The organism is Micromonospora sp. NPDC049049 (assembly GCF_040649115.1).
Lineage (GTDB): Bacteria > Actinomycetota > Actinomycetes > Mycobacteriales > Micromonosporaceae > Micromonospora.
In genome coordinates, this window is sequence record NZ_JBEZEX010000002.1 from 257,716 (window position 1) to 314,361 (window position 56,646).

Genomic DNA, 56,646 nt, shown 5'->3' on the forward strand with positions numbered 1-56,646 from the left:
GACGTTGCCGAGTTGGTAGTAGTTGGGTCCGATGTTTCGGCGGTCGTTGAACTCCAAGGCGATGTCGAGTGCCTGCCGGAAGTGGGCTTCGGCCTCGTCGAACCGCTCTTGCTGCTGTGCGACCAGGCCGAGCTGGTGGTAGGTGATTGCAGCGTTTCGGCGGTCGTTGAATTCGAGTTCGATGTCGAGTGCCTGCCGGTAGTGGGCTTCGGCCTCGTCGAGCCGTGCTTGCTGTTGTGCGACGTTGCCGAGTTGGTAGTAGTTGGCTCCGATGTTTCGGCGGTCGTTGAACTCCAACGCGATGTCGAGTGCCTGCCGGTAGTGGGCTTCGGCCTCGTCGAACCGCTCTTGCTGCTGTGCGACCAGGCCGAGCTGGCGGTAGGTGATTGCAGCGTTTCCGCGGTCGTTAAATTCAAGTTCGACGTCGAGGGCCCGGTGGTAGTAGCTACGCGCTTCATCGAATCGCTCTTGCTGTTGTGCAACGATGCCAAGCTGGTAGTAGATGGCTCCGATGTTTCGGCGGTCGTTGAACTCCAACGCGATGTCGAGTGCCTGCCGGTAGTGGGCTTCGGCCTCGCCGAACCGCTCTTGCTGCTGTGCGACCAGGCCGAGCTGGCCGTAGGCATATGCGACGTCACGTACATTGCCGCCTCTACCAAGGCGTTCCGATAAAAGAAGGTTGAGTTCTGCCTCGGCATCATGGAAGCGACCCTCAGCGGCTAGTATGGCGGCAAGCAGTATGCGAGCTGCCGGCAACTGTGAATGCTTCTGCCCGGCGGTCCTCTCATATGCTGAGATAACTGAGCGGATCTGCGCTTCTGCATCCTCTATTCGGCCGGAGTCTCGAAGGACCGTGGCAAGCGCGAACCGCGTCGTGAGAGTTTCTGTATGTTCAAATCCAAGAAGCTCTGCTTGCCGACGCAGGGCGAAGTTCAGTTCCGTCTCGGCTTCGCGAAGTCGGCCAGCTGATACTAGAATCCGTGCAAGGTTTACCCGGCTATTCAGTGGCTCGGGGTGTTGGCTTCCTAGCACGGCTTCCTGGTCTGATATCAAGCTCCTGTACAGCTCTATTGCCTTGCCGTAGTCACCCACACTCGCGGCGACATTAGCTAAGTTATGACGCCTGGTGAGATCGAAGTCGGACTCGAGTGTCGCGAACGCCTCGTCCTCGATCTCCTGCGCCTCGCCTTGGTGGTTGACTCGACGATCGAGGGCAAGGCATAGATCGAAGATCCGCTTCGACACCTGCTTCTCATGATCACTTGCCCCGTATTCGACGAGAACGATTGCGGACGTCACCACCGCAGCTCGCAGTCGTTCCGTAAGTATCTGTGACGTAATGAGAATCGCCGTCGGCGGCGTTGGCGGCTCGTACCGTTCCACGATGCTAGTCAACGCGGCTTCAAGCGAAGAGACGCTCCTGAAATGGAGAGGGCCTTCTCCGCCCTTCCAGTCTATTGCAAACAACTTTCCGCGCTCGCTTTGCAACAGAAGATCAGGACGTACTGCCAACTCGTCGCCGGATTCGACGACCTTCCAGTTCGCAGCGTGGGCCCTTTCAATTACTGCAGAAATGTAGCGAGTCTTGCTTGCCGGCCCCATCACTGACCTGCTCTCACGTAGCGCCACACCAGGCTCTTCCTCCACTGCAGCCAGTTTACGAGGATCGGAATTGGCATGCTAATGGCGGACAGTCCTAAAGATAGTATGATTTGCAGTAAGTTTGGCGTGCGATTGGGTGCCTGACTGAGGTCCTTGATCTGCCACCAGCAGAGGGCGGCGCCGATAAAGAGAAATAGTGCGCTCGCTCCGTATGCAACTTTGGCACCGGGTGAAGCGAGTGGCGACTTGTCATCGCGAACCAGTAGCGGGCTTTTCGATTGCGCATCTTCAATGATGCACCATTCTAGCCGTGGGCCCCTGTAGATTCTGGAAGGCTTGAGGGATTTGCGTAAGCCCTGCCAAAGGGTTTCCGTTGATCTCACTAGCAACTCGGCTGCAGTGACCGCTCTGACTGAGCGGTTGGGATTGCTTGAGTTGGTTGCAATGATGGAAAACTGAAGTGTGCTATTACTGCTGCAAAAGAGTTCAGCTGTGCAATCGGTCAGTGGAATTACAAAGTCCGCTCCACCCGTTGTTGCCCGCGGAAATGATGCCTTAACGCGTTCTAGGACCATGTCGGGAGGCATTCCGCCGTGCGCTATGCTGCCCGTCACTGTGATCTGGCTGGCCATTCGATACGAGACCGCCCACAAGTCGAGTTGTACACACGGAAGGTTTCGCCATGATACACCTGACCCCGCCACGGGGCGGCGGCTCCGGACCCTTCAGTGCACCGGCTGGCGCACGCAAAGCCCCCCGTCGAATTTCTTATCACCTCTGAGACGCCGGGCCGAGGCGATATCTTGATCTTTGTAGAGTAGCGGGCCGAACCTGTTGCACGCGCTCAGCTGACTGGCTTCCAGGCGGCCCTCGGCCGTCCTCGGTCGTCCGGAGCGAGTCATCCGAGATTCCAGCGATCGCAATAACGCGCGGCGACTCTCGATCATGCTCGAACGGCACGACCGCTGCGTCTGACGACGCCGCAACGCTCCTGGTCACACCCGCTACTTAAGTCAGGCCACCATGCCCCAACGGGGTCGTCTCTTCTCTTCGGGAGCGCGCCAACGCGTCGCAACGCGAGGCGCGAACTGGCGGGGGGCTGTCTATGAGCGGTACCGCTCGGACGAGGGTCCCCTCCCAACTTGTCGCCGGACGGTGCAATCGCCGCCTGGCGTGTAATTTCCCAGCGGGACGAGCTGAGGAGGAACGCGTGGCTGCTGGTGGCTTCTCGTCGAAACGGCTGGCCCGGGTGCGGGGGTTTCTTGAGCACCACGTCGAGTCCCGCTTCGTCCCGGGCATGGTGGTCGTCCTCGCCCGGCACGGTGAGGTTCACATCGAAGCGACGGGTCAGCTCGCGTTCGAGGGTCCCGGGTCGCAGACGCCGATGGCGGCCGACACGATCTGTCGCCTGGGCTCGATGTCGAAGCCGATCGTCGCCGCGTGTGCGATGACCCTCGTCGAGGACTGCACGCTCCGCCTCGACGACCCGGTCGACGATCTTCTCCCGGAGTTGGCGGACATGACAGTGCTCGCCGATCCCCACGGTCCGCTGGACGACACCGTCCCGGCGGAACGCCCGATAACGCTGCGGGACGTCCTGGACGGCACCCTTGGCACCGGCATGGTCCCTGCCGAGCAGGGCACGGTGCCGGTCGCCGACGCGTTGGACGCACTCGAATATCAGTCGCCGGACGCGTGGATCCGCCAGCTCGGTGACCTTCCGCTCGTCCACCAGCCGGGTGAGCGCTGGATGTACGACACCGCCGCCAACGTGACCGGCGTGCTCATCGCCCGGGCCACCGGCATGTCCTTCGGTGATGCGATCCGTGCGCGGGTCTGCAAGCCACTGGGGATGGTCGACACCGCCTTCGACGTGGGTAGCGAGAGCATCGACCGGTTCGCTACGGCGTACGAGCAGGACAACGCCGCCACCGGCGAGCCGGTGGTCGAGGACGGTCCGGACGGGCGGTTCAGTCGACCGCGCCTGTTCGAGTCCGGTGGCGGCGGGCTCGTCTCGACCCCTCACGACTATCTCGCCTTCGCCTCGGCGCTGCTTGCCGGCGGTGCCCACGGCGGCGAGCGGGTGCTGTCGCGGCCTGCGGTGACGCTGATGACGAGCGACCACCTGACCGCGACCCAGAAGGCCGTCTCCGGGTTCTGGCCCGGCTACTTCGACGCCATCGGCTGGGGTTTTGGAATGTCGGTCCGGACCCGCCGCACACACCTCGGGCCCTCGGTCGGCAGCTACGGATGGCCTGGCTTCTACGGCACGGCCTGGTACAACGACCCCGCCGAGGATCTGACGGCGATCGTGTTCATGCAGCGGGCACACGCGGGCGACCAGCGGCTGCCGATGTGGCACGACTTGTGGACCACCGTTTACCAGGCGATCGACGACTGACCGCGCCCTTCGTTACCGGTGGGCGGCACTCGCCCCAGGCGGCGCGGTAATCCCTGGGCCCTCAGCGACACAAGCCATTGTGAGAGTCGCCGAGGCAATGGGGGTTCGGGTGGGTCCACCGAAGAAGCGGGACGAGGGCTGGTTCACCAGTCTCTACGCCGCCGAGTACGAGCACATAGTTCGGTACGGCCTGCGTCGGCTCGCTGACCGGGATGCGTCGGCGGAGCTTGCCCAGGAGGTCTTCGTCGTCGCCTGGCGTCGTCGCGCCGAGGTGCCGGAGCGCAGCCTGCCCTGGCTGTACGGGGTGGCCCGACGCCTTCTGGCGAACCAGTGGCGGTCGCGACGCGGCGCACCTGACCTTCTCCCGATCACCGATGTCGACCTTGAGCGACTGGCCGGATCGTCGGGTGCCGACACGAACGTCGGGGTCGCCGACATCTGGATTGCGCTGGCCAACCTCAACGATCTCGACCAGGAGATTCTCCGGCTGGTCGGCTGGGAGGAGCTGACGGTGGCCGAGGCGGCCAAGGTTCTCGGTTGCACCGGGGCGACCGCCGCAGTGCGCCTGCATCGCGCCCGCCGTCGCCTTGCCGAAGCGATGTCGGCCCGGCCTGCGCAGACCGGGCGTCGACCGGTGTTGGCGACCCTTCGAGAGGATCTGTGATGTTCGGAGCAGAGCGAACCCGTACTCTTCTCGGCCCGGCCGACCCGGCCCGCAACGCCGCCGTCGGGCCACCGCCGGTCTCGGCGCGCGAGCTCATCGACCGCGCCAGCGCTACCGAGACGGTCGCCGGGCGTCGTCGCGTACACCCGACCCGCCGGCTGGTCCTGACGGCCGGGACGCTGGCGGTCGCGGCCGGTGCCGTGGCGGTGCTCCAGCCGCTCGGCAGGCGCGCACCGGAGGCACCGGGCGGGCCTGGAAACGCGGCGGGGTTGGTGCTCGTGCCGGTCGCGTACCAGTTCGACGCGGATCCGCCGGCCGCCGGCCCGCAGCTGCGCATGCTGGCCGACAAGATCAAAGATGCGGCGTACGACCACCAGCGCGGCCGCTACATGTATCACCACACGAAGGTGTGGGGCGATCCGGTGATGACCTCCGCCGACGGTCGCCACCACGTCGCCTTCGCCGGGGCCTCCCAGGTCTGGCAGGCCGCAGACGGGACGGGCAGTCAGATCAACACCCAGCTGGAGCCGCAGTACCCCGACCAGGAGTCCCGGGACTACTGGCAGCGAGCCTTCGATTCGCGTCCGGCGGTCGAGGGCACCCCTGCTCCGGCCATGATCCCGCTGCCGCCGCAGGAACTCAGGCCGCCGTCGGCCGTCCCAGCCGAGCTGCGGGAGCTGCTGAAGGTCGAATACGGCGCAGGGGCGGCGAGCAAGGGGGTCAGCACGCTCTACGGCCGGTACGTCGTACCGCGTGCGACCCGAGCGGCGGTCCTGCGGGTCCTCGCCGACGTGCCCGGCTTCCGCTGGCGGGGGCAGGTCACGGACCGTGCCGGTCGGAAGGGGGTCGCCGTCACCTTCGACGACCGCGAACACGACGCGCAATCTCTTCTGGTCTTCGATCCGACGACGGGCGAACTGCTCGCCGATGAGCGGTTGACGCTGTCGCCAGTGCGGATCAGCTCGTACCAGGTGATCCTCGATGCCGGCTGGACCGACCGGGTCGGCTGACCGCGACTTGCGGGGCTGCTCCTTTCGGGAGCGGCCCCGCTGTTTTCCCCGTAGCGGCCGTAGCTGCCGCGATGCCCGCGCCCGTAGCAGATCAACTGTCTCGGCGGCGGTTTTCCACAGGCCACCAGGTTGTCCACAGGCGACGACATCGGGACGGCTCGTGGGGTGGATTCCGAGCACTGTCGGCGGCATACCAGAGCCCGACCGCTGGAGGCCGCGATGCCACCCCGTACCACGGTTCCGCCGATCCGCCGGCTCCCGCTGGTCGTCACCGGCGACGACGACCTGCTCGACGATGTGCTCCGGCTCGCCGCCGTCGGCGGCACGGAGGTGGAACTCGCCCGCGACCCAGCGGCTGCCCGCACCCGGTGGCTTACCGCGCCCCTGGTCCTGCTCGGCGCCGACCAGGCGCAGGCCTGCCTGCGCGCCCGGTTGCCGCAGCGCCCTCGGCTGGTGCTGCTCGGCCGGGCTGGTCAGCTCGACCCTGGGTGGCAGACCGCCGAGCTGATCGGGGCCGAGCACGTCGCCACGCTGCCGGCCGCAGAGCCGTGGTTGGTGGATCGGTTCGCCGAACATCATCCGGATCGTCCGGCCGGCGTCGGCGCCCGTGTCGTCGCGGTCCTCGGTGGTCGGGGCGGTGCGGGGGCGAGTGTGTTCGCCGGTGGTCTGGCGGTGACCGCCGCCCGGGCCCGGTTGCGCACCCTCCTGGTCGACGCCGACCCGCTCGGTGGTGGCCTCGACCTCGTGCTGGGCTGGGAGCAGTTGGAAGGCCTGCGCTGGCCGTCGCTCACCAGCGCAGACGGTCGGGTGGACGCCCCGGCGCTGGTGCAGGCCCTGCCCAGCCGGGGTGACCTCGTGGTGCTCTCCTGGGACCGCGGCGAGATGCTGCCGCTGCCGGTGACGGCGATGGCGGCGACAGTCGACGCGGCCCGGCGTGGGCGCGACTTCGTGGTGATCGACCTGCCCCGACAGTTGGACGATGCGGCTGTGGTGGCGCTGCAAGCCGCCGACCAGGCGTTCGTCGTCGTGCCGGCCGAGTTGCGTGCCACCGCGGCGGCCACTCGGGTGGTGGCCGCGGCCGCCCCGCACTGCGCTGCACTCTCGGTGGTGGTGCGCGGGCCCGCGCCCGGGCGGTTGCGGGCGTCCGAGGTGGCACGGGCGCTGGGCCTCCCCCTGGCCGGCACGCTGCGCCCCGAGCCAGAGCTCTGCCGTCGGCTGGAACGGGGCGAGGCGCCGGCCGCCGGGGGCAAGGGCCCACTCGCCGTGCTCTGCCAACGGATCGTCACCGACCTCACCGGCGCGCCGGGTGCGGGTGCGGCGTGACCGCCGGGCCGGAGGACGGCACGCTCGCCGCCCGGGTACGGCAGCGGATCGCCGCCGCCGCCACCCCGGTCACCGCAGCGGCCATCGTCTCCGCGGTACGGGCCGAACCCGCCGCCGCAGTGCTCGGCGACACCGCCATGCTGCGGATCGCCGACCGGGTGCGCGACGACCTGGTCGGCGCCGGGCCGTTGGCGCCGCTGCTCGCCGACCCGGAGGTCACCGACGTCCTCGTCAACGGCGTCCGGGTCTGGGTCGACCGCGGGTCGGGGTTGCACCAGGTCGCCGTCCCGGTGGGCTCGGTGGAGGACGTCCGTCGATTGGCGCAGCGGCTGATCGCCAGCGCGGGGCGGCGGCTCGACGACGGCTCTCCGTACGCGGACGCGCGGCTACCTGACGGCACCCGACTGCACGCCGTGCTGCCGCCGGTGGCGACCGAAGGTCCCTACCTCTCGCTGCGGACCTTCCGGCACCGGCCGTTCACCCTCGACGAGCTGGTGCGCCAGGGGACCGTGCCGCGACCGCTGGCACCACTGCTCGCCGCAGTTGTGGCGGCCCGACTGGCGTACCTGGTGACCGGGGGCACCGGGTCGGGCAAGACCACCCTGCTCAACACCCTGCTGGGGATGGTGCCGACCACCGAACGGATCGTGCTGGTGGAGGACGCCGCCGAGCTGCGTCCGGGGCATCCGCACGTGGTGGGGCTCCAGGCACGTACCGCCAATGTGGAGGGGACGGGCGTGGTCAGCCTGGCGGACCTGGTCCGGCAGGCGTTGCGGATGCGCCCGGACCGGCTGGTTGTCGGGGAGTGCCGGGGCGGCGAGGTGGTCGACCTGCTGGCCGCGCTCAACACCGGCCACGACGGGGGTGCGGGCACCCTGCACGCCAACACACCGTCGGACGTGCCGGCCCGGTTGGAGGCCCTCGGCATGTTGGGTGGGCTGCCTCGCGCCGCGCTGCACGCCCAGGTGGCCGCCGCGTTGCAGGTGCTGTTCCAGGTACGACGCGGCGACCGGGGTCGCGTCCTGGAATCGGTCTGCCTGCTGCTGCCCGAGGGACCCGAACGCATGGTGACGGTGGTGCCCGCCTGGGTGCGCGGCAGCGGGCTCGGGCTCGCCGCCCGTGCCCTCGGGGCGCTGCTGCGGGGGCGTGGGGTGGCGGTGCCACCCATCCTCAGCGAACCATGGCCCGGATCGGCGGGTCCGACATGACCGCCGAGACGACGCTGGTTGCGGCCCTGCTCCTTCTCGCCGCTGCCCTGGTGGCGTGGCCCGTGCGGAGCATCCGGTCCCGTCGCCGTCGCGTGCTGGCACCGGAGCGGATGGCCGACCGTGTTGATCCGGATGAGGCCCTGGTGCAGTGGATCAGGGAACTCGGTCGCACGGCGGAGGGGCCGGTCGACGGCACCGGAGCTGTCCCGACCAAGGGTCATCCGGTCGGCATCGCGGGCGAGTCGGGTGCCACCGTGGGTGCCAACGAAAGACGGACGGCACTCGGCTGGCCCGACCGGGACGTCACCCGCAGCCCGAGTTGGCCGGGAGCGGCGGACGGGTTCACACGTCCGGAGGGGCCGACGCGCCCACCGGCCCGGCGGGATCCCCGACGCCCGACCGGCACCGCCCGCCCGGGGGTGGCCCCCACGATGCTCGATGCCGAACGGCAGCCGGGCGCGTCGGCAGCCACGATCACGATTGGTGTCAGCAGTGCGGACACGGCCGGTCGGAACGACGTCTCCGGCCCGGCAACCGCAGACGGGCACGGCGACCTGGACGCCGGCTGCCGAGGCGGTGCGTCCGACGGGGCGGCGTCCGACGGGTGCGCGATCGTCGATTGCCGCGCCCGCGGGCGCGTCGGCGCGACCGGGAGCAGGCCGGGTACGCCTCCGTCGGTGCGCATCTCGCGATCGACGACCCGCGTGCTGCCGATGGTCGGTCTGCTCGGTGGCGGGGTGGGTGCCGTGGTCGGCGGTCCGGTAGCTGCGGTCGCGATGGCCGCGTACGGCACGCTGGCCGTGCGCGCCGCGCTGCGCTGGCGAGTGAACCGCAGCGCCGAGCGCGACAGACGACGTGGGCTGGACCAGCTCTGCGGCCTCGCGGCGGACCTACGAGCCGGCCTGCCCGTTCCACACGTCCTCGACGTCACGGCCGTCGGGAGTGACGGGGGGAGCCGCCTACGTCAGCTGACCGCGGCGGCGGTGCGCTTGGCCGACCGGACCGGTGCTCCGCTGGCGGAGCTTCTGGAGCGGATCGAGGCGGACGCACGGGCGACCGACCGGGGTCTGGCCGCAGCGGCGGCCCAGGCGGCCGGTGCCCGGGCCACGGCCTGGCTACTGGCGGCCCTGCCGGTTGGCGGGATCGGGCTGGGGTACGGCATCGGCGTCGACCCCATGGCGGTGCTCCTGCACAGCTCGGTCGGTGGCGCCAGCGCGGTTGTCGCGGTCGCCCTTCAGGTGGTGGGCCTCCTCTGGGCGGAACGGCTGGGCGCGGCACCGGGGCGGGCCGGATGACCGCCCAAGGCCCAGCCAGGCGGCGACCGGACGTGATCCGGCTCGTGGCGGTGCTGGCTGGGCTCGCCGTGGCCATCGTCGTCGGGGGCTGGCTCGGGCTGCTCGGCGCTATCCCGGCCGCGTTCCTGCTCGACGTCCTGTTGCGGCGGATCGAGTCGCCCGCTGTGCGTCGTCGGCGGCAGCAGGAGGCCGCCGACCTACCGCTCGCCGCCGACCTGCTGGCTGCGGCGATGCGGGCGGGCGCCCCGGTGGATCGCTCGGTACTGGCCGTCGCCGAGGCACTGGACGGGCCGCTCGCCGGCCGGTTGGCCCGGGTCGGCCGCACGCTGCTGCTCGGTGGTGGCCCAGCGGAGGCATGGTCCGCGCTGGACGGGGTGCCCGGCGCGGAGCGCCTGACCGCAGCGGCGTTGCGGTCGGCGAACAGTGGTGCCGCCCTGGCCGGCGCGCTGACCCGGCTCGCCGACGACCTGCGCGCTGATCGGGCCACCGCTGCCGAGGCATCGGCCCGCCGGGCGGGTGTGCTCATCGTCCTGCCGCTGGGGCTCTGCTTCCTGCCGGCCTTCATTCTCGCCGGACTCGTGCCGGTGATCGTCGCCGTTCTCGGCGACGTGCTCTGACCCATCGAGAAGGGAAACCAGTCATGCGCAAACTCATCGCCCGCCTACGCGGCGATGCCGGAATGAACACGGCCGAGTACGCCGTGGGCACCCTCGCCGCGGTCGCCTTCGCCGGGATCCTGTTGAAGGTGCTGACCTCCGGCAACGTCCAGTCGGCACTGACCGCCGTCATCGACCGGGCACTGAAGTGATCGAGCGCCGGCAGGCCGGCCGCGATCCAGGTTCGAGCGTTCCCGGGCCGGCGGCACGCGACGGGCGGAGACTTCGCGTCCTCCCGCGGACCGTCGGCGGGGACCGGGGGTCCTTCACCGCCGAACTGGCGGCCGGCCTGCCGGCGCTGCTCCTGCTCCTGCTGGCCGGCCTGACCGCTGTCAACGCCGTCAGCGCACAGGCGGGTTGCCTGCACGCGGCCCGGGAGGCTGCGCTCGCCGCCGCCCGGGGCGCGGACGGCGGCGCGGCGGGTGACAGCGCGGCGCCGCCGGGCGCGGCGGTTTCCGTGTCCGTCGACGGCGAGCGGGTGCGGGCGACGGTACGGGCACCCGTCCGGACCTTGGGCGGCCGGCTACCTCGGATCACCGTGGTCGCCACCGCAGTCGCCGCCGTCGAACCGGGCGCGCACGAGGGGAGTTGGTAGTGCGAAGAGATCCGTCACCCCCCGCCGGTCATCCACCGGCTTCCGGGGAGCACATTGATCGCCTGCCGGACCGGCAGCGAGGTGGCGCTACGGTCCTGCTGCTGGCGATGGGGCTCGTCTTCGTGGTGTTCGGGACGTTCGGCGCCGCCATCGTCGCCGCCGGAATGGCGAGCCAGCGGGCGGCGGTAGCTGCCGACCTCGGCGCGCTGGCCGGGGCGGCGCGGGCGCTCGACGGCGAGGCAGGAGCCTGCGCGTCCGCATCCGACCTCGCCGGTCGCAACGATGGCCGGCTGGTCGGCTGTCACCTCGACGGGATGGACGTGCTGGTGACGGTCGAGGTGGCGTTCACACCACTACCCGGCCTGACCCGGGTGGCTGCGGCGAGCGCCCGCGCCGGCCCGGTACGTGGTTGAGCCGGGTGGTTGCCCGCCTGACCGGCGGCGTCTCTGCTCACCATCGCCGCAGTGCCAGACGTAGCGCGAGGAGGGCTGGCCTGTGGCTTGCCGGATTGCCAAGGCACTCGGGACTGGTGAGCGCTACGGAGCTGAATCGTTTACGACGCCGGGCGTGATGCGTTTACGACATCAGCTCCAAAGGGGGAGCGGACCACATCCGGGGGCAGGGGGTCAGGTGCCGCGGCCCGCCGGCCGGGACTGGTTGAGGTCCAGGTCCCGGCCGGCCGCCGAGGATTGGGTGGCCGCTACGGCGACCGTGGAGGGTCGCCGCGCTGCCGTGGCCCGGGCCGGGTGTGTCAGCGGGCCTGGAGCGCGTCGAGGGCGACGGCCATCGCGATGACCAGGCGACGGTCGATCTGCGGGTTCTGCACCTCGACGACGTACTTGTCGCGCAGGCCCCACTTCTTGACCACGGTGAAGACCGGCTGACCGCCTGCGGTGAAGTCGAAGTGGTACGGCAGCCAGGACAGCGAGTCGACGAATCGACGCAGCAGTGCCACCGGCATGCTCCGCTCCTGGCCCGTCACCTGCGGCAGACCGGCCTGCTCGACGTGCCAGGTGGAGCGCAGCAGCGACTGGGCGAAGTCCTTGCGGAACAGCCCGATCGGGTTGCCGGCCGCGTCGGTGACGTCGTACGTGGCGCCGAGGTCGATGCGCTGGCGGGCCTTGAAGCCGAGCAGAGGCTGCTGCTTGGAGTCATCCGTGTAGATGGTCACCTGCTCCTTGAAGGCGAGCCGCTTCTGCTGCGCGAACGCCAGCAGCTCACCTTCGGTGCCGTCGGGGGCGACCGCCCGGACCTCGTACTGGTTGACCATCATGCGCAGTCGCTGGCGGATGTGGAACTGGTGCTGGCCCTGCAAGTTGTCGAGCTGCATGCGTACTCCTCCGGGGTTGGTGCGCCGGAGTCTCGCACAGCCCGACAACCGTCGCGTCCCTGCCGCCCTTGTTCAGCTGCTGCTGGGTAGCCGTCGAGGTCGCCGGACGACTACCCAGCACGGAGTGGTCACTGGTGCCCGGGCAGGACCACTCCGAAGGACGTCAGCGACTGTCGACGGAGTTCGCGGCCCGCAGCGCCGCGGTGTTCAGCACCTGGTGGATGCCGCGCAGCCGCTCGTTGATCTGTTCCAGCCGTTCCGCCTGGGCCAGGGCGGCCAGTGCCGACCCCAGCGCGATCTGCTGGTCGAGGGTGAGATTGTCCTGGTCGATGGTGTAGAGCAGGTCGACGGTTTCGGCGATGGTGTCGGCCACGGCTTCTCCTCGGGCACGGGGGCGGTCGGCAACATGGGCATCGATGGAAGCGCTCCCACACCATTGTGCCCCGTGCCAGGCCGATTCATGCAAGCCGCTCAGTCCGGCAGGTTCGCCAACACCACGTCGAGCACCCGGATCGCGTCCGGTTTGGAGAGGGGGTTGTTGCCGTTGCCGCATTTCGGTGACTGCACGCAGGACGGGCAACCGGCCTCACAGCCGCACTCCGCGATCGCGTCCCGGGTGGCCCGCAGCCACGCCGCCGCCGTCCCGTACGCCCGCTCGGCGAACCCGGCGCCACCCGGATGCCCGTCGTAGACGAAGACGGTCGGCGCCTCGGTGTCGGGGTGCAGGGCGGTGGAGAGCCCGCCGATGTCCCACCGGTCGCAGGTGGCCATCAGCGGCAGCAGGCCGATCGCGGCGTGTTCGGCGGCGTGCAGCGCACCCGGCACGTCGGCCGGCTGAACCCCGGCGAGGGCCAACGACTGCGGTGACAGGGTGAACCAGACCGCCACCGTGCGAAGCTCCCGGGCGGGCAGGTCCAGCGGCCGGGTGTCGATCACCTCGCCGGTGGCGATCCGCCGCCGCTGGTACGACACCACCTGGCTGGTCACATCCACCTCGCCGAGGAACATGCCCACCGGGCCGGCGTCCACGTAGGAGCGCACCGACACCACCGACAGGTCGGTGACGTCGCGGGCGTGGGTGGACCAGTCCGGTTCCTCGGCGCGTACCAGCGCGCAACCGTCGGCCAGGTCAAGCTGGTCGACCACGTACGAGACGCCCTGGTGCAGGTAGACCGCGCCGGAATGCAGCAGAAAGTGCGACGAGCCGCCGTCGACAGTGCCGAGCAGCCGGCCGGTCGACGACTCCACCACCGCGACCGGGGCGCCGCCCTCGCCGCGCAGGTCCACCTCTGGCCGCTCGCGGTGCCGCCAGTACCAACCGGTGGGCCGCTGCCGCAGCGCCCCCGCCGCGACCAGCTCGTCGACCGCCTCCTTCGCCCCCTCGCCGAAGAGCGCCAGGTCGGCAGGTGTGAGCGGCGCCTCCACCGCGGCGCAGGCCAGCTGCGGTGCCAGCACGTACGGGTTGGCCGGGTCGAGCACCGTCGCCTCCACCGGCGCGCCGAAGATCGCCTCCGGGTGGTGCACCAGGTAGGTGTCCAGGGGGTCGTCCCGGGCCACCAGCACCGCGAGGGCCTCCTGCCCGGAGCGCCCGGCGCGGCCCGCCTGCTGCCACAGCGACGCCCGGGTGCCCGGGTAGCCGCAGATCAGCACCGCGTCGAGCCCGACCAGGTCCACGCCCAGCTCCAGCGCGTTGGTGGAGGCCAGGCCGAGCAGGTCGCCGTGCAGCAGCGCCCGTTCCAGCTCGCGCCGCTCCTCCCGCAGGTAGCCGCCCCGGTAGGCGGCCACCCGGTCGCCGAGCCCTGGAACCGCGTCGTCCAGCGCTCGACGTGCGTTGGTGGCCACCACCTCGGCGCCCTTGCGGGAGCGGACGAAGGCGAGGGTGCGTACCCCCTCGGCGACCGTGTCGGCGAGCAGGTCCGCGGTCTCGCGCAGCGCCGACCGGCGGACCTGGTGGAGCTCGTCGTGTTCTCCCGTCGCCTGCGGCGGCACCGGGGTCGAGGCCGACGAGTCGGGTGGCAGCAGCGGCGGTTCCCAGAGCGCGAAGGTGACTCCGCCGCGGGGGGAGGCGTCCTCGGTGACCGCCGTCACCGGCAGCCCGGTCAGACGCCCCGCCGCGGTGGCCGGGTCACCGGACGTCGCCGAGGCGAGCACGAACACCGGGGTGGCCCCGAACCGGGCGCACTGCCGGCGCAGCCGACGCAGCACGTGCGCGACGTGCGAGCCGAACACCCCCCGGTACGTGTGGCACTCGTCGATCACCACGTACGCGAGTCGGCGCAGGAAGCCGGACCACTGGGCGTGCCCGGGCAGGATGCCGTGGTGCAGCATGTCCGGGTTGGTCAGCACGAACCGGGAGTGCCGCCGGATCCACTCCCGCTCGGTGCGCGGAGTGTCCCCGTCGTAGCAGGCGGGGCGTACCCCTTCCAGCTCCAGCGCGGAGACGGCGCGCAACTGGTCCGCGGCGAGGGCCTTGGTCGGTGCCAGGTAGAGCACCGTGGCCCGGGGGTCGGCGAGCAGGGTGGCCAGGGCGGGCAGTTGGTACGCCAGTGACTTGCCGGACGCGGTGCCGGTGGCGACGACGACGTGCTGGCCCTCGTACGCCAGGTTGGCAGCCTCGGCCTGGTGCTGCCACGGCGCGACCACGCCGCGTCGGGTGAACGCCGCGCGCAACTCCGCCGGTGCCCACGACGGCCACGGCGCGGGCACCCCGGCGCGGGCCGGCACCCGCTCGACGTGGGTGACCGGGTCGGCGGCGCCTCGGGCGCGTAGCCGGCGCAGCAGGTCGGCGGGCGCTGGCCCGGTGCCGGGAGCAGCGGATACGGTGGCCGCGGACGACGACTCCAGGTCGTGGCGCGGCGTGCCGCGCGCGGAGCTGAAGTCGTTGGAGGTCACGCCCTGCACTCTCGCACTGGTGTTCGGAGATGAAAAGTCGGACACCGGGGTAAGGGGAAGCCTCCGCTGGCGTCCGCAGGCCGCCCCGGCGGTAGTGGTTAGATGCCCACGAGAGTTTACGGCTCTGGCGAGGAGGACCGATGGAGCTGTCACTGGCGACCCGCACCGTGGGCGAGCACACGGTGCTCGAGGTCGGTGGTGAGGTGGACGTCTACACCGCGCCCCGGCTCCGTGAGCGACTCCTCGAACTGATCGACGGTGGCGCCCGTCACGTGGTGGTGGACCTCGGTCGGGTGGACTTCCTCGACTCGACCGGGCTGGGCGTGCTGGTCGGCGCGCTCAAGCGGCTCCGCTCGGCCAGCGGTTCGTTCGCGCTGGTCTGCGACAAGGAGCCGCTGCTCAAGATCTTCCGGATCACCGCGCTGGACCAGGTGTTTCCGCTGCACCCGACGGTCGACGCGGCGGTCAGCGCCGACTCGGCGGGCGCCGACGCGTGATGGCGACAGTCAAGCTCTCCTTTTCGCCCGCTCCGGTGCACGTGCGCACCGCCCGCCTGGTCGGCGTCGCCGTTGCCCGGCGGGCCGGGGTGCGGGAGGACCTGCTGGACGAGGTGCGCCTGGCCATCGGTGAGGCGTGCACCCGCGCGGTGGCCCTGCACCGGCAGTACGGCCTGGCCGACCCGGTGCTGGTCGAGATGTCCGACGGTGGCTCGTACGCCGTGCGGGTGGTGGACCGGGCGCCGATCGAGGCGGGTATCGGTCTGACCGCGCTGCCGCCGGACGAGCTGGCCAACGAGTCGCTGACCGATGAGGCGCTCACCACCGGCGTCGGCTTCGCGCTGCTCGCCGGTTTCGTCGAGGACCTCCAGGTGCGCCCGGTCGACGAGGGCATCGGCACCGAGGTGCGGATGGTGTGGCCGGTCGGCCGCTGACCAGTTCCGCTGCGTAGGCCGCGTCCCCTGCTGGGGATGCGGCCTTCTTTGCATGGATCGGGCCCTATATCAGATTTCGTTTCATAACACAGCGACGAAGATCATCGCGACACGGTGCCACCTGGGTGTGACCTCCAACACTGTGGAGGGCTACAGTACCCGGGTTGTCAGCAAGTGACCTATCCCGCAGCCAGCGGGTATGGGTGTTCATCGCTGGTCCGCTGGTGGGTTGGCGCGCGCTTGCGAGTCCGCATCCAGGCGTCGGTCAGTGCGTCTCCACTCACCGGCGCGATTGTTCGGTAACAGGAGGACACAGATGTCCGAGACCTTGGCCGCCGACGGCGGCGGGCTTTCCCTTACCGGAAGCAATGTCACCTACGTCGTCATCGCCGCGGTTGTCGCGCTGGTGGCACTTGGTTTCGCTGCCGCCCTGACGAAAACGGTGCTGGCCGCTGGTAAGGGCACCGAGAAAATGCAGGAGATCTCGGGGGCCGTCCAGGAGGGCGCCTCGGCCTACCTGCTCCGACAGTTCCGCACCCTGGCGATCTTCGTGGTCATCGCCGTCGTGCTGCTCTTCCTGCTTCCGGTGCACGACACCGACGGCAGTGAGCTCGCGGTGAAGCTCGGCCGGTCACTCTTCTTCGTGGTGGGCGCCCTGTTCAGCGCGTTCATCGGTGGTGCCGGCATGTGGCTGGCCACCAGAGCCAACCTGCGGGTGGCCGCCGCCGCGAGGGAGCGGGCAGGCGGCCGCGAGGCGGCCATGAAGATCGCGTTCCGGACCGGCGGTGTCGTCGGCTTCTTCACCGTCGGCCTCGGCCTCTTCGGTGCCGCGCTCGTCGTTCTGATCTACCGGGGTGACGCGCCGACAGTGCTGGAGGGCTTCGGCTTCGGCGCCGCCCTGCTCGCGATGTTCATGCGGGTCGGTGGCGGCATCTTCACCAAGGCCGCCGACGTCGGCGCCGACCTGGTCGGCAAGGTCGAGCAGGGCATTCCCGAGGACGACCCGCGCAACGCCGCCACCATCGCCGACAACGTGGGCGACAACGTCGGTGACTGCGCCGGCATGGCCGCCGACCTGTTCGAGTCGTACGCGGTCACGCTGGTGGCCGCGCTGATCCTCGGCCGCGCCGCGTTCGGCGAGGAGGGCCTGGTCTTCCCGCTGATCATCTCCACCATCGGCGTGCTGATCGCGATCGTCGGCGTCTTCATCACCCGGCTGCGTGCGACCGACCGCAACGCCCTGACCGCGATCAACCGGGCCTTCTACCTGTCGGCTGTGCTCTCCGCGGTGCTGGTGGCTGTTGCCGCCTTCGCGTACCTGCCGGCGACGTTCGGCGAGTTCGACAGCGGGCTCACCGACGCGCCTGGCAACCCCCGGCTGGTCGCCATCGGCGCGGTCGTGATCGGCATCGTGCTGGCCGCCGCGATCCAGGCGCTGACCGGCTACTTCACCGAGACCAACAGGCGACCGGTGCAGGACATCGGCAAGAGCTCGCAGACCGGTGCCGCAACCGTCATCCTGGCCGGCATCAGCATCGGTCTGGAGTCGGCGGTCTACTCGGCGCTCCTGATCGGCGCAGGCGTCTTCGGGGCGTTCCTCCTCGGCGGCAGCTCCATCACGCTGTCGCTGTTCGCGGTGGCGCTGGCCGGCACCGGCCTGCTCACCACTGTCGGCGTCATCGTCGCGATGGACACCTTCGGGCCGATCTCCGACAACGCCCAGGGCATCGCCGAGATGTCCGGTGACCTCGACGAGCACGGCGCTCGCACGCTCACCGAACTGGACGCCGTCGGCAACACCACCAAGGCGATCACCAAGGGCATCGCGATCGCCACGGCGGTCCTCGCGGCGACCGCGCTGTTCGGCTCCTACACCGACTCGCTCCGCAGCGCGTACGAGGACGCTGGCGTGGGCGACGTCGGTACGGAGATCCTCAACTCGCTGAACGTGGCGAACCCGCGCAACCTGGTCGGCCTGATCATCGGCGCGGCGGTGGTCTTCCTCTTCTCCGGGTTGGCCATCAACGCGGTGTCCCGCTCGGCCGGTGCCGTGGTGATGGAGGTCCGCCGGCAGTTCCGTGAGCTGCCCGGCATCATGGACGGCACCCAGCGCCCGGAGTACGGCAAGGTCGTCGACATCTGCACCCGGGACGCGCAGCGCGAGCTGATGACCCCCGGCCTGCTCGCCATCCTGGCGCCGATCGCTGTCGGCTTCGGCCTCGGGCCCGGCGCGCTCGCGGCGTACCTGGCCGGTGCGATCGGTGCCGGCACCCTGATGGCGGTGTTCCTGTCCAACTCCGGTGGGGCCTGGGACAACGCCAAGAAGCTGGTCGAGGACGGCGCGTACGGGGGCAAGGGCTCCGAGGCGCACTCCGCCACTGTCATCGGCGACACCGTCGGCGACCCGTTCAAGGACACCGCCGGCCCGGCGATCAACCCGCTGATCAAGGTGATGAACCTGGTCTCGCTGCTGATCGCGCCCGCCGTGGTGGCCTGGAGCGTCGGCGACGACCGCAACGTCGGCCTGCGGGTCGGCATCGCGCTGGTCGCGACGCTGATCATCGTGGCGTCGGTGGTGTTCAGCAAGCGCAAGGGCATCGCGATGTCCGACTCGGACGCCGACGGCAACACCGGCGCGGGCAGCACCGACCACCGCCCGGAGACGGTCAACGCCTGACCCAGGAACGGCCCGGGGTCCCCGGTCGACGTGGCTTGTCGACCGGGGACCCCGGCCGTCCGGCCCGATGCCACACCTGGCCAAAGGCCGTACGCTGCAACGCATGCGTACGTGCCGGGCGTCTGCCGCCGGAAAGCTCACGGTGGTCCTGGCCACGATCGTCGTTCTGGCCGGCTGCGGCGGCGGCCCCAGCCCACGGGCCTGGGCGGCCTCGGTCTGTGGCGCCCTCACCCCGTGGCGCTCCGAGATCAACAAGTTGACCAGCAGCACCGACGAGCAGATGACCGCGCAGACCACGCCGGCGCAGGCCAAGGAGAACCTGGTGCGGCTCTTCGACGGGGCGGAGCAGGCCAGCGAGGCCGCGCGCAGCAAGGTCGAGAAGGCGGGCATCCCGGAGGCGGAGAACGGCGAGGCCATCTCCGCGGGTTTCCGCAGCTCCCTGGGGAAGATGCGGGACGCGTACGGCCGTGCCCGGGACACCATCGACGGCCTGGGCACCGGCGAGCCGACGGCCTTCTACGACGGCGTGCGGGCCGCCGTGGAGACCCTCAACAAGGAGTACGACGCCGGCGCGCTGGACACCAGCAAGCTCAACTCCGAGGAGTTGAAACAGGCATTCGACGAGGTGCCGGAGTGTCGCTGAGCGGGCTCGGTGACACCGGGAAGGCACAGCCGCCTCCGGCGCTGTTCCCCGCGCCCGAGTCCGACACGCCCACTCCCGGGCGACGCCGTGGCGGCGCGCCGCAGGACCGCTCGTCGCCGGACGGCCTGGTTCGGAGCGGCCCGCCCCAGACGGACGACGCGGGCCGGCAACTTGTCTTCTTCGGCGCGGATGCGGCCGAACCGACAGTCGCCGACCTGGCCGGGCTGCTCGCCGGGCCGGCCGAGGTGGTCCGGATGGGCGGCACCGCCCGGCTCTCGGTGCAGGTGGACGCCGCCTGGCGGGTGCACGTGCTCGTCGCCGAGCTGGCGTCGCGTGGGCTGGCGGCGAGCTGGGAGCCGACCGAGGGCGCGCGACACGCCGTTCGTACGTCGTACACCCGGATCTTGAAGCCGCTGGCGGCCGCCTGGCTGCACGGTACGACGAAGCGTCCGCCGGCCGCGTTCCACCTGACCGGTCGGCGGTTGCGGCTGTGGCTCGCCGCCGCCGGGACGCCGGAGCCTCCGGACTGCTTCCTGTTGCGCCTGGGCGTCGACGACCAGGAGTGTTGGGAGCCGATCGGCGTGGCGCTCGCCTCGGCGGGGCTGGCCGGGGCGCTGCTCGGCCCGGGTGAGGGCGGCCCGGCGTACCGGATCACCGGCCGCCGCCGGTTGGCGCGGCTCGCCGAGCTGGTCGGCGGGCCGCCGCCCGCCACACCACCCGAAGCCTGGCCAACCTGATCCGCCCCTCATCGCGTCGATCATGGAGTTGTGGTGGGGGACGTATTGCTCCTCCGGGGCCAAAACGCCCACCACAAGTCCATGATCGACGCGGTTGGGCGGCGGCTTGAGACGGTGCGGCCGGCTGTCTGGTGCCGGACAGACGGCGGGTCGATCCAAGCGGAAAACGGGCGGGTCGTGGGCCCGCCATCGTCACAGTGACCCGCTTCGAGCCCTACCCACGGTGTACGGTGGCGCCGTCCGGCAGTGCCGAGCGCGGCGGAGTGGCGTCGACAGCCGCGTCGAAGCGGTTTGCGGCCCGCGAAACCCGAAACGCGGGCGGCGCGTTACGTTGGACATCCGGACCGCCGGTGCGACGGCGGGGTCGAAAGCGGTCGCTGTCCGGGCGCCGGCGGGCCACGAGCAGGAGTGAGGTCGGGGAGAGACGTGCCGAGCAACGCTGGAACCACCCGTCTGGTCATCGTCGAGTCACCGGCGAAGGCCAAGACGATCTCGGGCTACCTCGGCCCGGGGTACGTCGTGGAGGCCAGCTTCGGTCACGTCCGCGACCTGCCCCGCAACGCCGCCGACGTGCCGGCCAAGCACAAGAAGGAGCCCTGGGCCCGGCTCGGGGTGGACGTCGACAACGGCTTCCAGGCGCTCTACGTCGTCTCCGCCGACCGTAAGCAGCAGATCAGCAAGCTGGTGAAGCTGGCGAAGGAAGTCGACGAGATCTTCCTGGCGACGGATGAGGACCGTGAGGGCGAGGCGATCGCCTGGCACCTGGTCGAGACGCTCAAGCCCAAGGTCCCGGTCAAGCGGATGGTCTTCCACGAGATCACCAAGCCGGCGATCCAGGCGGCGGTGGCCAACCCCCGGGAGATCGACCGCGATCTGGTGGACGCCCAGGAGGCGCGCCGGATTCTCGACCGCCTGTACGGCTACGAGGTCTCCCCGGTGCTGTGGAAGAAGGTCATGCCGCGGCTCTCGGCAGGCCGGGTGCAGTCCGTGGCGACCCGCATCGTGGTCGAGCGGGAGCGGCAGCGGATGGCCTTCCGCACCGCCGAATACTGGGACATCCTGGCCAGCCTCGCGGTGGCCGACGCCGGTGAGGGCCCGCGTGCGTTCAACGCCACCCTGATCGCTCTCAACGGCGACCGGATCGCCACCGGTAAGGACTTCGAGCCGACCACCGGTCGCGTGCGGGCCGGCGCCGGCGTCGTGCATCTCGACGAGAGTGGCGCCCGGGGTCTCGCGGCCCGGCTGGAGGGGCGGCCGTTCACCGTCACCCGGGTGGAGGAGAAGCCCTACCGCCGTCGCCCGTACGCGCCGTTCATCACCTCGACCCTCCAGCAGGAGGCGGCCCGCAAGCTGCGCCTGTCCTCGCAGCAGACGATGCGCACCGCGCAGCGCCTGTACGAGAACGGCTACATCACCTATATGCGTACCGACTCGGTCAACCTGTCGGAGACCGCCATCTCGGCGGCCCGCCGACAGATCGTCGAGCTGTACGGCGAGCGCAGCGTTCCGCCGGAGCCGCGCCGCTACACCGGCAAGGTGAAGAACGCGCAGGAGGCGCACGAGGCGATCCGCCCGGCGGGGGACAACTTCCGTACCCCGGGCGAGGTGGCCAAGGAGCTGTCCGCCGAGGAGTTCAAGCTCTACGAGCTGATCTGGCGGCGCACCATCGCCTCGCAGATGACCGACGCGGTCGGCTCCAGCGTGTCGGTGCGCATCCGGGCGGTCTCCACCTCGCAGGAGGAAGCCGACTTCGGCGCGACCGGCAAGACCATCACCGACCCGGGCTTCCTGCGCGCCTACGTCGAGTCGAGCGACGACGAGAACGCCGAGGCCGAGGACGCCGAGCGTCGGCTGCCCACCCTGGTCAAGGACCAGCGGCTGACCGCCGACGAGCTGGCCGCGCAGGGCCACCACACCCAGCCGCCGTCGCGCTACACCGAAGCGTCGCTGGTCAAGGCCCTGGAAGAGCTGGGCATCGGCCGCCCGTCCACCTACGCGTCGATCATGCAGACGATCCAGGACCGGGGGTACGTCACCAAGCGCGGCCAGGCGATGATCCCGACCTTCCTGGCCTTCGCGGTGATCGGGCTGATGGAGCGGCACTACCCCCGCTTGATCGACTACGACTTCACCGCCACCATGGAGAACGAGCTGGACGAGATCGCCGGCGGTGACCACGCGGCGGTCGACTTCCTCACGGCGTTCTACTTCGGCAGCGCCAACGGTGCCGGCGACCAGGACATCGCTCGTTCCGGCGGGCTCAAGAAGCTGGTCACCGAGAACCTCAACGACATCGACGCCCGCAGCGTCAACTCCATCCCGCTCTTCACCGACGACGACGGCCGCGAGGTCGTCGTGCGGGTCGGCCGCTACGGGCCGTACCTGCAACGGGAGTTGCCCGGCGGCGAGCAGCCGGCACCGGCTGCGGCTTCCGGTGAGGGCGAGGAGGGCGGCACCCAGGGTGACCGGGCGCCGATCCCCGAGGGCCTGGCCCCGGACGAGCTGACCCCGGAGAAGGTGCACGAGCTGTTCCTGGGCGGCAGCGGCGAGCGCAAGCTCGGCGACGACCCCGGCACCGGCGAGCCGATCGTGCTCAAGTCCGGCCGGTTCGGCCCGTACGTGTCCAGCGGCGAGCGCAAGTCGTCGCTGCTGCGTACGCAGACCCCGGACTCGCTGACTCTGGAGGAGGCGCTCAAGCTGCTCAGCCTTCCCCGGCTGATCGGTGTCGCGCCGGACGGCGTCGAGATCTTCGCGAACAACGGTCGCTACGGCCCGTACGTCAAGCGGGGCGAGGAGTTCCGTTCGCTGGAGTCCGAGGACCAGATGTTCACCGTCGGTCTGGACGAGGCGCTGGCTCTGCTGGCCGCCCCGAAGGCCCGTGGACGGCGAGCTGCGGCGCCGCCGCTGCGCGAGATGGGCGTGGACCCGGCGACCGAGAAGCCGATGGTGATCAAGGACGGCCGGTTCGGTCCGTACGTGACCGACGGGGAGTTCAACGCGTCGCTGCGGCGCGGGCAGACGCCGGAGGCGCTGACCATCGAGGAAGCGTCCGAGATGCTGGCCGAGAAGCGGGCCAAGGGTCCGGCGCCGCGGAAGAAGGCGGCGGCGAAGAAGGCGCCCGCGAAGAAGGCGACGGCCACCAAGAAGACGGCCGCCGCCAGCAAGTCCACGGCCGCGAAGAAGACCACCACTGCCAAGGCGACGGCGGCGAAGAAGGCTCCGGCGAAGAAGGCCGCCCCGCGCAAGGCCGCCTCCAACACCGACTGACCACGCCTCGGGTCACCTGATCGTCACGCGTCGGTCCGACGCGAGCCGTCAGACCCCGAGGACATGCGTCAGGTGGGGGTTGGTGAAGACGCGGTGGGGGTCGAGCCGGTCGCGGACGGCCTGGAAGTCCGCGAAGCGGGGGTACGCGGCGGCCAGCGAGGCGGCGTCGCGGTAGTGCAACTTGCCCCAGTGCGGGCGACCGCCCAGCCCGGCGGCCACCTGCTCGAAGGCCCGGAAGTACGGCTCGTACGGCATGCCGACGTACTGGTGCACGGCGATGTAGGCGTTGTCCCGGCCGTAGCCGTGCGACAGCCAGATGTCGTCGGCGGCGGTGAATCGCACCTCCACCGGAAAGAGCACCTTGAACGGCAGGCCGTCCACGATCCGCTGGAGCGCGGCGAGCGCCTCGGGCAACGCCTCCCGGGGCAGGCCGTACTCCATCTCCACGAAGCGGACCCGGCGCGACGTGCAGAAGACCCGGTCGGAGCGTCCGGTGTACTGCCGTTCGGTGAGGGCGCGGGCGGACACCGCGCTGATCCCCGGGGCCAGCGCGGGCACGGCCCGGCCGAGTCGGCAGGCGCCGGCGAAGACCCGGTTGGACAGGAAGTCGTCGTCCACCCAGCCGCGCCAGCGGGACAGCGGCCGGTCGTTGGCGGGTACCCGGTCGTTGGCCTTGACCTGGACCCGGGACGTGTACGGGAACCAGTAGAACTCGACGTGGTCGTGTCGGCCGATCAGCTCGGGTAGTTCGCCGAGCACGTCGGCCAGTTCGGCCGGTCGTTCGTGGGCGCGCAGGACGAAGGCGTCCACGCAACGCAGGGTCACCTCGACCAGGACGCCGAGCGCGCCGAGCGACACCCGGGCGGCGGCGAGGACGTCGGGATGCTCGTCGGCGGTGCAGCGCAGCACCTCGCCGGTGCCGGTGACCAGTGTGATCGCCTCGACGAAGGTGGAGAGGCATCCGTAGCCGGCTCCGGTGCCATGGGTGCCGGTGGAGATCGCCCCGGCGACGGTCTGCGCGTCGATGTCGCCGAGGTTGGGCAGCGCGAGGCCGTGCCGGGCGAGCAGACCGTTGAGCGTGTGCAGGGTCATGCCCGCCGGCACGGTGACCAGTCGGTGTGCGACGTCCACGCTGACGGTGGTGTCCAGGTCGGACAGGTCCATCCGGCGGTCGTCGGCGAGCGCGACGGCGGTGAACGAGTGGCCGCTGCCCGCCACCCGGATCCGACCGCCGTCGTCGGCGGCAGATCTGACGGCTTCTACGACGTCGGTCGGCGAGCCGGGGCGCAGGATCGCGCTGGCGCTGCCACGCTGGTTCCCGGCCCAGTTGGACCATCCAGCCCCGAGCGGTGCGGTGCGGACCATGCGCGCTCCTCATTCATGAATATGAACTGACTTCATATCAGGAACGTTCTAGCTGGTAAATACCGCAATTGCGATCCGCTCGTTGTACCGGTAGTCACGGACTCGTGACGTGGAGATATGTTCATCCGTCGAAGGGGGGTGGCGCAGAGTGTCCACACCAGCCGCCACGACCGGGCCGCTGCGCCGCGTACCGGTGCAAGGTCGAAGTGTCGCGCGGGTACAGCGCATGTTGGATGCCTGCGCCGAACTCGTCGACGAGGTGGGGTACGAAGGGCTGACCACCACCCTGCTCGCCGAGCGGGCCGAGGTGGCGATCGGGTCGGTCTACCAGTTCTTTCCGGACAAGCGAGCCATCGTGCAGGCGTTGACCCTGCGGACCATGGAGTCCTACCTCCAGCGCCTCGACGAGCGGTTCGCCTCCGACGAGATGACCCACTGGTGGGACGGCGTCGACGCGGGCATCGACGAGTACATCACGATGCACCGCACCGTCCCCGGCTTCCGTACCCTGCACTTCGGCGACGTGGTCGACCTGCACCTGCTCGACGAGCAGCGGGACAACAACGGCGTGATCGCCGACCAGTTGGCCCGGGTGCTCACCGAGCGTTTCGGGCTCACCGACGTGCCCAAGCTGCGCTTCGTGCTGGAGATCGCCGTCGAGGCGGCGGACGCGCTGATCAAGCTCGCGTTCCGTCGGAAGTCCGACGGTGACGAGCGGGTGCTGCTGGAGGCGAAGGCGTTGATCCGGGAGTACCTGCACCGCCAGGTCGACGGCCCGGACAACGGCAGGTCCGCAGTCGGCAAGCAGGCCGAGGCGCCCCAACCCGCCTGAGTCGGCGTGGGGCGCCGGCCCCGGCCGGCGGTGGGGGCGGTTGCCCGATCTCAGAGGAAGGCCTGCCCCTCACCCCGGTAGGTGGGGACGGTCGCCACGACCGTGTCGCCCTCGATCAGGTGCAGCTCGTTGACCCGTTCACACAGCTCACCCGCCTTGGCGTGCCGGAACCACACCCGGTCGCCGACGCGCAGCCCGGCTGCCGCCGCTCCGGACAGCGGAGTCTGCACCTCGCCGGCGCCCTCGGTGCCGACCAGCTTCAGCCCTGCCGGTAGCCACGGCCGGGGCAGTCGACTGTCGGCGGCCGGGCCGGAGGCGATCCAGCCGCCGCCGAGCACCGTCGCCAGCTCCGGCGTCGGTCGGCGGACCACAGCGCAGGCGAAGAACGCCGCCGGGGTGGGCCGCCAGGCGCGGTACGCGTCGAACAGCGTCGGCCCGTACAGGCCCGATCCCGCGGTGATCTCGGTTACCGCGGGATCGGCGCTGGTCGCGGCCATGCTGCCGGTGCCGCCGCCGTTGACGAATTCCAGGTCGGCGTGCTCGCGTACTGCGGCGACCGCCGCGCCACGGCGGGCCAGCAACTCGCGGTACGACCCGCGCTGGGCCAGCCTGATCGCGCCCGCCAGCAGCGTTTTGCCCGGCGGCGCGTCACCCAGGCCGGCGATCTGCGCCTCGTACGACATCAGCCCGACCAGCCGGAAGCCGGGCCGACGGGCGACGGCTGCGGCGAGCGCGCCGGCAGCCCGGGCGCTGTGCACCGGTGAGCGGCGGACGCCGACGTGCACCCCGCGTACTGGTCGCCAGGAGGCGTCCAGATCCAGGCAGAGCCGTAGCTGGGCGCGCTGCCCCGGGGCCTTGATGGCGTCGATGAGGTCGAGTTGGCCGGCGCTGTCGATCATCAGGGTGATCGCGGCGGCGAGTGTCTGGTCGGCGCCCAGCTCGGCGAGGGCGGCCCGGTCGGCGCTCGGGTACGCGACCAGCACGTCGTCGCTGACGCCGGCGCGGACCAACCAGATCGCCTCGGGCAGTGTGAAGGCCATCACGCCCTGCCAGTCGGGCCGGGCGAGGGCTCGACTGATCAATTCCCGGCTGCGGACCGACTTGCTGGCAATCCGGACCGGTTTTCCCGCTGCGCGGTCGGCCAGGGCGGCCGAATTGGCGTCGAAGGCGGTGAGGTCGACCACCGCGTACGGGGGGTCGAGGTGGGCAGTCGCCCGATCCAGGCGCTCGCGAAGTTTGTCGCTTTCGATGGCCACGTGTGCACGCTAACTGTCTGACGGAAAATGCGAAATACCCTCGCGTACGTCCGGGCTGCGGTCGGTAGCTCCGGCGGCCTAGGCTCAGCGAGCAGGAGAATGTCGCCCGGGGGGTGGCCCCCACCGGGTCTAGAGTGTTGCACCGGAGGTGCCCAGCGATGGGCCGGCACGTGGAGGTACGGCCATCGAAAGCCAGAACAGCGGCGAGTCGCCCGGCGTGTCGCGCTCGGGTGACCAGTCGGGCAACGCCGCCAACCAGTCCAGTTCCGGTCAGGTCGATCCGTCCGGTTATGCCGCGATCCGGTCCGTGCTGCGCATCCGGCCGTTCCGCCGGCTCTGGATCGTGCTCGGCGCGGCCTCCTTCGGTGACTGGCTCGGCCTGCTGGCCACCGCCCTCTTCGCCGCCTCGCAGGTGCAGGGCAGCACCGCCCAGGGCGCCGCGTTCGGCGGGGTCACCGCGATCCGGCTGCTGCCCGCGCTGGTGCTCGGCCCGGTGGCCGGCGTCTTCGCCGACCGGTTCGACCGGCGCTGGACGATGGTCATCTGCGACCTGCTGCGCTTCGTGCTCTTCGCGTCCATTCCGCTCTACGCCCTCAGCGGGGCCGCGGGCGGTCTGGTGGTCGGCTGGGCGCTGATCGCCACCTTCCTGATCGAGTCGCTCACCCTGCTCTGGATCCCGGCCAAGGAGGCCGCGGTCCCGAACCTGATCCCGCGGGCCCGGCTGGAAGCGGCCAACCAGCTCACCCTGATCACCACCTACGGCCTCACCCCGGTCGCCGCCGCCATCGGCCTCGCCGTGCTCGACCGTGGCGTCCGTGGTGCCGTCGGCGGCGACCTGCCCTCCTGGGCCGAGCCGGCCCAGCTCGCACTCTGGTTCAACGCCTTCTCCCGGCTCGCCACGGCACTGGTGGTGGCGTTCGGGATCAAGGAGATCAGCGAGGCGCAGCGCGGCGAGGCGGAGCGTGCCGAGCAGAGCATGTTCCGGCAGTTCTCCGAGGGCTGGAAGTACATCGGCCAGACCCCGCTCGTCCGCGGCCTGGTGCTGGGCATCTTCGGCGCGTTCGCCGGCGGCGGCATCGTGGTCGGTACCGCCAAGTTCTTCGCCAACTCACTGGGCGCCGGTGATGCCGCGTTCTCGCTGCTCTTCGGCGCGATCTTCGTCGGCCTGGCGCTCGGCATCGGGCTCGGCCCGATGGTCGTCAAGGAGATGTCCCGGCGTCGCTGGTTCGGCATGAGCATCGTGCTGGCCAGCGCCGCGGTGATGACCCTCGCCTTCGCCATTCACCTGTCCATGGCGATCGTCGGCGCGGTGCTGGTCGGCGCCGGTGCCGGGATGGCCTTCCTGGCCGGCACCACGCTGCTGGGCGGGGAAGTGGCCGACGAGGTGCGCGGCCGGGTCTTCGCGGTGGTGCAGATCGGCACCCGCCTGGTGCTGATCCTGGCCATCGGGCTGAGCAGCGTGTTGGTCGGCGTCGGTGGCTCGCGCAAGCTGGAGATCGCCGACCTCGGCATCTCCGTCTCCTCCACCCGACTGCTGCTGCTCGCCGCCGGTGCTGCCGGCATCTTCGCCGGGATCAGCGCGTTCGGCCAGATGGACGACAAGAAGGGCGTCCCGGTCCTCGCCGACCTGTGGGGCTCCATCCGGGGCCGTCCGCTGATGCCCGCCGAGCCGTTCGTCTCCGCCGGGCTCTTCGTGGTCTTCGAGGGCGGCGAGGGCGCGGGAAAGTCCACCCAGCTCACCGCGCTCTCCGAGCGGCTGCGCGGTCACGGTCGAGAGGTGGTGCTCACCCGCGAGCCGGGGGCCACCGGCGTCGGCCGGCGAATCCGGTCGCTGGTGCTGGACACCTCCGGCGACGACGCGCCCTCCCCCCGGGCCGAGGCGCTGCTCTACGCCGCCGACCGGGCGCACCACGTGGCCACCGTCGTCCGGCCCGCGCTGGTTCGGGGCGGCGTGGTGATCAGTGACCGGTACGTCGACTCGTCCCTGGCGTACCAGGGCGCCGGCCGGACACTGCCCGTCGACGAGGTCTCCTGGCTCTCCTCCTGGGCCACCGGTGGGCTCAAGCCCGACCTGGTGGTGCTGCTGGACGTCGAACCGCGCACCGGTCTGTCCCGGGTGGCCTCGCGCAACACCGGCACCGACCGGCTGGAGGCCGAGTCGGTCGCCTTCCACGAGCGCGTCCGGTACGCGTTCCTCGACCTCGCCGCCGCCGACCCGAAGCGCTACCTGGTGCTCGACGCGTCCCGGCCGGCCGACGAGATCACCGGGCTGGTGGTCCGGCGGGTCGAGGAGATGCTCGGCAAGCCGGGTGGCATCGTGCACCCGCGACCGGCGCAGGGCCCGGACACCTCGGTGCAACCTGAGTTATCCGACGCGGAGCTGGTGACGATGGAGCACAAGACCTGATGCCGGACGTCTTCGCCGACCTGGTCGGCCAGGACGAGGCGGTGGTCGAGCTGCGGCGCGCCGCCGCGGCCGCCGCCGCCGTCCTGCGTGCTGGCGCAGCCGCGTTGGTCAACGCCGGCCCGGCCGGCGGTGACGGGTCCGCAGCCGACGAGGCTGGGACCGGCGTGGACCCGTCCGCCGGGATGACGCACGCCTGGATCTTCACAGGGCCTCCCGGTTCCGGCCGCTCGGTCGCCGCACGCGCGTTCGCCGCCGCACTCCAGTGCGTGCACGGCACCGGCTGCGGTGAGTGCCCCGGCTGCCACACCACAATGGGTGCCACAAACGCGGACGTGCGGATGGTGGTGCCGGAAGGGCTCTCCATCGGCGTCGGCGAGATGCGCGCACTGGTGCTCCGCGCGGCCAGCACCCCGTCCGGCGGGCGCTGGCAGGTGGTGGTCATCGAGGACGCCGACCGGCTCACCGAGGCCGCCGGCAACGCGCTGCTCAAGGCGATCGAGGAACCACCGCCGCGGACGGTCTTCCTGCTCTGCGCCCCGTCCACCCACCCGGACGACATCTCGGTGACCATCCGGTCGCGCTGCCGGGTCGTACCCCTGCGGCAGCCGCCGGCCGCCGCGGTGGCCGAGGTGCTGGTTCGTCGGGACGGCATCGCGCCCGACGTGGCGCAGTGGGCGGCGTCGGCCGCGCAGGGTCACGTGGGTCGGGCCCGCCGACTGGCCCGCGACCCGGAGGCCCGCAAACGACGCGAGGCGGTGCTCGCGGTGCCGCGCCGGTTGACCGGTGTCGGCGCGGCGTTCGACGCGGCGTCCGCACTCATCGAGGCCGCCGAGGCGGAGGCCGAGGCGTCGGTCACCGAGGCCGACACGACCGAGCGGGCGGCACTGGAGACCGCGCTCGGCGCGGGCGGCACCGGCCGGGGCGCGGCCGGCGCCCTGCGAGGCGCTGCCGGGCAGCTCAAGGAGCTGGAGAAGCGGCAGAAGTCCCGGGCCACCCGGGCCCAGCGGGACGCACTGGACCGGGCGCTGGTCGACCTCGCGGGCTTCTACCGGGACGCGCTCACCATGGCGCTGCGCGCACCCGTCGCCCCGGTGCACACCGACACGGCCGCGCTCGCCGGTGCTGGCGCGCAGAAGTGGGACGCCGACGGGGCGCTGCGCCGGCTGGAGGCCGTGCTCGCCTGCCGTGCCGCGATCGAGGCGAACGTCAAGCCGCGGATCGCGGTCGAGGCGATGATGCTCGCCCTCTGGAAGGGCTGACCCGCACTTCCCGGCCGTTGTCCACAGGCATCGACAGGCCCGATTGCGGTGCGGTACGGTCCCTGTGCCGTGGTGACGGTGGCACCACACTGAGTGATGAATCACCCGGGAGGAGTCGGCCGATGCCGCGGGGGGAGATCGACGAGGCCTGGATCGAGGAAGCGGTGCGACGCTACCGCCGGATCGAGTCCCTCCAGGCCGAGTTCGACCAGGCGGTGTCGACCGTCGAAGTGACCGTCCGCTCGCCGGACGGCCTGGTCGAGGTGGTGGTCACCGCCGGTGGACGCATCACCGACGTGCGGTTCCTCGGGCCGCTGCACAGCCGCAGCCCGCGCGACGTTGCCGGTTCCGTGCAGGCTGCGGTCACCGCGGCGGCCGACGCCGCCGAATGGGCCCGGGAAAAGCTGCACAACGAGACGTTCGCCGCCTACCGACCGCTCGCGGGGGCCTGAGATGGACACACTGCGCGCGCTCTCCGCCCGACTGGACGAGGCGAGCGCCACGCTCACAGTCGTTTCGCACACCGTCACCGCCAGCGATCCGGCCCAGGCCGCGTTCGGCGCCGACGCACCGGGCCGCCCGGGCGAGATCGGTCGGGCGCTGCACCGGCAGTGGACCAACGCCACCGACGACCGGGCCCGGGAGGCCCGCGCAGCGGCCGGTCGACTGGCCGCCGCCGCGGCTGCCGTGCGGGAGGCCGCCGACCGCTACGCCGAGGTCGACCGGGCGGCCCGCCGCCGGCTCACCGGGGAACCGTGATGGATGCGCTGGACCGGCTCGCCGAGCCCGGCCTCGACCTGCTCCGCCGGGTGGACAGACTGATCGCGGCCGGTGTCCCCGAGGGGCACCGGGTCTGGCCGCTGCTCCGCCGCATGCAGGTGCTGCCGGGCGACGCGGTTCGCGGCTTCCTCGACCTGCACCCCGTGCCGCTCGCCAGCGCCGGCCACGCGGTGCGCCGGCTCGTCCGGGGGTACGACGACGTCTCCGCCGCGCTCACCGACCCGGTGCTCTGGTCCGGTCCGGCCGCCACGGCGTACGGGCAACAGCGGGCCGCGCTGCTGCGCCACCTCGACGAGGGGCCGGACAGCCTGGTCGGGCGACTCGAATCCACCGCCGGCTACGCCGACGCCCTCGCCGACTGGGTGGAGGGCAGCCGACTCGCGCTGGCCCGCACATTGGCCGACGTGCTCCGCTCGGCCGAAGCGGTCGCCGTGGTCGCCGCCACCGCCGCCGGTGCGTCGACCCGCCCCGGGCCCGTCGGGCCCGGTGTGGCCGACGCCGCCGAGATCGCCGCACGGGTGCTGGCGGTGCTCTGCGTCGCGTACGACGGTGCGGAGACGCTGCTGCGTCAGTGGGGGCCGAGCCTGGCCGAGACCGCGTGGCGTCCGCCAACGGACGGGCGTCCCCACTACGACCAGCCCACCCGGGTCGGCTGGTAGCTGAGCCCGGCCCTCCGGCCGTTGCTGCGTCGCTCCGCCGTTCGGTCTTCCGGCCGTGGTCGCGTCGCCCGCCTCTCGGCCTCCGGCCGTGACCGTTCTGCCTCGGACAGGCCACGGCGTCGCTCGCGGGCGCCTGACCTGAAGCCGTCGCCCACGGCGACGCCGTGGTCTTCCCCCTGCACCCCCCGCAGGTCTGCCTCCACTCAACGCCGCCGAGGCACGTCTTGTCTCCTGCCCGGCCCCGGATTCAACCGTCCGGGCGAGCAGCAACGGCACGACGGGACGCCAGGCAATAGGTCGAGTCGACGGTCATGAATGGCAGCGGGGCGTAGCCGGCCGGTGCGCCTTGCGCCGTGACCCGTCGTAGGGTGGGGGGATGGGCATGCTCTGCGCGGTCAGCTTCAACCGGTACGGGCGGCTCTACTACCTCGACCCGGGCGAGTTGCGTCCGCAGGTGGGCGACCGGGTGCTGGTGCCCACCGATGACGGGCCCGAGGTGGCGGAGTGCGTGTGGGCCGCGCAGTGGGTGACCGAGGAGACCGACGGCTTCCCTCGCCTGGTCGGGTTGGCCGGCGACGACGACCTCCGCCGGGACGAGGCGTTGCGTCGCCGCAAGGCCGAGGCCAAGGTGGCCGCGAAACGGCTGATCCGCTCGCACGGCCTGCCGATGAAGGTGGTGGCGGTCGACCATGTGCTCGGCTCCGCCGAGAGCGGCGGTGAGCGCAGCACCGTCTACTTCACCGCCCCGCACCGGGTGGACTTCCGGTCCCTCGTCCGCGACCTGGGCGCGACCCTGCACTGTCGGGTGGAGCTGCGTCAGCTCTCCGCCCGCGACTCAGCGCGGGTGCAGGGCGGCATCGGCTCCTGCGGTCGGGACCTGTGCTGCGCCACGTTCCTCACCGACTTCGAGCCGGTGACCATCCGGATGGCGAAGGACCAGGACCTTCCGCTCAACCCGCTGCGCATCTCCGGCGCGTGCGGGCGGCTGATGTGCTGCCTCAAGTACGAGCACCCGCTGTATCAAAGATTTCAGGAGACCGCCCCGGCGGTCGGCAGTCGGGTCTCCACCCCCGAGGGTGACGGCCGGGTCGTCGGCCACAGCGTCCCCCGTGACGCGGTGACCGTACGCCTGGACGCCGACGGCTCGCGCTCCATGTGCTCCCGCGCCGACGTCTGCGGCTCCCGCCAAGCCCACAACCAGCAATACACCCCCTAACCCCCCCAACCCCCACCCCTCCCACCGCCGGTCCGCCTCTCCACCGTTGATCATGAAGTTATTGCCATCCCGAACGGCGTGTCGGGACAATAACTTCATGATCAACGGTGGGTGAGGTTGGCAGGTAGGTGGGGGTAGGGGGTGGGGTGGGTTCGTCAGCGCAGGACTGTGGGGGGTTCGGTCAGGCGGGGGGTCAGGGGGGACTTGGGGGTCAGCCAACTCTGGGTGGGGGACTGGTCGGGGTTCACCTGCCAGTCGCGGGAGACCCGGTCCACCCCCAGCGGATAGATGGTCAACGTGCCGTCCGGGTCGATGCGCAGTCGCAGGAACGACTTCGAGTCCTCGATGCCCTGGCCGGCGAAGAGTTCGTTGACGTTCACTCCGAACGAGCCCGCCACCAGCAGGTACGCCGCCACCAGTTGGCTGGCGACCAGTCCGATCACCGGGCCGTAGAGCACCGCCGCGGCGACCGCTGGCAGCGGCCATGGCCAGTCGTAGAACGGCAGCGCCAACCAGACCCAGGTGCCGCCCGCCGCCAGGGCCACCTGCGCCACGCCGTGGCCGACGCCGAGGATCCAGTGCCGCGCGTGGCGTTTGCCGCTCGCGCTCGGCGGCTTGGCGAACAGGGCCGCCGCGATCACCGTCACGAGCACCATCACCACCAGCGGGACGCTGAACAGCCGCTGGTCGGTGCTGTCGGCCCAGTTCGCCGTCGCACCGGCCATGGCCAGCATCAGCAGCGTGTGCAGGGTGCCGAGCAACGTGGTGAAGCCGGGATTGCGCAACGGCAACCGGGGGAAGATGCCCCAGCCGTAGCGGCGCGACCGCGCGGCGTCAGGGTAACGGGCCACCAGGTCGTACGGCTGGGCGGTGCTGGCCTTGCGGGTCAGCGTGTCCCGCGGCGGCACCTCGATGCGCTCTGGCAGCTTGTGCGTGGGGTAGAGGTACGCGCCGCCCCCACCGCAGGTGATCAGCTGCCGGTCGGCCCCGGAGTAGCGGGCGTAGTGGTGCAGGTCGCCCGAGAGCAACAGCCGCACCCGCGCCCCGGTCGGGTCGATGATCGTGCGGATGAAGTAGTCGATCGAGTCGTACGCGGTGGGGTCGTCGGCGGCCTTGACCCAGGTCGGCGCCGGCGCCGCGATGATCACCTTGGACTCCGGCCCGAGCCGGCGGGCCACCTCGTCGAAGTAGGCCAGCTGCGGGTCGTCCAGGTATGAGCCGGACTGGTCGTCCACGCCGAGCAACCACCAGTCGGCCGGCAACTCCACGGCGAAGTAGGAGCGGGACTGCCCGGTGCCCCAGCCCGCGAAGTTGCGGTCCCGGGAGCGGACGAACAACCGCAGGAACGCGGTGAGGCCGTCGTACCAGTCGTGGTTGCCCGGCACCGCGAAGAGCGTCGGCTTCTCGGCCGGCGCCACCGGAAGGGCAGCCTGGTAGGGGCCCTTGCACCGGTCCTCGTACGCGGCGTAGGCCGCCGACGGATACACCTGGTCGCCGCCCATCACCAGCGTCTGCGCCCGGGGCAGGCGGTGCCCGTCGACGGTCAACTCGGGTTGCGCCAGCAGGTACGCCACGGAGTAGGTGGCGTTGAAGCCGTCGCCGAGGTCGGCCACGTAGTCGAGCCACAGCCCGCCGTCCGGCCCGACCTGGCGGAAGACGTCGTCGCCGAACGCGTTCTGCAACTCGCGCTTGTCGAGGTACGCCCCGAAGAGCACCGCCAGCAGCGTCCGGATGCCGGTGCTGATCAACAGGAACGGCGCCAGCCACGGCACCGGCTTGCGCGGCGTGAAGCCCAACTCCAGCGGGTCGGTGCTACGCGGCCGGTGGGCGGCGCGTTCACCGGCCGGCGCACGGTCAGGACGCTCCGGGTGGGGGGAATCGTCGCGTTCGTCGCTCACCCGCCGCAGCGTAGTCCCGGACCCGATCATCCGCTGTCTGGTAATCGTCCAGATGGCAGCCGATGTCCGGTTGGTGCTGGCCGGCGCCAAGGGGGTATCCCGTTCGGTCGGTGGCGCCGGGGTGCCGTACACTTGCTGATCGTTGCCGCCTTAGCTCAGTCGGCTAGAGCGACGCACTCGTAATGCGTAGGTCGACGGTTCGATTCCGTCAGGCGGCTCCACGGAAAGGCCCAGGTCACCGGCTTGATCGCCGATAATGACCTGGGCCTTTTGCTTGCCGTCCCCAAGGCGAGCAGCCAAGCGAGCAGCCAACCTACTCACCGGACCACAGCGCCCCCTCCAGCCCTGCCGCAGCTTCCCGTGCGACCTCGGGGGCCACGTGTGCGTAGATGTTGAGGGTGACGCTCATCTGGTGGCAGAGACCAGACCTGGGTCGGCCCGGTTGTCGGCGTCGAACCGTTCCGTTGCCTGGTGTTCCTGGTGGTGGCGAAGGGCCGATAGATGGCTGACGCTCGGCTGTTGGACGGGTGACGCGAGTGGCTGGTCATCCAGTTCGACGCCGGTAACAACCTGATGTGGCAGGCACTCGTCAGACGGCTAGCTACTCCCGAGGAGTACTGGCCGCTCGTGCCGCTTGATGACGTTCAGAACCGTGCTGCAAGCGGCGCCTTGTTCAGGCTGTTGGATCGCTTCCTGGCGGAGCGCGAAAGCAGCGGAGGAGCTTCGGCGATCAAGGCCGCTCACCAGGCGTGGATGGAGCGCCAGAGCTGGTACCAGCCCGTAACTGTCAAGGACGTGCCGTGACGGGGCCCCGAAACCCCAATAACGCCCGGACAGGTTGGCTCCTGGCTGTCCGCGCCCACTTTCCACGGGCAGCAACGGCTCCAGTTCCGCCAAGCGCACGTCGGTCAGCTCATGCCGCCTCGTCACCGTCACTGTGGCCACTAGGTCTCCGTGCTGATAGTCCTCTTCGTCTATAGACGATCTAGGATGAGGACGTGCCCACCGAGGTTCATCTTCAGATGATCCAAGCCGTTGTCGCCCGCCTGTCGTCGCAATCCACCACCGTCAAAGGCTGGTGCGTCACCGTAGCCTCGGCGCTCCTCGGTTTCGGCGCGAACAGCACGAGGCCGGCCGTCGCTGTCCTCGCGGTGTATGTGGTGGCCGCGTTCGCGGCCCTCGACGCCTACTACCTCAGCCTCGAACGCGCCTACCGGACGTTGTACCAGCGGGCCGTGGACGGAACGACCCCTCCGTGGCAGCTCGACATCGACCGACCGGGCTACCGGGAGGTCCTGCGTGCCGCGAGAAGCCCGACGATCACCGTCCTGTACGGCGTATCGCTGCTCGCGGCTGCCGCCGTCACCGTCTACCTCCTGTATGGCTGACGGAGCAGCCTGGTCCTTCCAGTCGGCACGTGCGGTCATTCAAGTGCCTCGAACCATTGGCTGATCGGCGTGACGCAGGTGGTGTTCACCGTGGTTACCGACGTGCACTGGTTCTGATTCCAGCCCCACACCCAGAGGCCGGCGAGCAGCATGATGAGCACGATGTGCATGCGCGCTGCCCAAGCAAAGCCGGCCGCGGTGCGGTCCGAGAGTTTGGTCAGCCCGATGACCGATTCGGCGACCGTGTCGCCGTATCCGTAGACGAGACCCGGAGGCCGATTTCCGGCTCGTCGGAAGACCGACGCGGTCAGCACCTCCGGGACGAGGAGAATGGCGCCGACCCAGATGATCAGCCAACGCAGGATCGTGACAACGGCCTTTCCCAGCCAGACCAGCAGGTGCCGGATCACGAACCACAGACCGACGACGACCACGGCCACGAGTACCGGGAACCACAGGAACCCCCGCGCCCCGTCCGGCAGCACGGACAACACCTGCTGGATCCCGTTGATGATCCTGTCCAGCAGCATCATCTGTCGTCCGTCCGCTCATCCGAGTCATCGTCCACGCCTCGCCTGTCGGAGTCGTCCGGCTTCTCGGGGGCCGGGGCAAGCATCGGTTTACCGCTCGCCAACGCGCCGGGGGCGAGTTTGTTGCCGGCCTGCGAGACAAGGGCGGTAAAGCTTTCCACCGCTGCCGAGACGGCTCCGTCGATCTCCCCGAGACGAAGCTGATCGCTCTCCAGGACCACCTTCATCGCCCGCATCGCCACCTCCTGGTCCCGCTGCCACAGCCCGACCATGAAATCGGCGGCCTCTGCGGCCTTCGTGGGATCCTGGGCGAGTAGGTTGCCGGCCATCGAGGCACCGCCGCCGGACAGGAGTTCGGCGTAGAACTTCGCCCGGATCTCGTGCAGTTGCAAGTCCGAGGTCTGGGCGATCCGGTTGATCGCGGCCTTGCCCCGTTCCTCCTGCTCGGCCAGCCGTTGCCGGAGCGCTGCGATTTCCAGATCCTTGGCGATGGGCGCCTGCTCGGGATCGAGTCGCAACTCCACAGTGACATTGGTGATCCGCAGACCTATCTCGTCGAGGTCGATCGAATCCTGACCGAGCTCGAGTGAGATCGCCCGCTCCGCCGCGGCGGAATTCAACGCCGAGTACCTCCGGCTGATACCGCGCATTCGCTGAATGAGGTGGCCCCGGCAACCGCCAGGGGGATCCTCGACCATCTCCCGAACCACTGTGACAGGCTTGTGTACGGTCCAGGCGAACGCGATGGACGCGTCGAAGTGCAGGGCGTCGCCCTCGGAAGGCAGGGTGCACTGAAACGACGAGTTGTGCGGGCGAATGTCCACCACGTACACCGCCCTGGGTCCACGCCACCAGACATCGCCGGTGGTGAACGGGGGGTCGGGTGCGAGCAACTCACCACTCGGCATCTGGAACACCAGCCGCGTACCAGGATCCGCCACCGGACGTCGCTGAAACGGCAGTCGTCGAAGCTCCTGCTTGCTGAGCACCGGCTTACTCAACCCGCACCGTCCCTTCAGTCAGCACTTTCAACAATTTCTCGGCCAGGTCTGGCGCGTATGGGCGCTGGTCGCGCCAGTTCTTCGCGTGCGAGGCCAGCAGATCCGCCTGGCGTCGGGTCTTGGCGGCCTCTTGAAGCAGACTGATCAGGGGCGGCCGCAGCGCCGGTGCCTCTTTGGCGGCCGAGGCCCAGCTACGCAACACGTTGCGGACCGAGTAATCGGCGCCCGGAGCGACGAGGGACCGCCCCCACAGACCTGCAATCACCTCGCGCGTTCCGCTCGGCGAACCGGACCCGGCATCGGCTGCGGCCACGCCGTGCTCGGCGTCGGCCATCCTGAGTAGGGTCGGCCAGGAGACCTCGCCGTCCGGCTCGGCCACGTTCGTCCACAGGCCCGCGGCAACCTGGAGGAAGCCGAGGATGCCGGCCCGTTGTCGGCCAGCGCTCCCCTCCAGAGACCAGCGTTCCAGCAGCCGTAGCAGCTCCAGTCGGCGATCAGGGCTGGCCGGGACCATGAGCTCGGTAATGCTGAATCCGATCGCGATGGAAAGCGCGGGCCCGGCGTTCTTCGCCAGCGCGTCGAGTTGCTTGTCCGGGCCGCCGGGCAGGACTTCACCGACGCTCGCGCCAAGTGCCCTGGCGGCCGTCATCCGCAGGGGCAGGCTGTCCCGCCTGCACCAGTCCAGTACCAGACGGACCACCTGGGCACCGGTTTCCGGATACCTCGCGGGCATTGCCAGCGCGGCGACGGCCCGCTCCCGCTCGTCCCCGTTACCGCTACCCGCCCAGGGCACCACGACATCCCGCCTGATGGTGTCGAAGGCGATGCGGGCCAGGAATCCGATCGCGCTGGCCGCACGGATCCGTACCCGCCCCTCGACGTCCTGGGAGACGGCCTCCAGCCAGTCCAGCACGATCTCGCGGTCGTAGTCGTGCTCGCGCCACAGGTGCTCCAACACCCGAGCCGGATAGCCGGCCGATACGAAGGAGGCAACCTCCAACTCTGCTGTTCCGTACCGAGTACGCCGTACCTCGGTGGTGATCCGGGCCCGGGCCGCCCGTAGTCGGGCATTCCGTGGTCGTCGGGCCCGACTCGGCGGGGCATCGCCGCCCTCCTCCGCACGCCACGCCCGTTCCAGCATCGTCGCCGCCCGGGAGACCGCGTCGTAGGGCATTCCCTCGAGAGCCGCCAGCGCCACCACTGTGGCTCGCTGGTCGAATTCGGTGATGCCGTCCAGCCAGTCTTCGACATCGAGCCGGCGGCGGTCCTCGAACCGGGCGAGAGCTTCATCGATGGTGCTCTCGCCCTTTGTCGTCTCGGCAAGATCCTGGGCTAGCTCGACCAACTGCTGGACATCGAAGGCGTCGATCTCGACGGCCTGTAACACCTCCATCAGGCCATCCGCCTTCAGGAGGGCGTCCGCCTCCCGGGGCGAGCTGAGGTGCTCGGCAAGGTGGCTGGCTACCAGGTCATACGCCGACGGCGGTGCGTCAAGGACCCGGGCGAGCCGGGCTATGGCGTGGTCGTGCAGCCGCCGCTCGGCGTCCAGGATCAGCACCAATCTGGCATCCCGCTTCGCGAAGCGCTCCTCCAGTGCGGAGATGTCCCGCTCGCGCAGCTCGCCGAGCTGTGTGGCGGTGAGTCGTTCGACCACGTAGCCGCAGCCCTTGGGTAGCTCCTCCACCTCGAGTGTGGCGAGCGATCCGTTGAAACGCAGTTCGTGGATCGCCTTCATGCCGGACATGAGCTGGATGGCGGTAGTGGAGCTTCCCCAGCGCCGACGCGCCCGCAGCAGGATCACCCGGTCATCGCCGGCGGTTGCGACGAGATCCGGGTAACCGCTGGGTTGGACGAAGACCCGGTCGATGCGTTCGATGGTGCTCACCGCGATCGTCGACAGTAGGGCACTCGCGCTGTCCCGGCCGAACGTCGCGTCACCGCCGGTAATCGACCCGGTGACGTTGATCTTATGGCCGATGAGCGTCACGTTCGACGTCCGTCCGCCAAAGGCACCGATTGCGTCGGCTAACGACTCGCGGAAGTCCTCCTGCTCTCGTGCCTGGTCCTCGTTCCCCGCCTGTTCAGCGTCGGGGTGCTTCGGCTTCGGGTTGCTCAGTGCTTCGTCCAGCGGGGTCTTTCCCCGGCCACCCGCTGCTGCCGCCTCGTCGGTCGCCGTCGGGTCACCGGAGGGCTCGGGGTTTACCTCATCGGCCAAAGGAATCACCGCCGGTGATCGGGCCTTCGATGTCCAGCCGTTTTGCGCGGATGTTCACGGAGCTGTGCCGCCCGTTGCTTGCCGGAGACGAGGTCCTGGGCGGGCTTGGAACGTGCTCAACGAGCACCTCGACCAGTTGGGCGAGATCCTGATCGGAGCTGTGGTCGCGCAGCTCGAATGATTGCCGACGATGCAGCGCCGCGATATCGCCGGGCAACTGGTCTGCCTTTGGTAGAGGTGCTCCGGCGAGAAGGACGGGTATCACCTCGATACTTCGCTTCAACGCCCGGCGGATCTCCATTCGGACGTAGTCCTTCGGATTGTCGAGCCGCCGGGCGCCCGACGAGTCGGAGATCGTCAACCAATTCGGCCCGATGAGGGCGAGCAGTACGTTGCTCCGCTTGAGCTGCCGGGAGAGCTCGGGCGGGAAATCGGTACCAGGACGCATCGAACGACGATCCCGGAAAATTTGGCCCGCACCGAATTCGCGACACAACCGTTGATCAATCAGATCAACTGCGTAGGAAGCGTCGCCGGTGCGGTAGTTGATAAAAACACCGGTCATTAGGCTGCCTCTCTGGCGCGCCGGCCCCAGCTAACCGCGGACCGTCTTCGGTGGGGTCGACAAATGTCGTTCAATGCGGATCACCAACCGATGCAGGGATGGATTGTTGGCAAAGTCCGGTGTGACGAATCCTGTCAGTCAGGATGGCGGCGCGGCAATCCGTTGTCCTCACCCAAATGGATGGACAACAGTGCTCGGTGCGCGAAAAAGTGGTCCTGTGGCGGAGTGGCGAAGCTGATCAGCCGCGCGAGCGCTATCCGAAAGGACTACGCTCTGTACCGTAGTGGCTCCGGTGTGTTGGAGTGAAGGGCGAGAGTGAGACCCGGCATGATGTGCCGGACGCTGTGCTGCCGTCGCGACCGGCCGAGTTCGCGGTTCAATCGACGTAGATCGTGGCGCACGGTCGCGGAATCGATCGTGCCGGCGCGGTCGAGTACCGGTCGCAGGACCTCGCAGGCTCGTTCGACCTGGCCAACGGTGGCTGCGGCCAGGGCGAGGCGTGCCCCATATCGCGCCCTGGTCCGGTGCGCGTCCGGCGCTATCGAGCCCAACTCGCGGTCCAGGATCTCGGCCGCCTCGAGTGGCCGCCCGAGGTCCTGCAGACACCACGCGGTCACGAACGCGATCGGATCCGTCATCGTCGCGCTGCCGAGAGTCGGGCCGTCGGGGGCCTCCGCGTGGCCGGCCCGCATGAACTCGGCCGCCCGCTCCAGCGCTCGGTGGCAGGCTCGCTCATCGCCGACAATGGCATGGCCCTGCGCCTCACGTTGGGCCGCGAAGCTGCGGATGCGTGCGCTGCGGGATCGGGTCTGGGCCTCTCGGGCGAGCGCCTTCGTGGCGATCGGGTCACCTCGGTAAAGAGCCAGTTCCGCGCGGCGGACCAATCCATAGGATTCCAGCTCCGGATCCCCACCTGCGCTCGCGAGCCTGATGGCGTGCGCCGTCCACCACAACGCGGCGGTCTCATCGCCTTTCTCCTGTGCCATCCAGCCGGTGTACTCGGCGAAACGGGATGCCAAACGCAACGCCTCGCCCCGGCTCGATGACTGGTTATCGGTGGCAAGACCCTGTACGGCGTTGGTCGTCGCGATAAGAATCTGGCTGACCATGCCCGGCGGCGCACTCTGCCCGAGTCGCCGCAGTTCGTCCAACCAGCCCCGGAAAATCGGCAGAGTGGACTCTGCGGCGCCGACCCGGTCGAGCGGCGGGGTGATCGCCCAGCTCATAAGGGTTGCCGCGCCGGCGGTCAGGACCGAGCGTCGATCGTAGGCGCCAAAATCGTTCTGCCCATCGCTGGTCAACCGCATCGTCCACACCTCCTCGCGCGAGTCGAAGTCGGGGTCGGGGTCGGAGTCGGAGCCCGGAACGGGGGCTGTTGGCTGCACCAGCCGGGCCAATGCCCCGGACGCGCCAAGTCCCTGGTCACAACGCCGGGCCAATGCCTGGCTGGGCTTCTTAATGCCAGATTCGATCTTGCTGAGGTGGCTCTTGCTGTAGTTGACACGCTGGGCAAAATGCGAAAGCGACAGTCCCGCTTCCGTCCTTAGTCTGCGCAACTCGGCACCGAACGATAGCGGCTGGATCTGTTCGTCCACCATGTTTCACCACGCGTCTCCTGAGGCCCGATGCAAAGGGGGTCGGACAACTTACTGTGCGGGTGTGGAAATTTCGAAGCAATGGGCCATCCGGGTGGCGGCGACACCCGTCGGGTGGCTCGTGTCGGATTGCCGATGCTCTGGCTCAGGGCGCCCGTCGTCCGACGATGATGCCGCCGAGCCGGCTCTCCGCTGAGGTGACAGTGGTCTGCGAGTCGACTGTGAAGCCGCTCTCGCGTAGCCAGGCCGCCACCTGGGCCGGCTGCCGACGATGGACGCGCACGTTCATCGGGTGTCCGCCGTACCCCTCGGTCTTGAGGGTCGTTTCGTCGCCCACGTGGAAGCCGAGCAGCAGCGGGCCACCGGGGCGCACCACCCGCCGGAAGTGCGCGAACACGACGCCGATCTGGTCGTCGGGGATGTGGATGAGGGAGTACCAGGCGACCAGGCCGGCGACCGAGCCGTCGGCCCGATCGAGGTCGGTCATCGAACCGACCTCGAACCTCAGTTCCGGATGATCGCGGCGGGCGACGTCGATCATCCCGGGCGAGAGGTCGATCCCGAAGGCGTCCACGCCGAGCGTGTGCAGGTGGGCGGTGATGCGCCCCGTTCCGCAGCCCACGTCCGCGACCGGCCCACCGCCAGCGGCCAGCACCAGCTCCGCGAACGAGGCCAGAGCGGCTCGTTCGTACGGTGCTTCCGCGAGGAGGTCACGCACCAGGCGCGCGTAGCTGACCGCCACCGTGTCGTAGGAGGTGCGAGTATCAGACAGCCAGCCGTCTACCGTCACGACGCCAACGTTAATTCAGCGACACGATTGGCACCTTGGAGGCGTCCACCCATGACTCCCGCACCGGTGATCCTGAGTCTGCCCATCGCCGACCGTCCCACCTCCTACCGGTTCTACCGCGACGGCCTCGGCCTCGAAGCCGTGGGCGAGTTGGCCGACGACGGCCTCCCGGAACCGTTGCAGTTCGTGGTCAATGACGGGCTGCGCCTGATGCTCGTCCCGACCGGCGGCTTCGGTTGGGTGATCGGCCGGCACGAGGTCGCCCCGAGGGGCCAGAGCGAGTGCCTGCTGAACCTCACTGTCGACTCGCCTGTCGACGCGGACACGGTCGTCGAGCGGGCCCGCGCCGCCGGCGCCGAGGTCATCACCGAGACGTCCGACCACCCCTGGGGGTACGCGGGCGTCTTCGCCGACCCGGACGGTCACTTGTGGATGGTCTCCGCCGCGGAGTCCTGAAAGCGTCGGTGGTGGTGGTTACGGTCTTGCGGTGACCGTGACCACCGATGCCCCTGGAACGCTGCCCACCCCTGCCGACGAGGCCCGGCTGTGGGCACTCATCGAGGCTGCCTGGGCCGAGTTGGGCGCCGAGCCCCTGGCGCTGCGTCAGGCCCTCGTTGAGCGCGACCCCGCCGCTGACGACGGCGATGATGTCGACGATGTCGACCCGTCCTACGCGATCGACGCCTGGCTTGATGCCTTCCTGGACCGGCTCGGGCAGTTGACCGTCGGGCTGACCGGGCAGGAGCTGACCGATCTGGACCGGGTGGTGGAGCGCAAGCTGTACGACATCGATCGGGAGGACATCCACGAGGTGACCGACGGGTCGGACGACGGTTTCCTCTACGCCCGCGGTTTCATCGTCGCCCTGGGTCGGGCCTACTACGAAGCTGTTCGTGCCGACCCCGCGATGGCGCTGCTGGACGCCGACTGCGAAGGCATGTGTTACCTCTTCGCGCACCTGCACAACGACCGGTTCGGCTCGTGGCCGGAGACCGGCTCCGGGATCTCCCGGGAGTCGTTCGGCAACCCGGCCGGTTGGTCGGCCTGGCCTGCCGACGAGGCGGACCGGTCGCAGCCGGCCGAGGCGTAGCCGATCCGGCCCGGCAGAGCCGTTCAGACGTAGATCTTCGTGGCGTACTCGGGGCCGTAGTGCCTTTCCAGGTCTTCGAGGCTCTCCGTCGGGGCCTCGACCTCCTTGATCAGGCGTGCCCGGGACGGCAGTGCCTCGGGCTGCCAGGTCTCCGGCCGCCACAGCGCGGACCGCAGGAACGCCTTCGCGCAGTGGTAGAAGATCTGCTCGATCTCCACCACCACGGCGAGCACCGGCCGGTGCCCCTTGACCACCATGTCGTCGAACCAGGGCGCGTCGCTGACCAGGCGGGCCCGCCCGTTGATGCGCAGCGTGTCGGTCCGCCCGGGGATCAGGAAGAGCAACCCGATGTGCGGGTTGTCGAGGATGTTGACGTAGCCGTCGGCCCGCTTGTTGCCGGGCCGCTCCGGCAGCGCGAGCGTCGTGTCGTCCAGCACCAGGGCGAACCCGGCCGGGTCGCCCTTGGGTGAGACGTCGCAGCTGCCGTCCGCGCCGGCCGTGGCCATCAGGCAGAACGGCGAGGCGGCGAGCCACTCGCGGTCCCGTTCGTGCAGGCGGGTGCGGTCCTTGTTGGCGGCCCGCGTGCTCGGCTCACCGAGCAACTCGCGCAACTCCTCGTGCGAGGTGATCTCCACCGTCACGTTGGTCCTCCCTCAGGCGTTGACCCGGTGGTGGGCACCACCGTCATCAGCCTAGGCCGCCGTGACCAGCGCGAGGTTTGTGCCGGGTTGCCGGGGGTACGGCCTCACCCGACGTGCTCGCCGACGTGGACCGTTCCGCAGGACGCCGACCAGTGGAGGGCCGGGAGATGGAGAGCCGACTCAAGGTGCTGGGTCACCCAGTCCATCCGATGCTTGTCATGTTCCCGGTGGCGTTGCTAGCCACTGCGGTGCTGTTCGACGTGGTGGACACGGTCGGCGGTCCCGACTTCCTCGGCGAGGTCGCGTACTGGAACATCACCGTCGGCCTGATCGGCGGCCTGCTCGCCGCCGCGGCCGGCTCGTTCGACCTGCTGGCGATACCGAGCGGCACCCGCGCCAAGCGGGTGGGTCTGCTGCACGCGGGCGCCAACGTCGCGGTGATCCTGCTCTTCGCCGCCGTGTGGGCGGTGCGGCTCAACGCGGACTCCCGGGCCGCCGGCGGGGCGCTGATCGCCATCGAACTGGTCGCGCTGGCGATTCTCGGCATCAGCGCCTGGCTCGGTGGCGAGCTGGTCGACCGGCTCGGTGTGGGCGTCGACCGTGACGCCGGCTTGGACGCGCCCAGCTCACTACGGCCGCCGACGGCCACCCAGCGGATCGGAGAGGTGTGATGAGCGAGCAGCAGTTCGGCGGCTTCGGCCGGGGGTGGCGCGGCAGCCGGCAGCAGGGCTGGGACCCGATGGGTGAGTTGCAGTCGCTGCGCTCCGAGTTGAGTCGCCTGGTCGGTGGCCGCGGCGGGGGGTCCGACGTCGAGTTGACCGAGACCTCGGACGGCTGGGAGGTCGTCGTCCGGCTGCCCGGAGTGGCGCCGGAGGAGGTGGCCGTCGAGTTGGACGACCGCGAGTTGTGCGTGCGGGCCCGCTCGGAGGCGGAGGTCAACGCCGACCACGGCATCCCCGGCGGCTTCGAGACGCGCGGCTTCGAATACCGGGTCAACCTGCCGGCGCGGGTCGACCCGGACACCATCGACGCGGTGATGGACCACGGCCTGCTGCGGGTGCGGCTGCCACGGGCGACGCGGCCCGCGCCGCGCACCATCACCGTCGGCCGCACCGGGCCGCGCTCCGGCGACCTCTCCGCGGGTACGCCGATGCCAGCCGATCCCGCCGCGGACCGGGAGCTGCACCGCCCGGACACCGCCGGCGAGATCGACCGGCCGTAGCGGGTCGGGTGGTCACCCCGTCCGTGCTCGGCCCGACCGCCGAGCGCCTTCCCGACGTACGGCGGATCGCCGTGCTGCGCGCCAACGCGCTCGGTGACTTCATCTTCGCCCTGCCGGCGCTGGAGGCCCTGCGCAGCGCGTACCCCTCGGCGGAGATCGTGCTGCTCGGGGCGCCGTGGCACGCGAAGCTCTGGCGCGACCGGCCCGGCCCGGTGGACCGGGTGCTGGTGGTGCCGCCGGCACCGGGCATCCGTACGCCGGAGCCGGGCGAACCGGAGTCGTCGATCGACGACTTCGTGGCCGGCGCCGCTGCGGAATTCGACCTGGCGGTGCAGATCCACGGCGGGGGTGCCAACTCCAACCCGCTGATCAGCCGGCTCGGTGCCCGGTTGACCGTCGGCCTGCGCGCCGAGGACGCGCCGCCGCTGGACCGGTGGCTGCGCTACGTCTACTACCAGCACGAGGTGATCCGCTACCTGGAGGTGGTGGCGCTGGCGGGAGCGCCGGCCACCACCATCACGCCGATGCTGGCGGTGACCGACGATGACCGGGCCGAGGCCGCCCAGGTGCTCGGACCGGCGAGCCGTCCCCGGGTGGCGTTGCATCCGGGCGCCACCGACACCCGCCGCCGCTGGCCCGCCGAGCGCTTCGCCGAGGTGGCCCGAGCGCTGCACGAGGACGGCTACGAGGTGCTGGTCACCGGAACGCCCTCCGAGCAGGAGGTGGTGGACCGGGTCGTCGCTGCGGCGCAGGTGCCGGTGCGCCCACAGGTGGGCACGCTCAGCCTGGGTGGGTTGGTGGGCTGCTACGCCGACTGTGCGTTGGTCGTCTCGAACGACACCGGCCCGCTGCACCTGGCCGCCGCGGTGGGCACGCCAACGGTGGGCATCTTCTGGGTCGGCAACCTGATCAACGGGGCCAGCCCGCTGCGGGGCCGGCACCGCCCGATCAGCTCGTGGACGGTGCACTGCCCGGTCTGCGGCGTCGACTGCACGCCGGGCATCTACCCGCACCGACCCGGCGACGGTGACTGCCCGCATCGGGACTCGTTCGTGACCGACGTACCGGTGATCGAGGTGCTGGAAGCCGCCCGGGAGTTGCTCACCCGGTAGTTCAGGCCGGCTGCGGGGTGTCCTCTTCGGCGAGGACGACCTCCCACGCCTCCACGTCCCGGTCGGTGACGGTGGTGGGGGACTCCAGGTGGTACGCGCCGCTGGGCAGGATGCCCGCGCCACCGTAGCGGGACAACACGGCCAGCTGCGCCGCCACGTCCTCGCCCTGGTGCTTCTCCTGCACCCGACGCCAGAAGTCGAAGCCGCCGGCCTCGACGAGCTTGGCCCGGTCGTAGAGCACGCACCCGCCGATCCAGGAGACCTTGTACGCCCGCCACGCGCCCGGCGGCAGCGCCAACTGCTCGGTGATGTGCAGCAGGTTCGCGGCCGAGTGGATCCGGGCCCGGTTCCACTGCGGGGTGTCGGGTCGGATGCGCTCCGGTGTGGGCGGCCCGACCCACTCCTCGTAGTGGCCGTGCGACTCCGGCCGCACGTCGTCGGTGTACGAGAGCCCGTGCACGCCGTTGCCGACGAACCCGCAGCCCAGCTCACCGATCGCGGTGACCAGTCGGTGCAGCGCACCCGGTTCCAGCCAGATGTCGTCGTCGAGGCTGAGGACGTACCGGGCGGCCGAGGCGGCGAGTAGGTAGGCGCGGTGTTCGGCCAACCCCCGTCGGGGCAGCCGGCGGGTCAGCAGCACCGGGTGGCCCCGGTGGCGCAGCGCCCGGACCATTGTGGCCGCTGCGGGATGCGCGTACGCCGGATCCCCGTCGGACTGATCGCTGACCACCACGCCGAAGCCGGGAACCCCGTCCTGGGCGGCGAGCCCGCCCAGGGTGACGGCCAGTTCGGCCGGCCGGTTCCGGGTCGGAATCAGCACGTCGACCAGCCGGTCGGTGCGAAACTCCTCCGGGGTGCCGGCGTCGAGGGGGCGGTTCACGACGCCTGGGTGCGCAGCGACGGGTCGGGCTCCCGGTCGTCGAGGTGTGGCGACGGGTCCTGGCTGTGCGACCGGATCCGCTCGATGATCGCGGAGGTGGACCGGTCCGGCACGTACCCCAGGGTGCGCACCTGGCCGCCGAGGCGGCGCACCAGCGGCGCCTCCGGCACCAGCTCCGGCGGATAGTCGCCGCCTTTGACGTACACGTCCGGTCGGACCGCCTCGATCAGCGCCGCTGGTGAGTCCTCCTCGAAGACCACCACGTGGTCCACGCAGGCGAGCGCGGCGAGCAGGGCACCTCGGTCCTCGACCGGGTTGACCGGCCGGTCCGGGCCCTTCAGCCGTCGTACGCTGCCGTCCGAGTTGACCGCCACGATGAGCAGGTCGCCCAACGCGCGGGCCTGCTCCAGGTAGCGCACATGCCCGCGATGCAGCACGTCGAAGCAGCCGTTGGTGAAGACCACAGATCGTCCCGCCTCGCGGTACCCGGCGACGATCGTGTCCAACTCGTCGCCGCTGACCAGCGCGGGGTGGCTCGTGGTGTCGGTCGGCTGGCCCAACGCGGCGAGCAGGTCGTCGCGTCGGCACACGCAGGTGCCGGTGTCCGAGACCGTGATGGTGGCCGCGAGTTGGGCGAGTTGGGCGGCGGTGGGCAGGGGCGCGTCGGCGGCCAGGGCCAGGGTCATCGCCGCCAGGTACGCGTCGCCGGCGCCCACGGCGTGGCTTGCCGGCACCGGAGTGCTGTGGCTGCGACGTGGCTCCCCGTCGGCGCCGCCGACAACCGCGCCCTCGGTGTCCAGGGTCACCGCGACCACGTCGGCACCGGTGTGCGCACGCAGTTCGGCCAGCCGCGACTTGGCCAGGACAGCCCGGTCGACGCCCTCCCCGGCCCGGGTGTTCACTGTGACGCCGGTGCCGGTGACGCTGAGCCCGTCGCCGGTGAGGGCGACCCGTCCCTCACCCGGGGTGGGCTCGCCGACCGGCCCCGGGCGGTCGGCCCGGGTCAGCTCGGCGGCGGTGTCGTCGGCGCGTACCGCCCCCGGGGCCGCGCCGACGGTCATCTCGGACGGCCCGTCGACGGGGTCGCCGTCCGGGTGTTCCAGGTGCAGTTCGGTCCCGCCGGTCGGGCGGGTCGTACCGCCCGCGCGGGCCAACAGTCGGGTCGCCTCGGCGAAGCTGGGAGTGACCACTGTCGGCGCGAGACCCCGCCAGTCGGCCAGGTCGTGGGCGTCCAGCGCGACCGTGGCGTACCGCTGGCGGTTCTCGACCAGCCACGCGCGGACCGGCGCGGGCAGCGCGCCCAGGCCGTAGTCGCAGACCACCAGGGTCGGCGCCTCCCCACCGGCGGCGGCGCGCAACTCCTCGGTCGCGCAGCTCAGGGCGGTGAGCAGCCGGCTCACCCCGTCGTGGTCCAGCGCGTCCTCCGGGTCGCCGGAGTCCTCACGCAACAGGATCTGGTTGCCGGCCAACATTCGCCGCTTCACCGGGGTGGGTCGCCCGGGTTGGTTGACGGTGCGGTCCCAGACGCTCGCGCGGTCCAGGCAGTCGTGCAGTTCGTCCCCGGCGACGTCGGCGCCGACCGGTGCCACCAGCACCGCCCGGCCGCCGAGGGCGGCGACGTTGACGGCGGTGTTCGCGGCCCCACCGGCGGCGGAGATCCGCCGACGCAGGGTGAGGACCGGGGCGGGCGCCTCCCGGCAGAGCCGGTCGGAGTCGGCGAACCGCCATTCGTCCAACATGGCGTCACCGACGATCAGGACTGGGCGTCCGAGCCAGCTCTCCACGACGGTGGCGAGCCGGCGCTGCTCCGCTGCTGCTCCTGCCATGCCTCCCCGGGTCCCCAGCGGCCTGGCGGACAAACCTGCGCGCCGACCGGTCCCCGCCGCTGGTCAGGGGGTCTTCGGCGGTGTCTGACCGGTCCGAGCCGGTCCGACACCGCTCCGACCTGTTTCGGGCGTTCGAGGGCGGGAAGGGGATTGAGGTACCCCCCCGGAAAGGAGATGTACCGAGATGGCAGCGACATTGCAGGGCAAGCGGATCGCCTTCCTGGCCGCCGACGGCGTCGAGGAGGTCGAGTACGTCCAGCCACGCGAGGCGGTCGAGAACGCAGGCGCGACGGCCGAGCTGGTCTCGCTGAAGCCCGGTTCCATCCAGTCCTTCAACCACCTGGACCACTCCAAGACGTACGACGTGGACGTGACCGTCGACAAGGCCGACGCCGCCGGCTACGACGCGTTGGTGCTGCCCGGAGGGGTGGCGAACCCGGACTTCCTGCGGGGCGACCCGGACGCGGTGCGGTTCGTGAAGGCGTTCTTCGACGCGGACAAGCCCGTCGGGGTGATCTGTCACGGCCCGTGGACGCTGATCGAGGCGGACGTCGTGCGTGGCCGTCGTATCACCTCCTGGCCGACCCTGCGTACCGACCTGACGAACGCGGGCGCCACCTGGGTGGACGAGGAGTGCGTCACCGACGGCAACCTGACCAGCAGCCGCAAACCCGACGACCTCCCCGCCTTCTGCGAAACGATCACCAAAACCTTCACAACCCCCTAACTCCCACCCCACCCCCCACCCCAACCCCCCACCCCCCTTTCCCCGGTGATCAAGAGGTTTGCGTCAGGAACGCCGTGCGCCTTGACGCAAACCTCTTGATCAACGCCGGGAGGCGGGGGTTGGGGGGCGGGGTTGGGGTGGGGTGGGTTGGCGCGGTGGTTTTTTGGTGGGTTGGCGCATGTTCTGCGGCTCGCGGGATAGAAGGCCACATGACCACCGAAGCCTCAGATGCGCCGGTGCTGAACCGTCAGCAGATCCGGCTGCTCATGTTGGGCCTGATGACCGGCATGCTGCTGGCCGCACTCGACCAGACCATCGTCGGTACGGCGCTGCCGACCATCGTGGGCGAGCTGGGCGGGATCAACCACTACTCGTGGGTGGTCACCGCGTACCTGCTCGCCTCGACCGCGTCGACGCCGCTCTACGGCAAGATGGCCGACCTGTACGGGCGTCGGCCGGTCTTCCTCTTCTCGATCGGCACGTTCCTGGTCGGGTCGTTGCTGGCCGGACTGTCGCAGGACATGACCCAGCTGATCGTCACCCGGGGTATCCAGGGTCTCGGCGCCGGTGGTCTGCTGACGCTCGCGTTCACCATCATCTCGGACGTGGTGTCTCCCCGGGAACGTGGGAAGTACCAGGGCCTGTTCGGCGCGGTCTTCGGGATCTCGTCGGTCGCCGGGCCGCTCGTGGGCGGTTATTTCGCGGAGACCGACTGGAGGTGGATCTTCTACATCAATGTGCCGCTGGCGATCCTGGCGATCGTCGTCTGCTACCACGTGATGCGGCTGATCCCGTTCGAACGTCGGGACCACTCGATCGACTGGCTCGGTGCCGGTCTGCTGGTGGCCGGGGTGAGTGCCCTGCTGCTCGCGCTGAGCTGGGGTGGCAACGAGTACGCCTGGGGCTCTGGCGTGATCATCACGTTGTTCGTGGTCGGTGCGGTGCTGGGGGTGCTCTTCGTCCTCCAGGAGGCCCGGGTGGCCGAGCCGATCCTGCCGCTGCGGCTGTTCCGGAACGCCACCTTCGCGTTGGCCAACTCGGCGCTGCTCATCATCGGTCTGGTGATGTTCGGTTCGATCATCTTCATTCCGCTGTACCTGCAGATCGTGAAGGGCGCCTCGCCGACCCGGAGCGGTCTGCTGATGCTGCCGATGATGGCCGGCATCATCATCACCTCGATCCTCACCGGCCGCGCGATGACCCGGATCGGCCGGTACAAGTGGTTCCCGGTGGCCGGTTCGGCGACCCTCCTGGTCGGCATGTTCCTCTTCACCCAGTTGGAGGTGGCCACCTCGCTCTGGGTGGCGTTCGGGTACATGGTGGTGATCGGCGTCGGGCTGGGCCTGTGCATGCAGTCGTTGATCCTGGCGGTGCAGAACGCGGTCTCGGTACGCGACCTGGGTGCCGGCACCTCCTCGGCGACCTTCTTCCGGTCGCTGGGTGGTTCGTTCGGGGTGGCGATCCTCGGCACTGTGCTCTCGTCCCGGCTGACCGGGGGGCTAGCCGACCGGTTGCCCGGCGCGATCGCGCAGCTCCCGCCGCAGGAGCAGGCCGCGGTCGCGGCGAGTGGCGGCGCCAACATCTCGATCAACGATCCGGCCACCATCCTGGCCCTGCCGGGGCCGGTGCGCGCGGCCATCCAGGGTGCCTTCGTCGACGCGCTGGACATGGTCTTCCTGACCGCCGGCCTGATCGCGATCGTGGCGGTGGTGGTCACCCTGACCCTGCCCAACACGCAGCTGCGGGGTGCCGGCCCGAAGGGTGCCACCGGTGGCGCCGACCCGCTCGGCGGGGAGGCCCCGGCTCCGGGCGGCAAGCCGTTGACCCGCGAGTCGAAGGAGGAGGCTGCCGCCGACATGGAGGCCAAGTCCCAGACGATGATCTGAGCGTCTCGACACGGACCGCCCCGGAACGCTCCGGGGCGGTCGGTGGTCAGCCGGGGCGTTGGTGGTCAGCCGGGGCGTTGGTGGTCAGCCGGGGCGCCCTACTTGAGGATGAGCCGGTTCGTCTTCTCGAAGACGTCCAGGTCGGCAAGGGTTTCGACGACCGAGGTGGAGAGTGGGGTGGGAAACCGGTCGCGGGCGAAGAAGCCCGCGTCGGTGGTCTCGTCGGTGACCCGGGCCAACTGCCCGTCCCACTCCTCGACCTTGAACGCGGTCGTGAACACCTGGTACGTGTGCCCGTACATGTTGGTGCTCGTCCGGTCCGGGCCGGTGTAGAGGGCGAACGCGCAGACCCGCAGCGCGCGCAGGCCGGTCTCCTCACGGACCTCGCGTACCGCGCAGTCGGCTATCGACTCGCCCAACTCCATCGCGCCGGCCGGCATGGCCCACTGGCCGTTGTCGGAGCGTTTGATCAGCAGAACGCGTCCGGCGTCGTCGTTGACCACGGCGCGAGCGCCGACGAACATCAGCGTCCGGTCGCCGGCGATCGCCCGCAACTGCCCCACGTACGAGTCGGCCCAGGAGATGCTCACCTGCGACAACTTACCGGGGGTTCCCAACGTGTGACCGGCGACACTAGCTTGTTACCCATGCGTAGCACGATGATGGACGCCCCTCTGCAGATCTCCCGGATCCTCGACCACGGGGCACTGGTGCACGGCTCGGCCGAGGTGGTCACCTGGACGGGTGCCGAGCCCCGCCGGATGACGTACGCCGAGGTGGGCCGGGCCGCCGCCCGGCTGGCACACGGGCTGCGCGACGAGTGTGGGGTTACCGGCGACGAGCGGGTCGCGACCTTCATGTGGAACAACAACGAGCACCTGGTCGCCTACTTCGCGGTGCCGAGCATGGGTGCGGTGCTGCACACGCTCAACATCCGGCTCTTCCCCGACCAGGTCGTCTACATCGCCAACCACGCCGAGGACCGGGTGGTCCTCGTCGACAGCACGCTCATCCCGCTGCTGGCCCGGGTGATCGGTGAGCTGACCACCGTGCGGCACGTCGTGGTGGTCGGCGGTGGCGACCCGGCGCCGCTGGTGGCCGCGGCCGGCGACCGGATCACGGTGCACCACTGGGACGCGTTGCTCGCCGACCGACCCGACACGTACGACTGGCCGGAGGTGGACGAGCGCGACGCCGCCGCCCTCTGCTACACCTCGGGCACCACCGGCAATCCGAAGGGCGTGGCCTACTCGCACCGGTCGATCTATCTGCACTCGTTGCAGGTCTGCATGCCGGAGGGTTTCGGCCTCGGGCCGACCGACCGCGAGTTGGCCATCGTGCCGATGTTCCACGCCATGTCGTGGGGCCTGCCCTACGCGGCCTTCCTCTCCGGCGCGTCGCTGATCATGCCGGACCGGTTCCTCCAGGCCGCGCCGATCGCCGAGATGATCGCCGCCGAGAAGCCCACGCTGGCGGGTGCGGTGCCGACCATCTGGACCGACCTGCTGGCCTACCTGGACACCCACGACGTGGACACCTCCTCGCTCGGTGAGGTGATCGTCGGCGGTTCGGCGTGCCCGCCGGCGCTGATGCACGCGTTCGACGAGCGGCACGGTATCGACGTCATCCACGCCTGGGGGATGACCGAGATGTCCCCGCTGGGGTCGGTCTCGCGTCCGCCCGCCGGTGCGACAGGTGACGATGCCTGGCGCTACCGCTACACCCAGGGGCGGGTGCCGGCGGGCGTGCAGGCGCGGATCGTCGGCCCGTCGGGCGCCCCGATGCCCGCCGACGGCACGGCCGTGGGTGAGCTGGAGGTTCGGGGGCCGTGGGTGACCGCCCGGTACGTCGGTGACGACGCCCCGGACGAGGAGAAGTTCCGCGACGGCTGGCTGCGGACCGGCGACGTGGGCACCCTCTCGCCGGACGGGTACATCAACCTGACCGACCGCGCCAAGGACGTGATCAAGTCCGGCGGCGAGTGGATCTCGTCGGTGGAGCTGGAGAACGCGCTGATGGCCCACCCGGCGGTGCTGGAGGCGTGCGTGGTGGGGGTCCCGGACGAGCGATGGGACGAACGTCCGCTGGCCACCGTCGTGGTCCGGGAGGGCGCTTCGGTGACCGCCGAGGAGTTGCGCGACTTCCTGGCCGGGTCGGTGGCGCGCTGGCAGTTGCCCGAGCGCTGGGCGTTCATCGACACGGTGCCGAAGACCAGCGTGGGCAAGTTCGACAAGAAGGTCGTCCGTTCGCGGTACGCCGAAGGCGAGCTGACTGTCCGGGAGCTGACAGCCCCGTAACGTTTTCCCCGGCACTGTCGCCTCTTGGGGCGGGAGTACTCCTGAACCCTCCCCAGGGGCGGCCCCGGCGTTCGCACCGCGCCGGGGCCGCCCGCTCCACGCGGGGTTACCCGCACCGTCATTGTTGCGAAACTTGTTCGCTTCTGTCCTGCTGACGGGGAAATCGGGTGGTCGGCGACCCGATCAGGCGTCGCTGGTGGTGATGAGCACCTTGCCCACCGTCGAGTCCTCCACCGCCTGGTGCGCCGCGGCCGCCTCCGCCAGCGGGTAGTAGTGCAACGGCAGGCCGGCGTCCGCGCCGACCCGGATGCCACCCTGGCTGGCCGCCGCCGCCACGTCCTTCACGCCCTGCGCCTTGGCCGCCTTCGGCTCGGTGTAGACCAGGACGAACTGCCAGCGGGCGTTCGGCGCCATCATCGCCCGGATCGGGATGCTCACCTCGTCCCCACCGTTGTCGGCGTACATGCAGACCGCGCCGCCGTGCCGCAGCACCCGTGCGTCGACCGAGGCGTTGCGGGCGGGGGCGACCTCCACGATCGTGTGGACCCCGTCGGGAGCGATCTTGTGGACCTCCTCGACCACGTCCTGCTCCCGATAGTTGATCACGAAGGATGCGCCGGCTGCGGCTGCGAGCTGGGCCTTCTCCGCGCTGCTCACAGTGGCGATCACAGTGGCGTCGGCCCACCGGGCGAGCTGGATCGCGGCGTTGCCGACCGCGCCCGCGCCGCCCTGCACCAGCACCGTGTGATCCGCCAGCGCGCCCGCCCGCAGCGTGTCCGGCATGAACTCGCCAGCCGTCAGACAGCGGTGCGCGGTGAGGAACGGAATGCCGAGGGCCGCGCCCAGCTCGAACGGAGCGGCACCGAGGCGTACCGCCTGCCGGACCGGCACCAGGGTGTACTCCGCCGTCGTGCCCCACTGTCGCTGCCAGGCGGCCTCCCAGACCCACACCCGCTCACCGATCAGGTCGGGGTCGACCCCGTCGCCGACCGCCTCGACCAACCCCGCGCCGTCCTGCCCGGGGATCTGCCACCCGTTCGGCGGGCTGTTGCGGCGGGACTTCCAGTCGGTCGGGTTCACCCCGGAGACCGCCATCCGCACCAGAACCTCGCCCGCCCCCGGCTCGGGCACCGGGCGGTCGACCAGGTCGAGCACCGAAGGGTCGCCGTTGCGCTCGTACACGATGGCCTTCATCCGTGGTCTCTACCCGGCTCGAACCGGGTCAACCCAGCTCGTCCACCAGCTCCGGGGTCAGCTCACCGATCGCGTTCAGCGTCACCACGGCCAGCCCGGCGGCGTCCGGATCGAGGGGGTACGAGCCGTGCGGCACCGCCACCACCCGCATCCCCGCCGCCGCGGCGGAACGCACCCCGTTGGACGAGTCCTCCACCGCCACACACCGGGTCGGGTCGACGCCGAGGCGCTGCGCCACGCTCAGGTACACGTCCGGTGCGGGCTTGCCCCGCTCGGTCTGCTCGGTGGAGAGGGTCGCGCCGAACGCGTCGGTCAGGCCGGTCGCCGCCAGCGCCGCCTCGATCAGCCGGGTCGGCGACGAACTGGCCAACCCGAGCGGCCACCGCGCGGCCAGCCCGCGAACGACCTGGTCGGCGCCGTCGATCAGGGGTACGTGGTCCCGGTAGCGTCGGGCCATCTCCTCGACCACCTCGACGGCGACCTGCTCGGAGGTGCGGTCGACGCCCAGCTCTCCGCTGAGGTAGTGCGCCCACTCACCGGTGCTCATCCCCATCAGTCGGCGTTGCGTGTCGGGCTGCCACGTCCCGCCGTGCGCCGCCACGTACGCCCGCCGGACCTCCTCCCACACCGGCTCGGAATCCACGATCACGCCGTCCAGGTCGAAGACCACAGCATCAGTCACGGGCCCATCCTGCCCGACCGGTGGGTGCCCGGTCAGCCGGGCAACGCGGGCAGACCGAGCGGGCTGCCCTCGGGGAGCAGGGTGTGGCCGGACCGGGCGATC

General features: G+C 70.4%; 53 protein-coding genes and 1 tRNA gene (1 of these 54 only partly in view). 34 read left to right on the forward strand and 20 right to left on the reverse strand.

Going from position 1 to position 56,646, the window contains the following annotated elements:
• Positions 1-1,647, reverse strand: a 1,647-nt coding sequence (locus tag AB0B68_RS03590; RefSeq protein ID WP_357257683.1) for a tetratricopeptide repeat protein, incomplete at its 3' end; no start/stop codon positions are given.
• Positions 1,648-2,812: 1,165 nt separating this feature from the next.
• On the opposite strand from AB0B68_RS03590, the gene AB0B68_RS03595 reads away from it, so the two are divergent.
• The 10 genes from AB0B68_RS03595 (at position 2,813) to AB0B68_RS03640 (ending at position 11,167) form a co-directional block, all read left to right on the forward strand.
• The gene (locus AB0B68_RS03595) at positions 2,813-4,003 is read left to right on the forward strand and encodes a serine hydrolase domain-containing protein (protein WP_357257685.1); all 1,191 of its coding nucleotides are present in this window, start codon (positions 2,813-2,815) and stop codon (positions 4,001-4,003) included.
• 109 nt (positions 4,004-4,112) lie between these two features.
• Positions 4,113-4,667 (forward strand): sigma-70 family RNA polymerase sigma factor, encoded by a 555-nt coding sequence (locus AB0B68_RS03600; RefSeq protein ID WP_357257687.1) that lies wholly within the window; start codon positions 4,113-4,115, stop codon positions 4,665-4,667.
• Positions 4,667-5,677: a CU044_5270 family protein gene (locus tag AB0B68_RS03605; protein ID WP_357257689.1), complete on the forward strand. Its 1,011-nt coding sequence runs from the start codon at positions 4,667-4,669 to the stop codon at positions 5,675-5,677. Before AB0B68_RS03600 ends, AB0B68_RS03605 begins: the two co-directional genes overlap by 1 nt.
• A gap of 219 nt (positions 5,678-5,896) precedes the next feature.
• The gene (ssd, locus tag AB0B68_RS03610) at positions 5,897-7,000 is read left to right on the forward strand and encodes a septum site-determining protein Ssd (RefSeq protein ID WP_357257691.1); all 1,104 of its coding nucleotides are present in this window, start codon (positions 5,897-5,899) and stop codon (positions 6,998-7,000) included.
• Entirely contained in the window at positions 6,997-8,208 is a 1,212-nt protein-coding gene (locus AB0B68_RS03615; protein ID WP_357257693.1) for a TadA family conjugal transfer-associated ATPase, read from the forward strand. The genes ssd and AB0B68_RS03615 overlap by 4 nt, the downstream gene beginning before the upstream one ends.
• Positions 8,205-9,503: a hypothetical protein gene (locus tag AB0B68_RS03620; protein WP_357257695.1), complete on the forward strand. Its 1,299-nt coding sequence runs from the start codon at positions 8,205-8,207 to the stop codon at positions 9,501-9,503. Before AB0B68_RS03615 ends, AB0B68_RS03620 begins: the two co-directional genes overlap by 4 nt.
• Positions 9,500-10,120 (forward strand): type II secretion system F family protein, encoded by a 621-nt coding sequence (locus AB0B68_RS03625; RefSeq protein ID WP_357257697.1) that lies wholly within the window; start codon positions 9,500-9,502, stop codon positions 10,118-10,120. The genes AB0B68_RS03620 and AB0B68_RS03625 overlap by 4 nt, the downstream gene beginning before the upstream one ends.
• Positions 10,121-10,143: 23 nt before the next feature.
• Positions 10,144-10,311 (forward strand): DUF4244 domain-containing protein, encoded by a 168-nt coding sequence (locus tag AB0B68_RS03630; protein WP_081883916.1) that lies wholly within the window; start codon positions 10,144-10,146, stop codon positions 10,309-10,311.
• 125 nt (positions 10,312-10,436) lie between these two features.
• The gene (locus tag AB0B68_RS03635; protein WP_357257761.1) at positions 10,437-10,754 is read left to right on the forward strand and encodes a TadE family type IV pilus minor pilin; all 318 of its coding nucleotides are present in this window, start codon (positions 10,437-10,439) and stop codon (positions 10,752-10,754) included.
• Between the two features lie 53 nt (positions 10,755-10,807).
• On the forward strand, positions 10,808-11,167 hold the full coding sequence (locus tag AB0B68_RS03640; protein ID WP_357257763.1) for an Rv3654c family TadE-like protein: 360 nt from the start codon (positions 10,808-10,810) through the stop codon (positions 11,165-11,167).
• 338 nt (positions 11,168-11,505) lie between these two features.
• On the opposite strand, the gene AB0B68_RS03645 is transcribed toward AB0B68_RS03640, so the two are convergent.
• From AB0B68_RS03645 to AB0B68_RS03655, 3 genes are all read right to left on the reverse strand, one after another.
• Positions 11,506-12,084, reverse strand: coding sequence for a hypothetical protein (locus AB0B68_RS03645; protein WP_238668797.1), 579 nt, complete (start codon positions 12,082-12,084; stop codon positions 11,506-11,508).
• A 163-nt stretch (positions 12,085-12,247) separates the two neighbouring features.
• A complete protein-coding gene (locus tag AB0B68_RS03650) occupies positions 12,248-12,457 on the reverse strand; it encodes a hypothetical protein (RefSeq protein WP_357198402.1) in 210 nt (69 codons plus the stop codon).
• Positions 12,458-12,555: 98 nt separating this feature from the next.
• Positions 12,556-14,976, reverse strand: coding sequence for a DEAD/DEAH box helicase (locus AB0B68_RS03655; RefSeq protein ID WP_357198399.1), 2,421 nt, complete (start codon positions 14,974-14,976; stop codon positions 12,556-12,558).
• A 140-nt stretch (positions 14,977-15,116) separates the two neighbouring features.
• Between AB0B68_RS03655 and AB0B68_RS03660 the strand changes: the two genes are divergently transcribed.
• The 6 genes from AB0B68_RS03660 to topA all read left to right on the forward strand — a co-directional run bounded on the left by AB0B68_RS03660 (position 15,117) and on the right by topA (position 23,231).
• Positions 15,117-15,473 carry an STAS domain-containing protein gene (locus tag AB0B68_RS03660; RefSeq protein WP_355004901.1) on the forward strand — a complete coding sequence of 119 codons (357 nt, stop codon included), beginning with the start codon at positions 15,117-15,119 and terminating at the stop codon, positions 15,471-15,473.
• The gene (locus AB0B68_RS03665) at positions 15,470-15,907 is read left to right on the forward strand and encodes an ATP-binding protein (RefSeq protein ID WP_030334228.1); all 438 of its coding nucleotides are present in this window, start codon (positions 15,470-15,472) and stop codon (positions 15,905-15,907) included. The genes AB0B68_RS03660 and AB0B68_RS03665 overlap by 4 nt, the downstream gene beginning before the upstream one ends.
• A gap of 316 nt (positions 15,908-16,223) precedes the next feature.
• Complete coding sequence (locus AB0B68_RS03670; protein WP_357198396.1) at positions 16,224-18,584, forward strand: sodium-translocating pyrophosphatase; 2,361 nt, start codon at positions 16,224-16,226, stop codon at positions 18,582-18,584.
• A 103-nt stretch (positions 18,585-18,687) separates the two neighbouring features.
• A complete protein-coding gene (locus AB0B68_RS03675; protein ID WP_357198393.1) occupies positions 18,688-19,227 on the forward strand; it encodes a hypothetical protein in 540 nt (179 codons plus the stop codon).
• A gap of 125 nt (positions 19,228-19,352) precedes the next feature.
• Positions 19,353-19,964 carry a hypothetical protein gene (locus tag AB0B68_RS03680; protein WP_357198408.1) on the forward strand — a complete coding sequence of 204 codons (612 nt, stop codon included), beginning with the start codon at positions 19,353-19,355 and terminating at the stop codon, positions 19,962-19,964.
• Positions 19,965-20,390: 426 nt separating this feature from the next.
• A complete protein-coding gene (gene topA / locus AB0B68_RS03685) occupies positions 20,391-23,231 on the forward strand; it encodes a type I DNA topoisomerase (RefSeq protein WP_357198390.1) in 2,841 nt (946 codons plus the stop codon).
• Between the two features lie 48 nt (positions 23,232-23,279).
• Here topA and AB0B68_RS03690 read toward each other — a convergent pair whose 3' ends face one another.
• Entirely contained in the window at positions 23,280-24,596 is a 1,317-nt protein-coding gene (locus AB0B68_RS03690) for a D-arabinono-1,4-lactone oxidase (RefSeq protein WP_357198387.1), read from the reverse strand.
• Between the two features lie 226 nt (positions 24,597-24,822).
• Here AB0B68_RS03690 and AB0B68_RS03695 point away from each other — a divergent pair, with 226 nt between their 5' ends.
• Positions 24,823-25,428, forward strand: a complete 606-nt coding sequence (locus AB0B68_RS03695; protein ID WP_355004910.1) for a TetR family transcriptional regulator — start codon at positions 24,823-24,825, stop codon at positions 25,426-25,428.
• A 50-nt stretch (positions 25,429-25,478) separates the two neighbouring features.
• Here AB0B68_RS03695 and AB0B68_RS03700 read toward each other — a convergent pair whose 3' ends face one another.
• Positions 25,479-26,684, reverse strand: a complete 1,206-nt coding sequence (locus tag AB0B68_RS03700; protein ID WP_357198384.1) for an amino acid deaminase/aldolase — start codon at positions 26,682-26,684, stop codon at positions 25,479-25,481.
• Positions 26,685-26,991: 307 nt separating this feature from the next.
• Between AB0B68_RS03700 and tmk the strand changes: the two genes are divergently transcribed.
• From tmk to ricT, 6 genes are all read left to right on the forward strand, one after another.
• Positions 26,992-29,091: a dTMP kinase gene (gene tmk, locus AB0B68_RS03705; protein ID WP_357198405.1), complete on the forward strand. Its 2,100-nt coding sequence runs from the start codon at positions 26,992-26,994 to the stop codon at positions 29,089-29,091.
• Complete coding sequence (locus AB0B68_RS03710; protein WP_357257699.1) at positions 29,091-30,350, forward strand: DNA polymerase III subunit delta'; 1,260 nt, start codon at positions 29,091-29,093, stop codon at positions 30,348-30,350. Before tmk ends, AB0B68_RS03710 begins: the two co-directional genes overlap by 1 nt.
• A gap of 122 nt (positions 30,351-30,472) precedes the next feature.
• The gene (locus tag AB0B68_RS03715; protein WP_053659404.1) at positions 30,473-30,802 is read left to right on the forward strand and encodes a YbaB/EbfC family nucleoid-associated protein; all 330 of its coding nucleotides are present in this window, start codon (positions 30,473-30,475) and stop codon (positions 30,800-30,802) included.
• Position 30,803: 1 nt separating this feature from the next.
• Entirely contained in the window at positions 30,804-31,109 is a 306-nt protein-coding gene (locus tag AB0B68_RS03720; protein WP_357198378.1) for a type VII secretion target, read from the forward strand.
• Positions 31,109-31,789 carry a hypothetical protein gene (locus tag AB0B68_RS03725; protein WP_357198376.1) on the forward strand — a complete coding sequence of 227 codons (681 nt, stop codon included), beginning with the start codon at positions 31,109-31,111 and terminating at the stop codon, positions 31,787-31,789. The genes AB0B68_RS03720 and AB0B68_RS03725 overlap by 1 nt, the downstream gene beginning before the upstream one ends.
• A gap of 376 nt (positions 31,790-32,165) precedes the next feature.
• Positions 32,166-33,005, forward strand: a complete 840-nt coding sequence (gene ricT, locus AB0B68_RS03730; protein WP_357198373.1) for a regulatory iron-sulfur-containing complex subunit RicT — start codon at positions 32,166-32,168, stop codon at positions 33,003-33,005.
• A gap of 155 nt (positions 33,006-33,160) precedes the next feature.
• Here ricT and AB0B68_RS03735 read toward each other — a convergent pair whose 3' ends face one another.
• Positions 33,161-34,903, reverse strand: a complete 1,743-nt coding sequence (locus tag AB0B68_RS03735; protein ID WP_357198370.1) for a metallophosphoesterase — start codon at positions 34,901-34,903, stop codon at positions 33,161-33,163.
• 144 nt (positions 34,904-35,047) lie between these two features.
• On the opposite strand from AB0B68_RS03735, the gene AB0B68_RS03740 reads away from it, so the two are divergent.
• The 3 genes from AB0B68_RS03740 (at position 35,048) to AB0B68_RS03750 (ending at position 36,291) form a co-directional block, all read left to right on the forward strand.
• Positions 35,048-35,124, forward strand: a tRNA-Thr gene (locus AB0B68_RS03740).
• 406 nt (positions 35,125-35,530) lie between these two features.
• Entirely contained in the window at positions 35,531-35,707 is a 177-nt protein-coding gene (locus AB0B68_RS03745) for a hypothetical protein (RefSeq protein ID WP_357257701.1), read from the forward strand.
• A gap of 194 nt (positions 35,708-35,901) precedes the next feature.
• Positions 35,902-36,291 carry a hypothetical protein gene (locus AB0B68_RS03750; RefSeq protein WP_357198364.1) on the forward strand — a complete coding sequence of 130 codons (390 nt, stop codon included), beginning with the start codon at positions 35,902-35,904 and terminating at the stop codon, positions 36,289-36,291.
• A 35-nt stretch (positions 36,292-36,326) separates the two neighbouring features.
• Here AB0B68_RS03750 and AB0B68_RS03755 read toward each other — a convergent pair whose 3' ends face one another.
• The 6 genes from AB0B68_RS03755 to AB0B68_RS03780 form a co-directional block, all read right to left on the reverse strand.
• The gene (locus AB0B68_RS03755; RefSeq protein WP_357198361.1) at positions 36,327-36,824 is read right to left on the reverse strand and encodes a hypothetical protein; all 498 of its coding nucleotides are present in this window, start codon (positions 36,822-36,824) and stop codon (positions 36,327-36,329) included.
• A complete protein-coding gene (locus AB0B68_RS03760; protein ID WP_357198358.1) occupies positions 36,821-37,654 on the reverse strand; it encodes a hypothetical protein in 834 nt (277 codons plus the stop codon). Before AB0B68_RS03760 ends, AB0B68_RS03755 begins: the two co-directional genes overlap by 4 nt.
• A 160-nt stretch (positions 37,655-37,814) precedes the next feature.
• Entirely contained in the window at positions 37,815-40,037 is a 2,223-nt protein-coding gene (locus AB0B68_RS03765; RefSeq protein ID WP_357198355.1) for a hypothetical protein, read from the reverse strand.
• The gene (locus AB0B68_RS03770; protein WP_357257703.1) at positions 40,027-40,602 is read right to left on the reverse strand and encodes a TIR domain-containing protein; all 576 of its coding nucleotides are present in this window, start codon (positions 40,600-40,602) and stop codon (positions 40,027-40,029) included. The genes AB0B68_RS03765 and AB0B68_RS03770 overlap by 11 nt, the downstream gene beginning before the upstream one ends.
• 266 nt (positions 40,603-40,868) lie before the next feature.
• Positions 40,869-42,200, reverse strand: coding sequence for a helix-turn-helix transcriptional regulator (locus tag AB0B68_RS03775; protein ID WP_357198350.1), 1,332 nt, complete (start codon positions 42,198-42,200; stop codon positions 40,869-40,871).
• A 142-nt stretch (positions 42,201-42,342) separates the two neighbouring features.
• Positions 42,343-42,987, reverse strand: a complete 645-nt coding sequence (locus AB0B68_RS03780; RefSeq protein ID WP_357198347.1) for a class I SAM-dependent methyltransferase — start codon at positions 42,985-42,987, stop codon at positions 42,343-42,345.
• Positions 42,988-43,038: 51 nt separating this feature from the next.
• Between AB0B68_RS03780 and AB0B68_RS03785 the strand changes: the two genes are divergently transcribed.
• Both AB0B68_RS03785 and AB0B68_RS03790 read left to right on the forward strand, forming a co-directional pair.
• Positions 43,039-43,443 (forward strand): VOC family protein, encoded by a 405-nt coding sequence (locus AB0B68_RS03785; RefSeq protein WP_357257705.1) that lies wholly within the window; start codon positions 43,039-43,041, stop codon positions 43,441-43,443.
• 31 nt (positions 43,444-43,474) lie between these two features.
• Positions 43,475-44,077 (forward strand): DUF4240 domain-containing protein, encoded by a 603-nt coding sequence (locus tag AB0B68_RS03790; protein WP_357257707.1) that lies wholly within the window; start codon positions 43,475-43,477, stop codon positions 44,075-44,077.
• Between the two features lie 23 nt (positions 44,078-44,100).
• On the opposite strand, the gene AB0B68_RS03795 is transcribed toward AB0B68_RS03790, so the two are convergent.
• Positions 44,101-44,718: a pyridoxamine 5'-phosphate oxidase family protein gene (locus tag AB0B68_RS03795; RefSeq protein ID WP_357257709.1), complete on the reverse strand. Its 618-nt coding sequence runs from the start codon at positions 44,716-44,718 to the stop codon at positions 44,101-44,103.
• Positions 44,719-44,885: 167 nt separating this feature from the next.
• Between AB0B68_RS03795 and AB0B68_RS03800 the strand changes: the two genes are divergently transcribed.
• Genes AB0B68_RS03800 through AB0B68_RS03810 form a run of 3 tightly spaced genes read left to right on the forward strand, consistent with a single transcriptional unit; the run spans position 44,886 to position 47,052 of the window.
• Positions 44,886-45,389, forward strand: a complete 504-nt coding sequence (locus tag AB0B68_RS03800) for a DUF2231 domain-containing protein (protein ID WP_357198335.1) — start codon at positions 44,886-44,888, stop codon at positions 45,387-45,389.
• Positions 45,389-45,940 carry an Hsp20/alpha crystallin family protein gene (locus AB0B68_RS03805; RefSeq protein ID WP_357257711.1) on the forward strand — a complete coding sequence of 184 codons (552 nt, stop codon included), beginning with the start codon at positions 45,389-45,391 and terminating at the stop codon, positions 45,938-45,940. Before AB0B68_RS03800 ends, AB0B68_RS03805 begins: the two co-directional genes overlap by 1 nt.
• 8 nt (positions 45,941-45,948) lie before the next feature.
• Entirely contained in the window at positions 45,949-47,052 is a 1,104-nt protein-coding gene (locus tag AB0B68_RS03810; protein ID WP_357257713.1) for a glycosyltransferase family 9 protein, read from the forward strand.
• A gap of 1 nt (position 47,053) precedes the next feature.
• On the opposite strand, the gene AB0B68_RS03815 is transcribed toward AB0B68_RS03810, so the two are convergent.
• Positions 47,054-47,932 carry a glycosyltransferase family A protein gene (locus AB0B68_RS03815; protein WP_357198327.1) on the reverse strand — a complete coding sequence of 293 codons (879 nt, stop codon included), beginning with the start codon at positions 47,930-47,932 and terminating at the stop codon, positions 47,054-47,056.
• Complete coding sequence (gene rfaE2, locus AB0B68_RS03820) at positions 47,929-49,758, reverse strand: D-glycero-beta-D-manno-heptose 1-phosphate adenylyltransferase (RefSeq protein ID WP_357198324.1); 1,830 nt, start codon at positions 49,756-49,758, stop codon at positions 47,929-47,931. The genes AB0B68_RS03815 and rfaE2 overlap by 4 nt, the downstream gene beginning before the upstream one ends.
• A gap of 184 nt (positions 49,759-49,942) precedes the next feature.
• Here rfaE2 and AB0B68_RS03825 point away from each other — a divergent pair, with 184 nt between their 5' ends.
• Positions 49,943-50,485, forward strand: a complete 543-nt coding sequence (locus AB0B68_RS03825; RefSeq protein ID WP_357257715.1) for a type 1 glutamine amidotransferase domain-containing protein — start codon at positions 49,943-49,945, stop codon at positions 50,483-50,485.
• Between the two features lie 209 nt (positions 50,486-50,694).
• A complete protein-coding gene (locus AB0B68_RS03830; protein WP_357257717.1) occupies positions 50,695-52,371 on the forward strand; it encodes an MDR family MFS transporter in 1,677 nt (558 codons plus the stop codon).
• A gap of 98 nt (positions 52,372-52,469) precedes the next feature.
• Here AB0B68_RS03830 and AB0B68_RS03835 read toward each other — a convergent pair whose 3' ends face one another.
• Entirely contained in the window at positions 52,470-52,961 is a 492-nt protein-coding gene (locus AB0B68_RS03835) for an NUDIX domain-containing protein (protein ID WP_357257719.1), read from the reverse strand.
• Between the two features lie 57 nt (positions 52,962-53,018).
• Here AB0B68_RS03835 and AB0B68_RS03840 point away from each other — a divergent pair, with 57 nt between their 5' ends.
• Complete coding sequence (locus AB0B68_RS03840) at positions 53,019-54,668, forward strand: fatty acid--CoA ligase (RefSeq protein ID WP_357257721.1); 1,650 nt, start codon at positions 53,019-53,021, stop codon at positions 54,666-54,668.
• Positions 54,669-54,851: 183 nt separating this feature from the next.
• On the opposite strand, the gene AB0B68_RS03845 is transcribed toward AB0B68_RS03840, so the two are convergent.
• The 3 genes in view from AB0B68_RS03845 to AB0B68_RS03855 are tightly spaced (at most 32 nt apart) and all read right to left on the reverse strand, a layout consistent with a single transcriptional unit that may run on beyond the window.
• Positions 54,852-55,862 (reverse strand): NADPH:quinone reductase, encoded by a 1,011-nt coding sequence (locus tag AB0B68_RS03845; RefSeq protein ID WP_355004939.1) that lies wholly within the window; start codon positions 55,860-55,862, stop codon positions 54,852-54,854.
• 28 nt (positions 55,863-55,890) lie between these two features.
• Complete coding sequence (locus AB0B68_RS03850; RefSeq protein WP_357257723.1) at positions 55,891-56,544, reverse strand: HAD family phosphatase; 654 nt, start codon at positions 56,542-56,544, stop codon at positions 55,891-55,893.
• Between the two features lie 32 nt (positions 56,545-56,576).
• Positions 56,577-56,646 carry the end of a hypothetical protein gene (locus tag AB0B68_RS03855; protein WP_357257766.1) on the reverse strand. It continues 758 nt past the right edge of the window, so 70 of the gene's 828 nt are visible here — the last part of the coding sequence; the start codon falls outside the window, past its right edge — the gene reads right to left on this strand; the stop codon is at positions 56,577-56,579.

What these genes read in the sequence shown, in the direction of transcription:
- AB0B68_RS03605 (WP_357257689.1), top strand. Translation starts at nt 4,667, where the DNA reads ATGTTCGGAGCAGAGCGAACCCGTACTCTTCTCGGCCCGGCCGACCCG.
- ssd (WP_357257691.1), top strand. Translation starts at nt 5,897, where the DNA reads ATGCCACCCCGTACCACGGTTCCGCCGATCCGCCGGCTCCCGCTGGTC.
- AB0B68_RS03620 (WP_357257695.1), top strand. Translation starts at nt 8,205, where the DNA reads ATGACCGCCGAGACGACGCTGGTTGCGGCCCTGCTCCTTCTCGCCGCT.
- AB0B68_RS03625 (WP_357257697.1), top strand. Translation starts at nt 9,500, where the DNA reads ATGACCGCCCAAGGCCCAGCCAGGCGGCGACCGGACGTGATCCGGCTC.
- AB0B68_RS03630 (WP_081883916.1), top strand. Translation starts at nt 10,144, where the DNA reads ATGCGCAAACTCATCGCCCGCCTACGCGGCGATGCCGGAATGAACACG.
- AB0B68_RS03645 (WP_238668797.1), bottom strand. Translation starts at nt 12,084, where the DNA reads ATGCAGCTCGACAACTTGCAGGGCCAGCACCAGTTCCACATCCGCCAG.
- AB0B68_RS03660 (WP_355004901.1), top strand. Translation starts at nt 15,117, where the DNA reads ATGGAGCTGTCACTGGCGACCCGCACCGTGGGCGAGCACACGGTGCTC.
- AB0B68_RS03670 (WP_357198396.1), top strand. Translation starts at nt 16,224, where the DNA reads ATGTCCGAGACCTTGGCCGCCGACGGCGGCGGGCTTTCCCTTACCGGA.
- AB0B68_RS03675 (WP_357198393.1), top strand. Translation starts at nt 18,688, where the DNA reads ATGCGTACGTGCCGGGCGTCTGCCGCCGGAAAGCTCACGGTGGTCCTG.
- AB0B68_RS03690 (WP_357198387.1), bottom strand. Translation starts at nt 24,596, where the DNA reads ATGGTCCGCACCGCACCGCTCGGGGCTGGATGGTCCAACTGGGCCGGG.
- AB0B68_RS03695 (WP_355004910.1), top strand. Translation starts at nt 24,823, where the DNA reads ATGTTGGATGCCTGCGCCGAACTCGTCGACGAGGTGGGGTACGAAGGG.
- AB0B68_RS03710 (WP_357257699.1), top strand. Translation starts at nt 29,091, where the DNA reads ATGCCGGACGTCTTCGCCGACCTGGTCGGCCAGGACGAGGCGGTGGTC.
- AB0B68_RS03715 (WP_053659404.1), top strand. Translation starts at nt 30,473, where the DNA reads ATGCCGCGGGGGGAGATCGACGAGGCCTGGATCGAGGAAGCGGTGCGA.
- AB0B68_RS03720 (WP_357198378.1), top strand. Translation starts at nt 30,804, where the DNA reads ATGGACACACTGCGCGCGCTCTCCGCCCGACTGGACGAGGCGAGCGCC.
- AB0B68_RS03725 (WP_357198376.1), top strand. Translation starts at nt 31,109, where the DNA reads ATGGATGCGCTGGACCGGCTCGCCGAGCCCGGCCTCGACCTGCTCCGC.
- ricT (WP_357198373.1), top strand. Translation starts at nt 32,166, where the DNA reads ATGGGCATGCTCTGCGCGGTCAGCTTCAACCGGTACGGGCGGCTCTAC.
- AB0B68_RS03755 (WP_357198361.1), bottom strand. Translation starts at nt 36,824, where the DNA reads ATGATGCTGCTGGACAGGATCATCAACGGGATCCAGCAGGTGTTGTCC.
- AB0B68_RS03770 (WP_357257703.1), bottom strand. Translation starts at nt 40,602, where the DNA reads ATGACCGGTGTTTTTATCAACTACCGCACCGGCGACGCTTCCTACGCA.
- AB0B68_RS03775 (WP_357198350.1), bottom strand. Translation starts at nt 42,200, where the DNA reads ATGGTGGACGAACAGATCCAGCCGCTATCGTTCGGTGCCGAGTTGCGC.
- AB0B68_RS03785 (WP_357257705.1), top strand. Translation starts at nt 43,039, where the DNA reads ATGACTCCCGCACCGGTGATCCTGAGTCTGCCCATCGCCGACCGTCCC.
- AB0B68_RS03800 (WP_357198335.1), top strand. Translation starts at nt 44,886, where the DNA reads ATGGAGAGCCGACTCAAGGTGCTGGGTCACCCAGTCCATCCGATGCTT.
- AB0B68_RS03805 (WP_357257711.1), top strand. Translation starts at nt 45,389, where the DNA reads ATGAGCGAGCAGCAGTTCGGCGGCTTCGGCCGGGGGTGGCGCGGCAGC.
- rfaE2 (WP_357198324.1), bottom strand. Translation starts at nt 49,758, where the DNA reads ATGGCAGGAGCAGCAGCGGAGCAGCGCCGGCTCGCCACCGTCGTGGAG.
- AB0B68_RS03825 (WP_357257715.1), top strand. Translation starts at nt 49,943, where the DNA reads ATGGCAGCGACATTGCAGGGCAAGCGGATCGCCTTCCTGGCCGCCGAC.
- AB0B68_RS03830 (WP_357257717.1), top strand. Translation starts at nt 50,695, where the DNA reads ATGACCACCGAAGCCTCAGATGCGCCGGTGCTGAACCGTCAGCAGATC.
- AB0B68_RS03840 (WP_357257721.1), top strand. Translation starts at nt 53,019, where the DNA reads ATGCGTAGCACGATGATGGACGCCCCTCTGCAGATCTCCCGGATCCTC.
- AB0B68_RS03845 (WP_355004939.1), bottom strand. Translation starts at nt 55,862, where the DNA reads ATGAAGGCCATCGTGTACGAGCGCAACGGCGACCCTTCGGTGCTCGAC.